The 57671-nt window shown below is 30.4% G+C and carries 39 protein-coding genes and 1 tRNA gene (1 of these 40 running past the window's edge); 30 read left to right on the top strand and 10 right to left on the bottom strand.

Going from position 1 to position 57671, the window contains the following annotated elements:
* On the top strand, positions 1 to 1150 hold the 3' portion of the coding sequence (gene argS, locus QMG30_RS12630; RefSeq protein ID WP_281815887.1) for an arginine--tRNA ligase. The gene continues 620 nt to the left of window position 1, outside the view; the window shows 1150 of its 1770 coding nt (coding positions 621–1770); its start codon lies beyond the left edge, outside the window; its stop codon occupies positions 1148 to 1150.
* A gap of 103 nt (positions 1151 to 1253) precedes the next feature.
* Here the strand turns inward: argS and xdh are convergent, their stop codons facing one another.
* Genes xdh through ssnA form a run of 3 tightly spaced genes read right to left on the bottom strand, consistent with a single transcriptional unit; the run spans position 1254 to position 8172 of the window.
* On the bottom strand, positions 1254 to 3815 hold the full coding sequence (gene xdh, locus QMG30_RS12625) for a selenium-dependent xanthine dehydrogenase (RefSeq protein ID WP_281815886.1): 2562 nt from the start codon (positions 3813 to 3815) through the stop codon (positions 1254 to 1256).
* 4 nt (positions 3816 to 3819) lie between these two features.
* A complete protein-coding gene (gene ygfK / locus QMG30_RS12620) occupies positions 3820 to 6831 on the bottom strand; it encodes a putative selenate reductase subunit YgfK (RefSeq protein WP_281815885.1) in 3012 nt (1003 codons plus the stop codon).
* A gap of 15 nt (positions 6832 to 6846) precedes the next feature.
* Positions 6847 to 8172, bottom strand: a complete 1326-nt coding sequence (gene ssnA, locus QMG30_RS12615) for a putative aminohydrolase SsnA (RefSeq protein ID WP_281815882.1) — start codon at positions 8170 to 8172, stop codon at positions 6847 to 6849.
* 348 nt (positions 8173 to 8520) lie between these two features.
* Between ssnA and QMG30_RS12610 the strand changes: the two genes are divergently transcribed.
* The 11 genes from QMG30_RS12610 (at position 8521) to QMG30_RS12560 (ending at position 22660) form a co-directional block, all read left to right on the top strand.
* The gene (locus QMG30_RS12610) at positions 8521 to 9156 is read left to right on the top strand and encodes a helix-turn-helix transcriptional regulator (RefSeq protein WP_281815879.1); all 636 of its coding nucleotides are present in this window, start codon (positions 8521 to 8523) and stop codon (positions 9154 to 9156) included.
* A gap of 124 nt (positions 9157 to 9280) precedes the next feature.
* Entirely contained in the window at positions 9281 to 10477 is a 1197-nt protein-coding gene (locus tag QMG30_RS12605) for a YgeY family selenium metabolism-linked hydrolase (protein WP_281815877.1), read from the top strand.
* Positions 10478 to 10514: 37 nt separating this feature from the next.
* Entirely contained in the window at positions 10515 to 11708 is a 1194-nt protein-coding gene (ygeW, locus tag QMG30_RS12600; protein ID WP_281815876.1) for a knotted carbamoyltransferase YgeW, read from the top strand.
* A 24-nt stretch (positions 11709 to 11732) separates the two neighbouring features.
* On the top strand, positions 11733 to 14012 hold the full coding sequence (gene xdhA / locus QMG30_RS12595) for a xanthine dehydrogenase subunit XdhA (RefSeq protein WP_281815875.1): 2280 nt from the start codon (positions 11733 to 11735) through the stop codon (positions 14010 to 14012).
* Positions 14013 to 14059: 47 nt separating this feature from the next.
* Positions 14060 to 14938: a xanthine dehydrogenase subunit XdhB gene (gene xdhB / locus QMG30_RS12590; protein WP_281815872.1), complete on the top strand. Its 879-nt coding sequence runs from the start codon at positions 14060 to 14062 to the stop codon at positions 14936 to 14938.
* Positions 14938 to 15426, top strand: coding sequence for a xanthine dehydrogenase subunit XdhC (gene xdhC / locus QMG30_RS12585; RefSeq protein ID WP_281815869.1), 489 nt, complete (start codon positions 14938 to 14940; stop codon positions 15424 to 15426). The genes xdhB and xdhC overlap by 1 nt, the downstream gene beginning before the upstream one ends.
* 17 nt (positions 15427 to 15443) lie before the next feature.
* Positions 15444 to 16922 carry a pyridoxal-phosphate dependent enzyme gene (locus tag QMG30_RS12580; protein WP_281815867.1) on the top strand — a complete coding sequence of 493 codons (1479 nt, stop codon included), beginning with the start codon at positions 15444 to 15446 and terminating at the stop codon, positions 16920 to 16922.
* Positions 16900 to 18246 carry a dihydroorotase gene (locus QMG30_RS12575; protein WP_281815865.1) on the top strand — a complete coding sequence of 449 codons (1347 nt, stop codon included), beginning with the start codon at positions 16900 to 16902 and terminating at the stop codon, positions 18244 to 18246. The genes QMG30_RS12580 and QMG30_RS12575 overlap by 23 nt, the downstream gene beginning before the upstream one ends.
* Positions 18247 to 18292: 46 nt before the next feature.
* Positions 18293 to 20005 carry an adenine deaminase gene (gene ade, locus QMG30_RS12570; RefSeq protein WP_281815863.1) on the top strand — a complete coding sequence of 571 codons (1713 nt, stop codon included), beginning with the start codon at positions 18293 to 18295 and terminating at the stop codon, positions 20003 to 20005.
* A 66-nt stretch (positions 20006 to 20071) separates the two neighbouring features.
* Positions 20072 to 21310, top strand: coding sequence for a threonine synthase (gene thrC / locus QMG30_RS12565; RefSeq protein WP_281815861.1), 1239 nt, complete (start codon positions 20072 to 20074; stop codon positions 21308 to 21310).
* 90 nt (positions 21311 to 21400) lie between these two features.
* Complete coding sequence (locus QMG30_RS12560; protein WP_281815859.1) at positions 21401 to 22660, top strand: amidohydrolase family protein; 1260 nt, start codon at positions 21401 to 21403, stop codon at positions 22658 to 22660.
* A 171-nt stretch (positions 22661 to 22831) separates the two neighbouring features.
* Here the strand turns inward: QMG30_RS12560 and QMG30_RS12555 are convergent, their stop codons facing one another.
* The 3 genes from QMG30_RS12555 to QMG30_RS12545 form a co-directional block, all read right to left on the bottom strand.
* Positions 22832 to 25579, bottom strand: coding sequence for a DUF6359 domain-containing protein (locus QMG30_RS12555; RefSeq protein ID WP_281815856.1), 2748 nt, complete (start codon positions 25577 to 25579; stop codon positions 22832 to 22834).
* Positions 25580 to 25895: 316 nt separating this feature from the next.
* Positions 25896 to 26726 (bottom strand): hypothetical protein, encoded by an 831-nt coding sequence (locus tag QMG30_RS12550; RefSeq protein WP_281815854.1) that lies wholly within the window; start codon positions 26724 to 26726, stop codon positions 25896 to 25898.
* A gap of 438 nt (positions 26727 to 27164) precedes the next feature.
* Positions 27165 to 27248: transfer RNA gene (locus QMG30_RS12545), tRNA-Leu, on the bottom strand.
* Between the two features lie 256 nt (positions 27249 to 27504).
* On the opposite strand from QMG30_RS12545, the gene QMG30_RS12540 reads away from it, so the two are divergent.
* The 11 genes from QMG30_RS12540 to QMG30_RS12490 all read left to right on the top strand — a co-directional run bounded on the left by QMG30_RS12540 (position 27505) and on the right by QMG30_RS12490 (position 42390).
* Positions 27505 to 28104: an RNA polymerase sigma factor gene (locus QMG30_RS12540; protein WP_281815853.1), complete on the top strand. Its 600-nt coding sequence runs from the start codon at positions 27505 to 27507 to the stop codon at positions 28102 to 28104.
* A gap of 23 nt (positions 28105 to 28127) precedes the next feature.
* Positions 28128 to 29066: an anti-sigma factor family protein gene (locus QMG30_RS12535; RefSeq protein WP_281815852.1), complete on the top strand. Its 939-nt coding sequence runs from the start codon at positions 28128 to 28130 to the stop codon at positions 29064 to 29066.
* A 249-nt stretch (positions 29067 to 29315) separates the two neighbouring features.
* Complete coding sequence (gene polA, locus QMG30_RS12530) at positions 29316 to 31982, top strand: DNA polymerase I (RefSeq protein WP_281815850.1); 2667 nt, start codon at positions 29316 to 29318, stop codon at positions 31980 to 31982.
* A gap of 126 nt (positions 31983 to 32108) precedes the next feature.
* A complete protein-coding gene (gene coaE / locus QMG30_RS12525; RefSeq protein WP_281815848.1) occupies positions 32109 to 32699 on the top strand; it encodes a dephospho-CoA kinase in 591 nt (196 codons plus the stop codon).
* A gap of 16 nt (positions 32700 to 32715) precedes the next feature.
* Positions 32716 to 34347, top strand: a complete 1632-nt coding sequence (locus tag QMG30_RS12520) for a peptide ABC transporter substrate-binding protein (protein ID WP_281815845.1) — start codon at positions 32716 to 32718, stop codon at positions 34345 to 34347.
* A 199-nt stretch (positions 34348 to 34546) separates the two neighbouring features.
* On the top strand, positions 34547 to 36592 hold the full coding sequence (locus tag QMG30_RS12515) for a cell division protein FtsA (protein ID WP_281815842.1): 2046 nt from the start codon (positions 34547 to 34549) through the stop codon (positions 36590 to 36592).
* Between the two features lie 11 nt (positions 36593 to 36603).
* Positions 36604 to 38265: a sensor domain-containing diguanylate cyclase gene (locus tag QMG30_RS12510; RefSeq protein ID WP_281815839.1), complete on the top strand. Its 1662-nt coding sequence runs from the start codon at positions 36604 to 36606 to the stop codon at positions 38263 to 38265.
* Positions 38266 to 38391: 126 nt separating this feature from the next.
* Positions 38392 to 39192, top strand: a complete 801-nt coding sequence (locus QMG30_RS12505; RefSeq protein ID WP_281815838.1) for an MBL fold metallo-hydrolase — start codon at positions 38392 to 38394, stop codon at positions 39190 to 39192.
* A gap of 22 nt (positions 39193 to 39214) precedes the next feature.
* Positions 39215 to 39487 carry an ACT domain-containing protein gene (locus QMG30_RS12500; RefSeq protein WP_281815837.1) on the top strand — a complete coding sequence of 91 codons (273 nt, stop codon included), beginning with the start codon at positions 39215 to 39217 and terminating at the stop codon, positions 39485 to 39487.
* A 38-nt stretch (positions 39488 to 39525) separates the two neighbouring features.
* Positions 39526 to 40884, top strand: coding sequence for a PFL family protein (locus QMG30_RS12495; RefSeq protein WP_281815835.1), 1359 nt, complete (start codon positions 39526 to 39528; stop codon positions 40882 to 40884).
* Between the two features lie 57 nt (positions 40885 to 40941).
* Positions 40942 to 42390: an aminoacyl-histidine dipeptidase gene (locus QMG30_RS12490; RefSeq protein WP_281815834.1), complete on the top strand. Its 1449-nt coding sequence runs from the start codon at positions 40942 to 40944 to the stop codon at positions 42388 to 42390.
* A gap of 175 nt (positions 42391 to 42565) precedes the next feature.
* On the opposite strand, the gene QMG30_RS12485 is transcribed toward QMG30_RS12490, so the two are convergent.
* The 3 genes from QMG30_RS12485 to tyrS all read right to left on the bottom strand — a co-directional run bounded on the left by QMG30_RS12485 (position 42566) and on the right by tyrS (position 47296).
* A complete protein-coding gene (locus tag QMG30_RS12485) occupies positions 42566 to 43324 on the bottom strand; it encodes a TSUP family transporter (RefSeq protein WP_281815832.1) in 759 nt (252 codons plus the stop codon).
* Positions 43325 to 43494: 170 nt separating this feature from the next.
* Positions 43495 to 45798 (bottom strand): glycoside hydrolase family 20 protein, encoded by a 2304-nt coding sequence (locus tag QMG30_RS12480; RefSeq protein ID WP_281815831.1) that lies wholly within the window; start codon positions 45796 to 45798, stop codon positions 43495 to 43497.
* Between the two features lie 271 nt (positions 45799 to 46069).
* Positions 46070 to 47296, bottom strand: coding sequence for a tyrosine--tRNA ligase (gene tyrS, locus QMG30_RS12475; RefSeq protein ID WP_281815830.1), 1227 nt, complete (start codon positions 47294 to 47296; stop codon positions 46070 to 46072).
* Between the two features lie 185 nt (positions 47297 to 47481).
* On the opposite strand from tyrS, the gene asnB reads away from it, so the two are divergent.
* The 7 genes from asnB (at position 47482) to QMG30_RS12440 (ending at position 56624) form a co-directional block, all read left to right on the top strand.
* Complete coding sequence (asnB, locus tag QMG30_RS12470; protein WP_281815827.1) at positions 47482 to 49323, top strand: asparagine synthase (glutamine-hydrolyzing); 1842 nt, start codon at positions 47482 to 47484, stop codon at positions 49321 to 49323.
* Positions 49324 to 49371: 48 nt separating this feature from the next.
* A complete protein-coding gene (locus QMG30_RS12465) occupies positions 49372 to 49665 on the top strand; it encodes a hypothetical protein (protein WP_281815826.1) in 294 nt (97 codons plus the stop codon).
* A gap of 256 nt (positions 49666 to 49921) precedes the next feature.
* Positions 49922 to 51781 carry a TIGR03960 family B12-binding radical SAM protein gene (locus tag QMG30_RS12460; RefSeq protein ID WP_281815825.1) on the top strand — a complete coding sequence of 620 codons (1860 nt, stop codon included), beginning with the start codon at positions 49922 to 49924 and terminating at the stop codon, positions 51779 to 51781.
* On the top strand, positions 51765 to 52448 hold the full coding sequence (locus QMG30_RS12455) for a TIGR03936 family radical SAM-associated protein (RefSeq protein ID WP_281815824.1): 684 nt from the start codon (positions 51765 to 51767) through the stop codon (positions 52446 to 52448). Before QMG30_RS12460 ends, QMG30_RS12455 begins: the two co-directional genes overlap by 17 nt.
* 1 nt (position 52449) lies before the next feature.
* A complete protein-coding gene (locus tag QMG30_RS12450) occupies positions 52450 to 53643 on the top strand; it encodes an Rne/Rng family ribonuclease (protein WP_281815822.1) in 1194 nt (397 codons plus the stop codon).
* An 820-nt stretch (positions 53644 to 54463) separates the two neighbouring features.
* Positions 54464 to 55312, top strand: a complete 849-nt coding sequence (locus QMG30_RS12445; protein ID WP_281815820.1) for a C39 family peptidase — start codon at positions 54464 to 54466, stop codon at positions 55310 to 55312.
* 166 nt (positions 55313 to 55478) lie between these two features.
* Positions 55479 to 56624, top strand: coding sequence for a hypothetical protein (locus tag QMG30_RS12440; RefSeq protein ID WP_281815818.1), 1146 nt, complete (start codon positions 55479 to 55481; stop codon positions 56622 to 56624).
* 102 nt (positions 56625 to 56726) lie between these two features.
* On the opposite strand, the gene QMG30_RS12435 is transcribed toward QMG30_RS12440, so the two are convergent.
* Positions 56727 to 57410, bottom strand: a complete 684-nt coding sequence (locus tag QMG30_RS12435) for a metal-dependent hydrolase (RefSeq protein WP_281815816.1) — start codon at positions 57408 to 57410, stop codon at positions 56727 to 56729.
* Positions 57411 to 57671: the final 261 nt, after the last annotated feature.

Below are 57671 nucleotides of genomic sequence, written 5' to 3'. Positions count from 1 at the left end.
TCCTATGGCTAGTAATATATCTAAGAGTGATAGTGAATACTTAAAAGAAGCCAAGAAAAACACCTATTTATTTCAAAAAGGACATAAAGGGTATATTGCATTATGGAAACATATTCTTAATGTTTCGATTGATGATTTAAAGAAGAACTATGATATGTTGAATGTTCATTTTGATTTATGGAAGAAAGAAAGTGATGTACAAGGATATATACCAGATATAATAGAAGATCTTAAGAATAAAGGAGTGGCATATATTAGCGATGGAGCACTTGTTGTTGATGTAAAAAAAGATACAGATAAGAAAGAAATGCCTCCTTGTATATTAGTCAAGTCAGATGGTGCTACACTTTATGGTACGACTGATTTAGCAACTATTTATGAAAGAAATAAATCATATGATCCAAATGAAATAATTTATATTGTGGATAAAAGACAGGAATTATATTTTGAACAGATTTTTAGATGTGCTAGGAAGAGCAATCTAGTTTCAGAAGGCACGAAACTGACTTATCTAGGATTCGGTACAATGAATGGTAAAGATGGAAAACCCTTTAAAACTCGTGATGGGAATGTTATGCGTCTTGAAAATCTCATCAATGAACTAATAAAAATAGTTTATGATAGAGTAAAAGAATATGATATAAGCACAAAAGAAGCTAAGGAAATATCTAGAAAAGTAGGTTTAGCAGCTCTTAAATATGGCGATTTATCAAATCAGTTATCAAAAGATTATATTTTTGATATTGAGAGGTTTACTTCTTTTGAAGGGAATACTGGTCCATATATTTTATATACCGTAGTCCGTATAAAATCTATTCTTGAAAAATATTATAGAATCGAAGGGGATTTGAATGATAAAGATGTATCAATTATATCACCAACTGGTGAAAGTGAACGCAAATTAATGTTGAAACTCACTTTGTTTAATCAAATAGTCACCAATAGTTTTATTGAATATGCTCCCAATAAAATATGTCAGTATATTTATGAACTATCTAATGAATTTAATAAATTCTATAATAATAATAAAATAATTACTGAGAAAAATATAAAAAAACAACGTTCATGGATAAAACTAATTATTTTAGTTAAGGATATCTTAGTTAATGGTTTGGATCTACTTGGCATAGAAGTCCCTGATAGAATGTAAAAATAAAAATAAAAACTCTTTTTGTATAAAAGTAAAAATACAGAGAGTAATAAAACATATTACTCTCTATGTATGTATTGAATTAATTTAAGTATGAGTGATATTATTTTTTCTTCTTGCTGTATGGTGTATTAATAAGTGGTAAACTTGTTCTGAATTCACCGTCATAGTTATAATATGCATGTGAAACAGCTGGTGCTGTAACTATCGAACAGATTTCTCCAATCCCTTTCGCTCCATGTGCAAGTCCATTATGTTTTTTACCTACAATAATAGGTTTTATTTCAGGAACTTTATTGGCTTTGAATAGTCCAAGAGTTCCAAATTTAGCAGTAGGTCTGCAATTATCTAGAGGATAATTTTCTGTTAGAGCATAACCAAGACTCATAACAGATCCGCCTTCAATTTGACCTTCAATGGATTTTGGATTGATTGGAGTTCCAACATCATGACAAGCCACAATTTTCTTTACGGTTCCATCATCATTCAATATGACAACATGTGTTGCATAACTATAAGTAACATGACTGTATGGATGTTTTTTATCTGTTCCCATAGGATCAGTTATACAAGTATATTCACCATAGTATTCTTTGCCGTTTAATTCGCTTAAGGACTTGTTGACCAAATCTTTTTTTAGTTTGTCAGCAGCTATTTTGGCAGCTTCACCTGTAAATACTGTTTGCCTAGAAGCAGTTGAGTTACCTGAATCAGGAGTTAAAAAAGTATCTGGTGTACTGTGTACAATTATTTCTGGTGATACATTAATCACTTGACATATCATTTGAGTAATAACTGTAGCAAGACCTTGGCCTACACAGGCTGCACTTGTATATGTATAGATTTTATTATCTTTTATTATCAACCTGCATCTTCCTGTATCTGGAATACCGACTCCAAGACCAGCATTTTTCATTGCACAAGCGATTCCAGCTCCTTTAACACTATCATAATCTTCTTTTACTGCTTCTAGTGTCTCGGCACATGCAGTATATTCATCAGCAATTTGTCCGTTAGGAAGTGTCTGACCGGGTCTGATAGCATTTCTATATCGTATTTCCCAAGGTGAGATACCAACTAATTCAGCTAGTTTATTGATGTTGTTTTCTGTTGCAAAACAACTTTGAGTAACTCCGAAACCTCTAAAAGCTCCACCAGGTGGATTATTTGTGTAAACAGCTTTTCCTAATATATCAATATCTTGATAATTATATGGACCAGCAGCATGTGTACAGGCTCTTTGGAGAACAGGTCCTCCCAATGAGGCATAAGCTCCTGTATCAGAGATAATTGTAGCTTTCATAGCTGTGAAATATCCATTTTCATCACAGGCTGTAGTAAAGTCCATTTCCATTGCATGACGTTTCGGATGGACAAGTACACTTTCTTTTCTTGTAAAAGAAACTTTGGCAGGTCTATTGGTTTTGTAAGCAAGTATAGCTGCAAGATGTTGGACGGTCATATCTTCTTTACCACCAAAAGCACCTCCTACCATTTTACTTATTACCCTTACTTTATCCTTATTAATTCCAAGAGCTTCGGTACACTCTTTGTGAGTCTGATAAATACCTTGATCGGCACAATAAATTGTTATTGTACCATCATCACCAGGTACACCAATTGCGCTTTCGGGTTCAAGAAAAGCATGTTCAGTAAATGGAGTACTATAGTGATTGGTTACTACATATTTGGAATCTTTGATTTTTTTATCAGCATTACCTCTTACAAGATGTTCTACTGACAATATGTTACCATCCTCATGTATAAGTGGAGCATCTTCTGCTAGAGCTTCTGTTGGGCATGTTATTGGTTTTAGTTCTTCATACTCAATATCTATCAATGATTTAGCTTCTTCTAATATTTCTTTGGTTTCTGCACCGATAAGTACAATAGCATCACCTAAACACCTTGTACAATCACCCTCTTTGATTAGAATATCCCAGTCTTTTTTCAGGTGACCTATTTTGGGTGAACCAGGCAAATCTTTTGCAGTAATTACTGCTGTGACACCTTTAAGGTTTTCTGCTTCTCTAGTATGTATTTTTTTAACTATAGCACGAGGGTACTTGCTCCTTACACAGCTTCCATATATCATTCCTTCTATACGCATATCATCAACATACTTAGCTTCTCCTATAGCTTTGGATATGGCATCGACTCTATGCATATTTTCTCCAACCAAACCTTGAAAAGAACAATGGGGTATAGTTACATTCTCTCTTAACAGTTTTGCTGCTAATTCTATAGCTTTAACTATTTTTACATAACCAGTACATCTACAAATATTATTTTTGATAGCTTCTCTAATCTGTTTTTCATTAGGATCTGGTACTTTGTCAATTAGACCTTTGGCACTAATTACCATACCAGGTGTACAGAAACCGCATTGAACTGCACCGGCTTCCTTAAATGCATAGCTATACACATTCTTTTCTCTGTCTGTAAAACCTTCAACAGTAGTAATCTCTTTTCCTGTCAACTTATCGGTCCATAATACACATGATTTAGTAGCTTTACCATTAACTAGAACCATACATGCTCCACATGAACCTTCAGAACATCCATTTTTGACTGAAGTAAGATTTAATGTTTCTCTAAGAAAGTTAATCAATTTTTGGTTTTTATTAACTGTAACATGTTGTCCGTTTACAATGAAATCCGACATAGAATCACCTCATTAAAAAACTATATTTTTGACATACTGTAATAATTAAGTCATAGATATCTTTAGGTAATTGAGTGGGCTTGGTATCAAGATTAATATGGATAATATTATTATCCAACCTGATTTTACATTCTTTTTTTTCTTGGTCAATCATATAAAATCCTTGATTTGTACTATTCATGAAGTCTTCTTCTGTATTAAATAGAGTGAATTTATCTTTGTACGGTGCACTTAGATAAGGACAAAATGTTTCACAGTTACCACATTCATTACACATGCGGTCTATGTGTACTATTTGATTCATTGACTTACCATCTACATGTATAGCTACATTTGCTCGGTTGGGACATACATCAACACAAGTTTCACATATTACATTACATTGTAAGCATCGCTTATTTTCATTATTAATACTACTATAATATTCTATTTTACCTTTTTTATTTAATTCTTTTTTCATATCATTATTGCATAGGAAGTCTTGGAAAACTTCATTAGTATCGATATTTTCTTTATGTATAATTGATAATGTAACCTTTATTGCATCTGCTATTGATTCTACTACTGTTGAGGGACCACGAAGTGCATCACCTGCTATATATATATTCTCAACATTAGTTTCACATGTTTCATTATTAATCTTAACAGAATTATTTTCTGTTGTAATATTATTATTGTTGAACAACTGAATATCTGTTTTTTGACCTATAGCTGATATTATAGAGTCTGCTGGTAGATCTACTGTATGTTCTGTTTTGACAGGACGTCGTCTACCAGATTCATCTAATTCCCCAAGCATCATTTTATTACAATTCACTTTACCATTCTCATATTTAACAGGAGATAGCAGTTCTTTAATAATAACTCCATCTTTTATTGCTAGTAATAACTCTTCTTCATCAGCTGGCATGTATTTTTTGGTTCTTCGATAAACCAAGTGAACGTTTTTGACTCCTTTAATTCTTTTAGCAGCTCTTGCTGTATCCATAGCAGTATTTCCACCACCTACAACAACTACATTTTGACCTAGGTTATAATAATCCTCATTATATTTTACATTTTCAAGAAAATCTAGAGCATTAATTGGGGTTATTCCATTTATTTTTAGATTAATCGGATTCCAAGCACCAACAGCTAAAATGATATATTCGCATCCCATTGTTTTTAACTCAGTGATATTATCTATCTTTTGATTAAGAATAATTTTTACACCCATCTTTTTTATGAGATCTATATCATTTTGAATGTGATCAGATGGTATACGGAATTCAGGAATAACATGTTTCACAATTCCACCTAATGAATTTCTTTTTTCATATATAGTTACATCCATACCTGCTTTTGCAAGGAAATAGCTTGCTGCTAATCCTGCTGGACCTCCTCCGATAATAGCAACTTTAGAGTGAGATATTTCTTTAGGTTGGGATGTCAATTTTTTCATTAATGAGTTATAACCTTTTCTTGCAACTTGTAATTTAATATCACGTGTTTTTACATGTTCGTCATAAAAATTACGGGTACATTTAGATGTACATGGATGACTACAAATAGTACCCGTAATAAAGGGAAGAGGATTTCTATCAATGATAACGTTTAAAGCTTCTTCATATTTTCCTTCCCCTGCTAGATTAATATAGTAGGGTATATCTTGATTAATGGGACAACCATATTTACATGGAGGGATATAACAATCAATCAATGGTACTTTTTTATTTATTTTATTAGTATCTATGTGCTTTATAGGTTTTCTATAATATGGATTATCAATTGCTTCATCTCGTAATTCTTTTAGCTTATTTACATCCATCTGATAATAATCATTATAATTAAGATTGTTTAGTATATCTGCTATTTGGTAACAACGTTCATAACCTCCTGTTTTCAGTAGAGTAGTAGCTATAGTTATTGGCCATATACCGGCTTTTGCAATTTTATCAATGTTTAATGCAAAAGCTCCACCAGAGTAAGAGATTTTTAATTTACCATCAAAAGCTTTTGCCAGTTCGTATGCTAATGCAATGGATAGAGGGTATAGAGATCGTCCCGACATATACATTTCTTCACCGGGTAATTCATCATCGGCAATTTTTACTGGGAAAGTATTAGTAAGTTTCACACCGAATATCAAGTTACTTTTTGTAGCAGTATTCATGAGTCTGTGAAACATAGGTACAGCATCTTCAAATTGTAAATCATCTTTAAAATGAAAATCATCGAATACCAAGTAATCATAACCCATAGTGTCAAGAGTATTTCTTGCATAATCATATCCTAGAAGAGTAGGATTACATTTAACAAAAGTATTAAGTTCTTTTTCTTTCAATAAGTATGAAGCTATACGTTCTATTTCTTCTGGAGGACAACCATGTAGAGTAGATAATGTAATGGATGTACAAATATTAGGAGAAATATTATCAACATAAGCTTTATCTATTTTATTGAATTCATTAATGTTTTGAATTATATATGTTTTGCATTTGTCCCATATAGGGGTTGTAGAAGCATTTTTCAATCCTTCTATAAATGTATCTATCTTAGGTGAAGTTATTCCATCATAATCATAACCGACACTCATGTTGAATATGAATCCATCATTATCTCCAAAATCATATTCTTTGGATAATAATTTTAATATAAACCAAGCTTTTACGTATTCTTCGAATGCTTGATTGACAGTTAGTTCAGTTGACCATTCAACGTTGTATCCTTCATCTTTAGCATTAATACATGGTTTTGATACAGGTAGATCTTCACCATCTATTGTCTGCACGGTCTTCAATTCAAAGAATCTGCACCCAGCTACATAAGCAGCAACTATGTTCTGAGTTAATTGCGTATGAGGACCAGCAGCAGGACCAAATGGAAGTTCCATATGTTCATTAAACAGATTAATTTTATTTCCAGTTTTTATATGTACTGATTTTCTTACACCAAATATAGTATTGTATTTATTATATTCATCCATTATCCATTCTACAATATTACCAAAAGGTATAGGAGTCATTCTATCACTCATATTTTTACCACCTCTTTAGAATTTTTTCCACAAAATACTTGAAAGTTCTCTCGCTTTAGCATTAATCTTGGCTTCATCTATATCTATCAATTTATAGTCTTTCATTAATAATTTACCATTTATCATTGTCGTCTTCACATTTCTTCCATTTACACCAAATAAAATATGACTATTATAATTATTTGAGTTAAGTGGTGTATAAGAATCATAATCAACTATAATTACATCTGCGTATGCACCTTTTTTAATTGTGCCCAAAGGTCTATTGTAGAAACGATTTGCAATCGTAGCATTGTTTTCAAATAGCATTTGTGGTACTTCGTTCCATGCAGCAGATGGATTGCAGCTATTGTGTTTGTGAAGAATATTAGCGACTTTCATTGATTCTAACATATCACTGGTATAACCATCAGTTCCTAGTCCAAGAACTATTCCTTTGTCTAGAATTTTAAAGATAGGAGTACAACCAACAGCGTTACCCATATTTGATTCAGGATTGTTGACAACCATTGTATTAGTTTCTTTTAAAATATCCATCTCTAACGGATTAATATGGATACAGTGTATAGCCAGAGTTCTAGGACCTAGTATATCCATATCATATAAACGATTTATTACTCTCTTATTATATTTTTTCATGGAGTGGTATAAATCTTCAATGCCTTCAGATACATGAATATGATATCCAGTATCAGCTGGCATATTTTCTGCAATATAGCAAAGAGTCTCATCAGATAATGTGAATGAAGCATGAAGTCCCATCATACCTTTTTGCATATCTCTTGTATCACTTTTGCAATAGTCGATAAAATTGATATTTTCTTTTACGGCTTTTTCCATCTCAGATCTACCTTTACGGTCAGAAATTTCGTAGCATAGGGAAGTACGAATTCCTACTTCATGAGCTACACTTGAAATCTGGGATAAGCTGTCACTTGTATCACCATAACTTGCATGATGATCAAATACTGTTGTAACTCCATTCTTGATACAATCTATATATGTTACATAGGCACTATACTTAACATCATCTAACGTTAGAGATTCATCTATTTTCCACCACATACCTTCTAGAATCTCAGTGAATTTTTGGGGATTGTAACCATCAATAGATAATCCTCTTGCAAAAGAACTATATATATGATGATGTGTATTAATCAAACCTGGCATAATTAACCCTTGTTGCGCATCAATAAATTCTTCATTAGGATATTTTTGTTTCATATCTTTAGTTTTTCCTATGTCCCAGACAAAGTTATCTTTAACGCAGACACAACCATCTTCTATAAATGGATTATTTTCATCTCTGGTTATTAACTTTCCATTTCCTAATAAAATCATATAAACCCTCCTTGTAATAATATACTTAATATAATAAGCCAATATTTGGTACAGAGTTAATATAATTAACTAATTATATTAAATTGATTAATTATATTAACTGCATAATAAAATACATATGAAACGTATATATAATATAGACTTAACAATAAATATTAGTATATGAATATATTATTATATTAACAGACTACCACCAAAGATATCAAAAGTCAAAAGAAAATAAAAATATTTTTGTAAAATAAAAATATTTTTGTAAAAACTTATTGAATTATTATTTTTATGATGATATACTGTAACCATAAAATTGATTTTAATTCAATTAAAGTAATTTTTTAAGGGGTTTTTAAAATGAATGATGATATGAATTTAGATTTTTTAAAAAGATTAGCAAAAGGTATTGTAAATCATTTTGGTAGCAACTGTGAAGTTGTAATACACGACCTCAAGTCTGATAGTTTGCAAAAAACTATTATTGAGATTGAAAACGGTCATGTGACCAATAGGAAAATTGGAGATGGCGCCTCTCATATAGTTCTAGATACAATAAATAATGATAATGATTCACTAGAAGACTCTATAGGATATTTAACTAAAACTCATGACGGTAGAGTATTAAAATCAAGTAGCATATATATTAGAGACGAGAATAAAGAACCTATAGGTATTTTTTGCATAAATTATGATGTTACTGAACTTACAATAGCTGAGAATTCAATAAAAAGTTTGTTGAATCATAAGGATGAGAAAAAAGAAGTAGAAGAAATACCACAAAATGTTAATGATTTATTAGATAATTTAATAGAGCAATCTGTTAAGATGATTGGTAAACCTGTAGCATTGATGAGTAAAGAGGACAAAATAAAATCTATACAATTCTTGAATAAAGCAGGTGCTTTTCTAATTACTAAATCAGGAGATAAGATATCAAAATATTTTGGCATATCAAAATACAGTATATACAATTATATAGATGTAAAACGCTAATAATTATAACATAATTCAGCTCTTCTTAATTTATAACTAAAATTTTACCATCAATCTACTATAATATTTACTTCAATCAAATAAGAGGTTAATTAAATAAAAATATATTTTAGGAGGTTTATTAATGGATTTTAATGCTATAAAAATGAAAGCTAATGATTATGAACAAGAAATGACTAGGTTTCTGAGAGAGCTAATAGCTATTCCAGGAGAAAGTTGTCGGGAAGAAGAAGTAATAAGACGTATAGCTAAAGAAATGAATGATGTAGGTTTCGATAAAGTTGAAATCGACAAAATGGGTAATGTATTGGGATACATGGGATCAGGAAAGACTTTGATCGCATTTGATGCCCATATTGATACTGTAGGACTCGGTGAAAAAACCAACTGGAATTTTGACCCATACGTTGGATATGAAAATGAGGAAGAAATAGGAGGAAGAGGTTCTTCAGATCAATTAGGTGGTATTGTTGCTAGTGTTTATGGTGCCAAAATCATGAAAGATCTAGGTTTGATAGATGATAAATATACAGTATTAGTTACAGGTACGGTACAAGAGGAAGATTGTGATGGACTTTGTTGGCAATACATAATTAACGAAGATAAGATTAAACCTGAGTTCGTAGTTATTACAGAACCTACAAACGGTAATATATATAGAGGACATAGGGGACGTATGGAAATCCGTGTAGAAGTTAAAGGTATATCTTGTCATGGATCAGCGCCAGAACGTGGAGATAATGCAATATACAAAATGGCAGAGATAATTGGAGAAGTAAGAGAACTTAATGAAAAATTGCATTATGATGAATTCTTGGGTAAAGGAACTCTTGCAGTTTCAGAGACTTTCTTCAATTCACCTTCAAGATGTGCTGTAGCTGATATGTGTGCAATATCAATTGATAGAAGATTGACTGATGGTGAAACCTACGAAACAGCGTTAGAAGAAATCCGTATGTTATCATCTGTAAAAAAATATGGTGCAGAAGTTAGCATGTATCAATATACTAGACCAAGCTGGACTAACTTAACTTATCCTACTGACTGTTATTTCCCAACATGGGTTATTCCAGAAGAGAGTCTACCAGTAAAAGCTATGGTAGAAGCTTACAAAGGAATGTTCGGTACTCCTAAAGTTGATAAATGGACATTTTCTACAAATGGTGTATCTATAATGGGAAGGTATAATATTCCATGTATCGGTTTAGGTCCTGGTAAAGAAGAAGAAGCGCATGCACCTAACGAAAAGACTTGGAAAGCAGATTTAGTTAAGTGTGCTGCTGTATATGCAGCATTACCAACAATATATTGTAACCAATAAGCTATAGTAATTAAATAAATAAGTAAAGGAGAATGACATGAAAGGTATTGATTTTTATATAGAAAAGCTGAAAGAACTAGATTATAGAAATATGTATAATAATGATTTTATTTTGACTTGGGAGAAAACAAGAGATGAATTGGAAGCAGTATTTACTGTAGCAGATACACTTAGATATATGAGAGAACAAAATATATCTACACGAATATTTGATAGTGGTCTTGGTATTTCTCTTTTCCGTGACAATTCTACTAGAACAAGATTCAGTTTTGCATCAGCATGCAATTTGTTAGGACTTGAAGTACAGGATTTAGAAGAAGGGAAATCACAGATAGCACATGGCGAAACAGTCAGAGAAACTGCAAATATGATATCTTTTATGGCAGATGTAGTAGGAATCCGTGATGATATGTACATAGGTAAGGGTAACAAATACATTCGTAATTTTTCTAAGTACGTCAGACAAGGTCATGAAGATGGAATTTTAGAGCAGATACCTACTTTAGTAAATCTCCAATGTGATATAGATCATCCAACACAGACAATGGCAGATTTACTCCACCTGATTCATCATTTTAATGGGATTGATAATTTGAAAGGCAAGAAAATAGCTATGACATGGGCATATTCTCCTTCTTATGGGAAACCACTTTCTGTTCCTCAAGGAATAATCGGGTTAATGACTCGTATGGGAATGGATGTAGTTCTAGCTCATCCAAAAGGATATGAAATAATGTCAGATATTGAAGGCATAGCTAGTAATAATGCAAAAGAATCAGGTGGAACATTCACTAAAACAAATTCCATGGAAGAAGCTTTTAAGGATGCAGATATTGTTTATCCAAAAAGCTGGGCACCTTATGTAGCTATGGAAAAAAGAACAGAATTGTACGGTCAAGGTGATATGAAAGGTATAGATGAACTTGAGAAACAATTGTTAGCTCAGAATAAAGAACATATTGATTGGCAGTGTACAGAAGAATTGATGAATACAACCAAGAATGGTAAAGCGTTATATATGCATTGTTTGCCAGCAGACATAACAGATATCAGTTGTAAATCAGGGGAAGTTGCTGGATCTGTATTTAATCGCTATCGTTCTCCATTGTATAAGCAGGCAAGTTACAAACCATATATTATAGCATCAATGATTTTACTCAGTAAAATAAAAGATCCCGCTGAGTTATTTGATAAACTCAGTAAAAACCCTACTAAACGTAAATGGGATTAATGTAATCGTACGAGGAGGGAATAAATGAGTATTGGAAAAAGTATTAAAAGAGTAGATGCTTTTGAAAAAGTTACTGGACGTGCACGTTATACAAATGATTATTTATTGAATAATGCACTTATCGCAAAAGTACTTCATAGTACTATCGCTAATGGAATAGTTAAAAAAATTGATATAAGTGAAGCATCAAAACTTCCAGGAGTAATAAAAATAATAACATGTTTTGATGTTCCAGACATTACATTTCCCACATCTGGGCACCCTTTGTCACTAGATATACATCATGCAGATATTGCAGACAGAAAATTACTTAATACAAGAGTCAGATATTATGGTGATGATATAGCTGCTGTTATAGCTAAAAGTGATCTGATAGCTACAAGAGCAATAAGATTAATAAAAGTAGAATATGAAGAATATGAACCTATAATGTCAATAGATGCAGCATTAAAACAAGGGGCCAGACCTATCCACAAAAATTTTCCTAATAACATTTTAACTCACTCTAACTATCAAATAGGTAATTATGATGAAGCAATAAAAGAAGAAGGTCTGATACTTATTGAAGGTGAATACATAACTCCTATGGTAAAACATTGCCACATGGAAGCTCCAATATCTTATGCATATGCTGAAGCCGGTAAAATGGTAGTTGTAACTTCAACTCAGATTCCTCATATAATAAGAAGAATAGTTGGGCAGGCACTAGGAATAGGCTGGGGCAAGATTAGAATCATCAAGCCTTATATTGGTGGTGGTTTTGGAGACAAACAAGATGCTCTCTACGAACCACTCAATGCTTATTTATCTTATATAGTTGGTGGAAGATGTGTAAAACTAAACATTTCTAGAGAAGAAGCTTTTGTTAATACTCGAGTACGTCATGCCATGAAAATCAAAATTAAAAGTTATGTAAGACCGAATGGTCGTTTTGTAGCAAGAAAGATAGAGGTATATGGCAACAAAGGTGCTTATGCATCTCATGGTCACAGCATTACTTCTAAAGCTGGAAATGCCAGTAAACAGATATACAATGATGAAAAAGCCATAAAAGGTGATATGTATAGTGTATTTACCAATATGCCAGCATCTGGAGCGATGAGAGCATATGGGATACCACAAATTACATTTGCCCTTGAGTCACATATTGATGATATTGCCAGGAAGTTGGATATTGATGTAGTCAATATCAGAAAGCTAAATATGATGAAACCTGATTATGAAGATAATGGTATTAAATGTTACAGCTATGGGCTTGATGAGTGTATCGAAAAAGGCAAAGAATATATTGAATGGGATAAGAAGATAGAAGAATATAAACATCAGACAGGATTAATACGTAAAGGTGTAGGAATGGCCATATTCAGTTATGCGACAGGTGTCTATCCTATATTGTTGGAAACTGCTTCTTGTAGGCTTGTACTTAATCAGGATGGTTCTGTTCAAGTACAAATGGGTGCTACTGAAATAGGTCAAGGTGCAGACACTATATTTACACAAATGATAGCAGAAGTACTTGATATTCCTGTACAGAATGTACATCTAGTAACAACTCAAGATACTGATGTAACACCTTATGATTCAGGAGCTTATGCCTCAAGACAATCATATGTTTCAGGAATGGCTGCTAAAAAAGCTGCTCTAGAATTGAAAGAAAAGATTATAGAACATGCCAATTTTATGTTGAAACTACCTATGGGAAGTCTTGAACTGAAAAATAGTATGATTGTTAATAAAGAAAATGGTGATATTCTAGCATCTTTAGAAGAAATTGCTACACATGCACTTTATAATGTGGAAAAATCCGTTCATATTACAGCTGACGTAACTAATCAATGTAAATCGAATACATTCTCATTTGGAGCATGTTTTGCAGATGTTGAGGTCGATATGGCAATTGGAAAAATTAAAATTAATAAAGTAATCAATGTTCATGATTGCGGTAAAGTACTTAATCCTCAACTTGCCGCAGCTCAAGTTCATGGTGGAATGAGTATGAGTTTAGGTTATGGATTAAGTGAACAGATGTTGTTCAACGAAAAGACAGGTAAACCTCTCAATAATAACTTCTTGGATTATAAATTACCTACTGTTATGGATACACCGCATCTTGAAGCACAATTTGTTGATACTTATGATATATCAGGTCCTTTTGGTAATAAAGCTCTAGGTGAACCACCTGCAATTCCTGTTGCACCAGCTATAAGGAATGCTGTTTATCATGCCACAGGTGTTAATTTTAATATTATACCACTGACACCACAGAGGCTTGTGGAAAGGTTTATTGAGGAAGGGCTTATTTAATTAGTATTGATTATGATTTATTAATTCATTGAGAAGGGAGAGTTAGTATGTATGATATTGAAAGGATATATCAGGCTTCTTCGGTAGATGATGCGGTTAAGCATTTGTTGGAGGATGAAAGTGCTCTCGTTATTGCGGGAGGGAGTGATATACTTGTCAAGATACATAGTGGAAAATTAGCTGGGTGTTCTTTGGTTAGTATTTATGGGATAGATGAGCTTAGAGGGGTTTCTATTAATGGTGATGGTAGGATTAAGATAGGACCTTTAACTAGTTTTTCACATATAACTAATGATGAGATCATTAAGAAATATGTTCCTGTATTGGGGGAAGCGGTTGATCAGGTTGGAGGACCTCAGATAAGGAATATAGGGACTATTGGTGGTAATGTGTGTAATGGGGTTACCAGTGCTGATAGTGCTTCAACGTTATTTGCGTTGAATGCTAAAATTGAGATAACTGGAGAAAAAGGCAAGAAGATAATTCCTATATCAGATTTTTATCTAGGACCTGGTAAAGTTGATTTGAAGAAAGGTGAGATATTAACAGCAATATATATAGATAAAGAAGACTATGAAGGGTATACGGGATGCTATATTAAGTATGCCATGCGTAATGCGATGGATATTGCAACTATAGGATGTGTTGTTATATGTAAGTTAGATAATAATAAGTCATGTATTGAAGATGTTAGATTGGCTTATGGTGTTGCTGGACCAATACCCATGAGATGTCCAAAGACTGAGGAGTCTATCAAAGGTATGAAGATAAGTGATACAATGTTTGAGAAATTCGGTTCTATGGCAGTAACAGAAGTCAAACCTCGAGATTCATGGAGAGCTTCAAAAGTATTAAGGCTCCAACTTGCAAAAGAATTAAGTAAACGTGCATTAAAACAAGCAATAGACAAATGGGAGGTTATATAATGGCTGATATCATTTTGAATTTTACAGTAAATGATGAACCAAGACATCTATTAATAGATGATAGGGATTCACTTGCTAATGTGCTTAGGAATCAACTTCATCTCACAAGTGTCAAAAAAGGTTGTGAAGTTGGTGAATGTGGAGCTTGTACTGTCCTTATTAATGGGGAAACTTTTGATTCATGTATATATTTAGCTATGTGGGCAGAAGGGAAAGAAATACGTACACTTGAAGGATTAATGGATGAAAATGGTAATATCTCCGATATACAACAAGCTTTTATAGACGAAGCTGCTGTTCAATGTGGATTTTGCACACCAGGATTTATTATGTCAGCAATGCCTATTATTGAAAGTGATGAAGAATATACTAGAGAAGAAATAAAGAAACGTTTGGCAGGTAATCTTTGTCGATGTACAGGATACGAAAATATAATTAATGCAATAGAAAAAGTAAAAAAAATAAGAATGGAAAAACAGAATATCTGATTATAGGAGGTAGCAAAATGGAAAGTAAATATAAAGTAATTGATCTAACTGTTAATGAAAAAAGATTAGAAAATGTGGTTAAAAGAGCCAAAGACAGAGGTATAATCATACCTACCTTAGCACAATTGAAAGATCCAACTTTAATACCTGATGATATAAAAGATAAATTACAAAATGTTGGTCTATGGGACCTTAATCCGTTGAATCTTTATAGAATAGGTTGGCACAATGAAACAAAGGATATGGGTGGTTTATTTAAAGATGTCAATTATATGGTTCTTCCTACAGAAATAACTGGTGTAAAAGCTAAAATAATAGCTTTATGTGGAAAATGGTTTCCAACAGGTTCTCATAAAGTAGGAGCAGCTTTTGGTTGCCTTGTACCTAGACTGGTAACTGGACAATTTGATCCAACTAAGCAAAAAGCTGTTTGGCCTTCTACTGGTAATTACTGTAGGGGTGGAGCTTATGATTCAGCTTTACTTGCTTGTGAATCTATAGCAATATTGCCAGAAGGTATGAGTAACGAAAGATTTGAATGGTTAAAAAATGTTGCAGGTGATACTATCGCAACACCTGGTAGTGAAAGTAATGTGAAAGAAATTTTTGACAAATGTTGGGAACTCAGGAATTCAGGTGAAGATCTAATGATTTTCAATCAATTTGATGAATTCGGCAATTATCTATGGCATCATGAAGTAACAGGTAAAGCAATAGAAGAAATACTTGAAGTTGAAATGGATAAAAATAGTAGATTCGCAGGATACATAAGTGCTACTGGTTCTGGCGGAACTATCGCTGCTGGAGATTACCTTAAAAAGAAATATCCAACAATGAAAATAGCAGCTAGTGAAGCTTTACAATGCCCAACAATTTATAGTAATGGTTATGGTGAACACAGGATAGAAGGAATAGGAGATAAGCATGTACCATGGATACATAATGTTAAAAATACTGATGCAATCATTGCTATAGATGACGAAGCCCCAATGAATTGGATTAGAATGCTTAATGAACCAGAAGGACATAAAGTCTTAAAAGAAAATGGAGTAAGCGATGAAATTATTAATCAGTTGGATCTAGTTGGAATATCGGGTGCTGCTAATATTATATCTGCTATTAAATTTGCTAAGTACTTCGAGTTAACCGAAGAAGATGTATTAGTTACTGTTTTAACTGATTCCATTGACATGTATAAGAGCAGATTGATTGAACTTAATGAAGAAAGAGGAAAATTTACTTCTTATGATGCTTATGGTGTAATGGAGAGATATTTTAAAGGTATTGATACTGATTACTTTAAAGAACTTAATTATAGAGACAGAAGAACAGTTCATAATCTTAAATATTATACTTGGATAGAACAACAAGGCAAAACATATGATGAGATATTGGAACAATGGTACAATGATGCATATTGGACTAATATAACTAGTCAAGTAGATAAATTAGATATTTTAATAGAAGAATTCAATGAGAAAGTTAGGAAAGCTTAATAAAGAAGGTAATGCTATGTATGATTTAGGAATAATAGGCGGTCAATTATATATTGATGGACAATATATCAATGAAAATCTATATATAACAGATGGAAAAATCGAGAAAATTACTGGTGATATATTAGATTGTAAAGAGAGTTACAGAGCAGATAACAAGAAAGTATTTCCTGGATTCATTGACCCTCATGTACATTTTGAGTTGAATGTAGGTAATTATACATCATGTGATGATTTCTATACTGGTTCTGTTAGTGCAGCTTATGGAGGAATAACTACTTTTATTGATTTCCTTGATCCCATAAATAATGCTGATGAATTAGAAGCATCTTTTAATAAAAGGAAAGCGTTGGCTGAAAAGAGTGTTATAGACTATTCTTTTCATGTAACCATCAGTAATCCAGTTAATCAAATTAAAAGTATAGTTGATGAAATGAAAAGATTACATTTGCCGACTGTCAAATTGTTTACAACTTATTCGGAATCAGATAGAAGGACTTATGATAATGAAATAATTGAATTATTAAGAATGACTAAAGAAAATGATATATTGGTATTAGCACATATTGAAAATGATGATATGATTGATCTTGATGAAAATAATAAAGTAGCTGATTTACCTATTAGCAGAAGTTCTGATGCTGAATTAAAAGAAGCATTAAAATTAGCAAGATATACAAAAGAATATGATGGCCGGTTATATATGGTCCACTTAAGTAGTGGAAATACATTAAAGGCTCTATTAGAAAATCATAAGGATATACTTAATAGAGATTTCTTGATTGAAAGCTGTCCACATTATTTTAATCTTACTTCTGAGGAATACCATAAGGAAGACGATTATCTCTATACTATGGCTCCACCGCTTAGAAGTAAAAGAGAATTAGAATTATTAAGAGAGAACTTTGCTTATATAAATACAATTGGTACAGATAATTGTCCATTCATGAAAGAAGAAAAAAATAAATCGACATTAATTGAAATACCTATGGGTATTGGTTCTATAGAACATTCTTTTAACATAATGTATAGTATTTTTAAAGATAGCGTAATTGATAAAATGACTATTAATCCAGCTAAGATTCATGGATTATACCCTAAAAAAGGTGTTTTATCAGAAGGTTCAGATGCTGATATAGTTATTTATAATCCTTTGGCTGAATATACAATAGGTGATGATCACTCTGCATGTAATTATAATGTTTATGAGGGTAAAAAAATTAATGGCAGAATTGAATCAACTATAAGTAGAGGTAAATTCATTATTAAAAATAATAAATTCATGCGTGGTCATGGTCAATATATCACTAGATCTATGACATAAAAATTATTCATAAAAGCTGTTTTATAATATCATCAAGGAGGAAATCATGTCAAAAGTTAATAAAGTTAAAGTAGCAAGGGGAGATAAAAAGGCAGAATTAGTTCTTAAGGATTGTAATATAGTGAACGTTTTTAATTGTAATATAGAAAGAGCAGATATTGCAATAGAGCAGGGTGTTATTGTAGGTGTTGGCGAATATGAAGGAATTAAAGAAATTGATGTAGATGGAAGATATGTCTGCCCTGGATTCATAGATGGACATGTGCACATCGAATCATCTTTGTTAACACCACCTGGGTTCGCTCAACTAGTTGTGGCAAAAGGAACTACAACTGTTATTGAAGATCCTCATGAAATAGCTAATGTTTGCGGACTTGACGGAATAGATTATATGCTGAAAGCAAGTGAAAAATTACCACTTGATGTACTGGTTATGCTACCATCATGTGTTCCATCAACCAACTTCGAGAATTCTGGAGCAGTTTTATTAGCTGAAGATTTAGGTCTTATGAAAGACAAGAAAAATATTTTAGGATTAGGAGAAGTTATGAATTATCCAGATGTAATATCTGGAAATAAATATGTCTATGATAAATTAGAACTTATGAGAAATAGAATCATAGATGGTCATGCACCAAATGTTCTCGGAAAAAGGTTGAATGCTTATGTAACAGCTGGTGTAATGACGGATCATGAATGTACTAAGGTAGAAGAACTAGAAGAAAAAGTTTCTAAAGGCATGTATGTGCATATTAGAGAAGGTTCAGCAACTAGAAATTTAGAAGAATTAATTAGAGGTGTTACTCCTCAGAATAGTCGCAGAATTCTTTTCTGTACTGATGATAAGCAAGCTTATGATATAGAAAACGAAGGTCATATTAATTATAATGTGAAATTAGCTATTAAAAAAGGAATTAATCCAGTTACTGCAATTCAGATGGCAACTATTAACACTGCAGAGTGTTATGGACTAAAAGGTAAGGGAGCTATAGCGCCTGGATATGATGCCGATATTTTGATATTAAGCCATGAACTTAAAGATATAGCAATAAATGAAGTATACAAAAAAGGTAAGTTAGTAGCAAAGAATGACAAACCATTGTTTGATATTGAAATTTGTAGTGACCCTAGAGTATTGGATACAGTTAAAATAGATGCTATAGATAAAATATCATTGGAAATGCCATTGAAATCTTCAATAGTTAAAGTTATCCAATTGATAGAACATAATATTATAACTAAGAATGTTACAAGAAAAGTAGATGTGGAGAATGATTGTTTCAAGTATAATAGTAAGCTCGATATTCTGAAATTAGCAGTTATAGAAAGACATAAAGGAACTGGAAATGTGGGGCTTGGACTAGTAGAAGGCTATGGTTTGAAAGGCGGAGCAGTTGCCCTTACAATAGCTCATGATTCTCATAATATTATATCAATCGGTGACAATGATAATGATATGAAGGTTGCTGTCAAAGAGCTAAAACGGGTAAAAGGTGGAATTACTATTTGTGCAGAAGGCAAAGTACTAAAAACTTTACCATTAGAAGTTGGAGGACTCATGACTAATTCTTCCATTAAAGAAGTTGGCGACAGGATTAAAGAAATGAATAAGATAGCTATTACAAAAGGAGTAAACCCATCAATAGATCCTTTTTTGACTTTAGCCTTTTTAGCTCTTCCTGTTATACCGGAATTAAAATTGACTGATTGTGGTTTATTTGATGTAGATAAATTTTCTTTCGTAGATATTGAAGAATAGAGTATATAATTAATAATTTCAACTGAGAATCATTTGTTGAAATTTGATATTGAGGTGATATCATTTATGAAGTTTGTTAAGAATTATAGATGTACGTTATGTGGTAGAGAATATAGTAAAAATGAAAAATTATATACATGTCCAGAATGTGGTGAAAAGGGCATTTTGGATGTGGAATATGATTATGATGGATTAAAGAATATTTTATCACAATCATATTTTGATAATAACAGAAATTATTCAATGTGGAGATATAAAGATATAATATCTGTTGAAGACGAATATTTGGATGAAACACTAAGAGTTGGATGGACTCCACTATATAAATCGAAATCATTAGCTGATAAGATAGGTCTGAAAGAATTATATATTAAAGATGAGGGTCTGAATCCAACTGCATCGTTAAAGGATAGAGCTTCGGCTGTTGCAGTTATTAAAGCAAAAGAAGAAGAAAAAAAAACTATAGCATGTAGTTCTACTGGAAATGCTGCTTCTTCTTTAGCGGGAAATGCTGCTAGACTTGGAATTTCAACCGTTATTTTTGTTCCAGAAAGAGCACCTCAAGGGAAATTAGCCCAACTATTAATATATGGAGCGAAAGTTATATCCGTGAAAGGAGACTATAAAGAAACTTTTGAATTATCCAAAAAAGCTATTGACCATTGGGGTTGGTATAATCGTAATGCAGCTATAAATCCTCATCTTGTAGAGGGTAAAAAAACTGTAGCTATGGAAATAGCAGAGCAACTAAGATGGCATGTTCCTGATTGGGTAGTTGTATCTGTAGGTGATGGCTGTACAATCGGAGGGGTTTATAAAGGTTTTTATGATTTATTTCAAATTGGATTGATTGAAAGAATTCCCCGAATACTAGGTGTCCAAGCAGAAGGCTGCTGTCCTTTCTATACATCTTACAAGGAAAATGAACCTTTACGACCTGCTAAAGAAAATACAATAGCTGACAGTATATCTGTAGGAGTACCTAGGAATCCTGTCAAAGCTATGAACGCTGTTAGTAAATCAGGAGGTTCTTGGATAACTATCTCAGATACTGCTATATTAGAAGCTATGAAGTTACTGGGGTCTACAGAAGGAATATTTGGTGAACCAGCAGGTGTAGCAGGTCTAGCTGGTTTAATAAAAGCACTTAATGAAAATGTTATTTCTAATGATGAAAGTGTTTCTATTATTGTAACTGGTAATGGATTAAAAGATGTAAAAAATGCTTTAGCAGCAGTGGAAGCTCCGATAATATGTAATCCAGATATTAATCAACTAAAAAAATATTTAAGTGGGTTGCAATAATAATATTTATAATTATAATGTTTAGTATAAGGAAAATTTAGTATTATAATTATTACTATAACTTAATAATGCGAATATAGGAGGTGTGATATGACTAATATTAAAGCTTTAAAGGGTCATATCATCTATACTAAGGTAAAAGATACTTTTGAAGTACATGAAAATAGTTATATAGTCATTGATAATAAAAAGGTCGTTGGTATTTTTAAAGAACTTCCTGATATATATAAAGACATATCAATAATAGATTATGGTCATAATGCTATAATAATACCATCATTTATTGACTTACACATTCATGCACCTCAATATCTACAGATGGGTATAGGACTTGACCTTGAATTAATAGAATGGTTGCAACAATATACTTATAGAAATGAATCATTATTTTCAGATGTTGATTATGCAAAAAAGATATATCCAACATTTGTAGATAATTTATATAATGAAGGTACACTACGTTCTTGCATTTTTGCAACTATACACAATGAAAGTAATAAGATATTATTGGATGAACTGAAAAAGAAAAAGCTTTCTGCCTATGTTGGAAAAGTAAATATGAATCAGAATGCACCTAATGATCTTTTACAGTCTGCTGAATGTTCTTATGAAGAAACAAAAAGTTTTATTGATTATTTTACAGAAGATTTAATAAAACCTATTATCACTCCTAGATTTGCACCATGTTGTACTAGTGAATTACTAGCAAAATTAGGAAAACTGTCTATGAAACAAGAGCTTCCAGTTCAAACACATTTGGCAGAAAATAAAAAAGAAGTAGAGTGGGTGAAATCTCTCTTCCCAGACAGTAAAAATTATTCTGACGTTTATAAAAAATACAATTTATATGGTAATCAAAAAACACTTTTAGCTCATTCTATATATCTTTCTGATGAAGAAGTTGCTATGGCAAGTAATAATGACAATGTATATCTTGTCCATTGTCCTGATTCTAATGGTAATTTAACTAGTGGTATTATGCCGGTTACAAATTATTTAGATAAAGGAATTAAAGTCGGATTAGGTTCAGATATTGGTGCTGGACATAAAATGAGTATGCCAAGTACCATAACAAGTGCTGTTCAATATTCTAAGTTAAGGCATGTATTTAGAAATGAAGAACGTGTGTTAAGTTTATCAGAAGCATTTTATTTAGCTACAAATGTAAATGGTAGTTTCTTTGGTAAAGTCGGTAGTTTTGAAAAGGATAATTTTTTTGATGCTTTAGTTATTAGAGATCCCGATCCTCTTGTTAATTATCTGAAACCTATAGAGAAATTGCAGAGATTTTTATATAATGCTAGTAGTAATAGTATTGTCGAGAGGTATTTAGAGGGAGAAATTATTTAAAATCATTATTATAAATAATAAAGAACCAAACTATATAAGTGAACTACCGAAGTTTTTAATAAATAGGTAGTTCACTTATATTAGGTTTAAGAATTTTATATTATATTGTTGATTATCACTAACTGAATAAATTAATTATCTATTGTATCTTTTATATAGAATAGTATATATTCAATTAACAAATTGAATTGAAGAGACATTTCTAAGTCCTGGTAGTAACATATAATCATTACGAGTACCAGTTACTAGTATTTTTTCCCCAAGTGCATTAGGATTATTGAGTGGACTAAATTCATCTCTCATACTTGATTCTAATTTAACAGCTATAGTTTGAGCCCCAGAATCATTGGTATCTGCAACTTTTATAGCATATATACTGTTAAGGTCAGAAACTATATATCCTGTTAGAGTAACTTCTGTACCATTAGATTCATTAAGTGCTTCTGCAACAGTTAAGGTATTTTCATCACCGCCGGAATCAACAAATTCTATAGAGGTAACATTTTTTAGTCCAGGAAGTAACATATAATCATTACGAGTACCAGTAACTAAAACTTTACGACCTAGAGCATCGGGATTATTAAGTGGACTGAATTCATCTCTCATATTGGATTCTAGCTTGACAGCAATAGTTTCGGCTTGAGAGTCATTAGTATCCGCAACTTTAACAGCATATATACCATTAAGGTCAGAAACTATATATCCCGTAAGAGTAACCTCTGTACCATTAGATTCATTAAGAGCTTCTGCAACAGTTAAGGTATTTTCATCACCGCCAGAATCAGCAAACTCTATAGAGGTAACATTTTTTAATCCAGGAAGTAACATATAATCATTGCGAGTACCAGTAACTAGAATTTTACGACCTAGAGCATCGGGATTATTAAGTGGACTGAATTCGTTTCTCATATTGGATTCTAGCTTGACAGCAATAGTTTCGGCTTGAGAGTCATTGGTATCAGCAACTTTAACAGCATATATACCATTGAGGTCAGAAACTATATAACCTGTAAGTGTAACTTCCATACCATTAGGTTCATTAAGAGCTTCTGCTACAGATAAAGCTGACGGTTGTGGACTATCTATAATTGGTGTTGTTTGACCATTAACTACATCATATGTACCAGTATAATCGTTTTTTAATATTCCATCAGTACCATATAGTGATAATGTTATGCCTGTATCTTCTTTAACTGCTATAGTTACTTGATTAGAAGAGTCTATTTGTGCAGTTCCCAAAATAACTCCATCTTTAGATGCAACTACTATCTCCCCAATATTACCTGAAATATTACCTTGTAAGTATCCATAACCAGTTGATAGGGCTGTAACAGTTTTAGTATCTTTATTGGCACCATCAACCTTTATTCTAATCTTAACTGGAGGATTAGCTACTGAAACTATTCTGGCAGTAACTGCTGTTGGCAAAGGAACAGGTACAGCATTATATCCAGAAGAAGTCCAAGAACCATTTATATAAAGCTGGCCTTGCTGACTACCACCATCAAGATAAGCACCGAATAGTGGATTAGTAGCATCACCTGTTATTGATATGGCAAAAGGTTCGTTTTCATATACATATGTTGGATATAAAGCAAATGAAGCAGAATCACTGGAGCCACCTGATGAAGGATAAGGTGCACCAAAAGAACCATCAGCAAATGAGTCAGTATTCCATGGATCATATCCACCAGATGGGTTAGTCCAAGGTTCAGATTGTTGTTCTGCTGTTTCTATGGTCGACATTGGATTAGGAGTTGGAATACCAGCAGAATGATTGACTCCATCAAATCCTATATAATTTTCTTGAGTCGCAAGCCAATTCACAATATTTATGCTAAGTGTCGCAGCATGTCCAGTATCATTCCAACCAGGCCATGTGGATTTTGTTGATCCAGTATCTTCTCTAAAATATTTTGGTGTAGAATCTTCGATTGGTGAAGAATCTCCAATAAAAGCTGCTTTTCCTAAACTTGGTTTTGAAATAGCTACATAAGCTCCTTCATCTTCACCACCATAGTATAGACCTGTATCTGCTGCATGAGACCATGGAGTAGGGTTATCGATAGATGAAAAATATACAAGCCCTTTTGCTTTGGTTCCATCAACTATTGATAAAGTGGATCCAGCTGCCATAAGTATTGGATCTACACCTTGTGTAATACCTTCCGAATATGTTGGAGTTTTAATAGAAGAGACGCCATCTAAACAATTTATAGCATTAAATCTAAATCTTAAGCCGAATGTTTCAGATAGCCAACCTGCATTAGCTAATCCAGGGTTTCTCATATCTCCATATTCTGTACTCATGTTGTAAGTTTGATCAGTGGATCTATTATATCCATTATATACTTCTGTTGAATCCCATGTGTTAAGGTTCCTATCTGCATTATAATGATCTGAAATAAAGTATATACCTTTTCCTGAATCTACGAATTGTTCTAAAGCATCATATTCAGATATCATAAGTGGTCTATTTGATTCAGCCATTACAAAAACATCTGCATTACTAATTGCATTATAAGTGATAACACATTCATTTAGAGCAACATTACCAGATTGTCTATCGTCGTAATATCTGATACATCCGTCATTGTTTTTATCAATACCTCGATATTCTCTTACAGTATATCCCTCGTTAACTAATGCATCGGCAAAGCTAGAAAAAGCCCCGTCAATAACCCAATCAGCATTTCCGGATGTACCACCGTGTGAAGTGTCGAACAAAACAAGTTTGCCATTATCATTAGTTGGAGAAGGTGTTTTTGCAGGTATGATGTTGTTCCAGTCGTATTGTGTAGTTGCAGCATTTGCTGATAAATGTGTTAATGTTTGATTTGGAATAAAATATGATGTCAATAGAAGTGTTAAAACTAGTGTCCAAAGAAGTTTTGAGAACTTAGAAGAATGCTTAAACATAAAACTAATACCTCCTTGATTTATTTTAAATTTTTGGACATACTATAGTTTATTAATACATTAGATTATTTAGTATTTTTTTGCAAACATTATATATTCATTATATAACAAAACATCTTAACTTTCAATTCGCTTATGTTGCAATATTAAAACTTATAGTTTTGTTTTAAATTGCTGTAGTATGAATAATATAAAAATAACATGGGAATTAGTAGATAGAATTAATAATAGATATGTTTCTAGTGGTTTTAACAAGAACATATCTATTTCTATTATTTGGATGTAATATATTTAAATTAAAGGGAAAATAATTGAGTTAATTAATATTTAGCTCACTTTTTCTTAGAAAGTTGGTATCGCAGTCATTTATTGTATCAATGTCAGGAGCTATAACGTAAAGAAAGACCGTACATTTCTTTTCATCAAAATATTTTACATAAATCCTACTTTTGAATTTTGTTACAGGAAAGTCTTGTTCCTCATTATATTTAGCAGGTGGTTTACCATATTGAATATACGCTTGGTAATTCTTTTTATACTTATGATTATGTCCGTGAGTAGTTACTGTAGCATCAATTAATACCCAATCTTTATAATTAATAAACTCATTTATTTGTTTGACACTATCTATTTTATAATCCTCCACAGGGTCATATAATCCAAATCCTGCCAAAACAAGTTCATTGATATCAAATGTTCCTGGCAATATCGCTTCTTCAATATCGATTTCACCATTATCATTAAATCCGAATTTATGATTTGTATTTTCCAGTTCTTTTACAAAATAAGAACCATAGAATGCGCCATAATAATCCGAATTAGGATTATATATTGATGAAGCACCATTAAGATATTCAAATGCCCCGAAATTGTATAATACAGTGAAATTCATATCCCTATCAATAAAATCAGAAAAACCTTTGTCGTCATTGAATGTCATAACAAATGGATACCAATCTTTTTCATTTGTAGATAGTCCTCCAGGCATGTTAATATCTATATCAATATTTTTTGTGAAACTATCTTTTTCACATATATAACTATATATTTTCATTACACATATGCTTTTCACAAATTGAAAAAAAGGACTGATGATGAATAAAATTATTACTATACATATAATTAATTTTTTAATAATTGGCTTCATAGAAAATCTCCTTACTATGATAAATAATGCTATGATAAATTATGTTTTCTAAAAATCATTATAATTATTCCTATAACCAATACTATAAAATATAATGTAACAAACAATAGTAAAAAGTCATTTGAAATACCTCCTTTTTTATGCTCATAGTATAGCATTATCTTAGGTTGCATTCTAGCAAATAGACTTGAAATATCCGCAACTACTAGTTGCATAATCATTGAATAAGTTGAATAGAAGCTTATTTATTTATTAATTATAACGATTAAGTAACCAATATACAACTTTTGTTATAAATCATTGTATTTATAATTTTTTTTATTCAGTAGTGAGTAATATTATTATTGTCAATTCATTTTTAATAGATAAAGTATAATATTTATTAGATAATGAAAAAAAGGTTAAAACCCAGTATCTAACTGTGTCTTAACCTTTAAATGCGGATGAAGGGACTCGAACCCTTACGATGTCACCACCGGTAGATTTTGAGTCTACTGCGTCTGCCGGTTCCGCCACATCCGCTTGTTCATCTGACGCTCATAAATATTAACACATCCCAAAAGAAAAATCAATAACTTTTTAGAAAAAATTTCAAGTTTAAAAATTCTGTTAATATAAACTGTGTTGAAAAATATCTTTACATATCTATGATTTTTGTTACAATATGGGTAGTACGATAATTTAGTGATCTGTAATATGAATAGATAACGGTACCAATATATAAATTAGAAAATATGATGAGGTTAAGGGTTTTTATGAGAGGAGGTAAAATCTAAAGATGGCACAAGATATTGAAAAGACCATTATAAAAAAAGCAAAAAAAGGAAACAAAGATGCATTTGAAAAATTAGTAATGAATTATGAAAAGAGAGTATACAATATTGCTTATCAAATGTTTGGGAATGAACATGATGCTAATGATATGTCTCAAGAAGTTTTCATAAAAGTATATAAATCTCTAGATAAATTTAACTTCAAATCTTCTTTCTCAACTTGGATACACAGAATAACAGTTAATACTTGTATAGACGAATATAGGAAAAAGAAAAAAAATTATCAGGTTGAATCTATGGATGAAACTATGGAACAACAAGATGGTACAGTACATAAACAATTTGTTGATAAAAGTTTAACACCTGAAGAAAAAGCAATTAAAAATGAAAATGTTAGGTTTATAAGGGAATCCATAGACGAATTAAAAGAGGAACACAAAATGATCATAATACTAAGAGATATAAAGGGGTATTCTTATGATGATATCGCAGATATACTAGATATTTCCATAGGAACAGTAAAATCACGTATATCTAGGGCTAGAGCATCATTAAAGAAAATAATTAAAGAAACTCAGGAACAAAATATTAATTTCTACGTCTAATTAAGTGAAAGGAGGGCATTAAAATGAATTGTGATAAAGTATTAGATATAATATCGTTATATATTGATGAACAATTATCTACGAAAGAAAAAAAAGCGTTTGAAGAGCATATTGCAAGTTGTAATAAATGTAAAGAAGAACTTGATTTTATGCAGAATATCATCAATGATGTTAACGATTTAAATGAAGATAAAGAATTGCCAAAAGATTTCCATAAAAATCTAATGGTTAAAATAGATAACACAAATGCAGCTAAAAAGAAGATTGAAAACAAAATAACTAAGCTTAACAAATTCAAAAAGTATTATACAGCAGTTGCAGCAGCATTTGTAGTAGTTGTTATTTTTGGGTTGATTAGGATGAATAATACTGATATGTATACCAGTGATGGATTACATTTTGATAAACAATCTGTAGTTGAAGAAAGTACTGAAAATGATAAAAAACCTCTAGAAAATGTTAAAGACAATCCAAAAACATTTTCAGTAACTGATAAATCAGTTTCCACAGATAATGATACCGATGTTAATGAAAGAGAACAAAATCAGAGTATAAAAGGAAATAAAGAATTACCTCAAACTACAAAAACAGTACCGAGAAGTATTGAGCCTAGCAATGAAAATAGTGAATCTGTCAATATTGAATTTAATGAGAATAATGAGGATAATATTAAAGCTGAAAATCAACAAATATTATCTATGGATGGAAAAGAAAAAAATGGAGAAACAAAAATTGTTAAAACAGACAAGGATGAATCAAATAATGATACCGTTGATGAAATATCCAATGCCGAAAATGCGAATAATAGTAAATCTGATGATTATGGTAATAATCAAAATGAATCAAACAAGAAAACAGGGGTTAATTGGTATGTAAGTAGTATCATAGTGATTTCATTAATTATTGTATTATTTTTACCGTTATTAATTATAAAAAATATAAAGAATAAATTAAATAGATAGATAGATCAAAAGGGCAAAGAATGATTATTCTTTGCTTTTTTGTTCATATTCATTGTTTATTAAGTATTGATTTGTTATAATAATTTATAGTATTATAAAAAAATATATAAAATTAAATAACCCAACTTTTCCACCTTGAATTTAATGCAGAACTCTATTTTTATTCTGCAAAGCCTTTTAATTAGCTTGCTAGAATAGAATTATTGAAGTGGAAAAGTTGAGTAAATAATAAATAAGGATGAATAAAATATGAGTAATGAAAAAGTACTATTAGTTGATGGAAATAGTATTATGAATAGAGCTTATTATGGATTACCTTTATTATCTAATTCAGAAGGTATGTATACTAATGCGGTTCTAGGTTTTATAAATATACTATTAAAAGTTATAAAAGATGAAAATGCAACTCATTTAGGTGTTGCTTTTGATTTGAAAGCACCTACTTTCCGACATGATAAATATAAAGAATATAAGGGTAATAGAAAAGGAATGCCTGATGAACTTAGGATGCAGATGCCTGTGATAAAAGAAGTCTTAAAAGCTATGAATATCAATATCTATGAAATGGAAGGTTATGAAGCTGATGACATTCTTGGTACATTAGCTCACAAAGCCCAAGAATCTGGACTAGATACAACAGTTTTATCCGGTGATAGGGACTTATTGCAATTAGCAACGGATAGGGTAAAGATTAGTATACCTAAGACTAAAAAAGGTACAACCACTGTGGAGAATTATTTTGAAAAAGATGTAATTGACTTATACAGTGTTACTCCTACAGAATTTATTGATTTAAAAGGACTTATGGGTGATGCATCAGATAATATTCCTGGAGTACCAGGTATAGGTGAAAAAACAGCAATCAAGATAATATCAAAATATCATTCTATAGAAGAGGCCTATGAGAATGTTGACGAATTAAAACCTCCTAGAGCTTCCAAAAACCTTAAAGAAAACTATGATTTGGCTGTTCTAAGTAAAGAACTGGCTACTATTTGTGTAGACTGTAATATAGATTTTGAAAAAGATAATATGGTTATTGACGATATATTTAATGAAGAGACATATAAATTATTTAAAAATCTAGAATTCAAACGCCTTCTAGAAAAATTTGATTCATCTATAGGAGATGATGAGAAGAGTATATTGCCTGTAAATTACAATTCTATAGATACTAAAGATGAATTGAAAAAATTGATATCTAATATATTAGGGAACAAATTATTAGCATACTACATTGTAACTGATAATGATAAGATTATTGGTGTTAGTGTTGCTTATGATAAAGAAAATGCTTATTTCATAAAATGTTTTAATGAATTAGAAAGCACGTATGTTTTTGAACAACTTAAAAATATATTTGAAAATAAAGACATAGTTAAGGTTACGCATGGACTAAAGAGAGACTTGCACATACTTGCAAAATACAATATTAAATGTGAAAATGTGTTATTCGATACTTTTGTAGGAGCATATACCATTAATCCAACAAAAGATACTTACGATATAGATGATATAGCAAGAGAATATCTAGATATAATTATGAAGTCTGAAGAAGAATTATTAGGAAAAGGTAGAAACAAAATTTCTTATCTAAATCTTAGTGAAGAAGAATTGATTAACCATTGTTCAATGCTGTCAGCAATAATATTCTATAGTTATGACATCATTGATAATAAAATTAATGAATTAGATATGCATAAATTATTTTATGAAATAGAAATGCCATTGATATACGTTTTGTATGACATGGAATTGTATGGGATAAAAGTAGATAGTGTATTACTAAATGAATATGCTGAAAAATTGGGTAAGATAATTGATCTCTTAGAAAGTGAGATTTATGAACTAGCTGGAGAAACATTCAATATTAAATCTCCAAAACAACTTGGTATCATTTTATTTGAAAAATTGGAATTACCTGTAATCAAAAAAACTAAAACAGGTTATTCTACTGCGGCAGAAGTCCTTGATAAATTAAAGGGAGAACATCCTATAATAAATAAAATAAGTGAATATAGACAACTTACAAAATTAAAATCAACTTATGCAGATGGTTTATTTGATTATATCGGTAAAGAAGATTCAAGAATCCATTCTACTTTTAAACAGACTATTACTTCAACTGGTAGAATCAGTTCTATTGAACCTAATCTGCAAAATATACCAATTAAAATGGAAATAGGAAGAGAAATAAGAAAAGTATTTGTTCCAGAAGAAGATTATGTTTTCATAGATGCTGATTATTCACAAATAGAATTGCGTTTATTAGCTCATTTAGCAGAAGATGAGACATTGATTGAAGCTTATAATGATCATCAGGATATTCATAGACTTACAGCTTCTCAGGTATTTCATATACCTTTTGAAGAAGTAACTAGTTTACAGAGAAGCAATGCAAAAGCAGTTAATTTTGGAATCGTATATGGAATAGGAGCTTTTAGTTTAGGACAAGATCTTCATATCTCAAGAAAAGAAGCACAAGAATATATTGATAATTATTTTAGAAAGTATCCAAGTGTAAAGATATATCTTGATAATTGTATCAGATATGCCAAAAACAGAGGATATTCTTTAACGATGCTCAATAGACGAAGACCAATACCTGAACTTATGTCAAGCAATTTTATGCAGAGATCTTTTGGTGAAAGAATTGCCATGAATACTCCAATCCAAGGTAGTGCGGCTGATGTAATAAAAATAGCTATGATCAATATTAGTAAAAGACTAAAATCCGAAAACTTACGTTCAAGACTGATTCTGCAGATACATGATGAATTATTGATAGAAGCACATAGAGATGAAGTTGACTTAGTGAAAAAATATCTAGTAGAAGAAATGGAAAACGCAGTAGATATAAGTGTTAAATTAGAAGTCGATGTAAATATGGGTATGACGTGGTATGATGTCAAATAATAGTTGGGGCTAAGTATTATATATAGTCTTTATGGAAATATTATTAATTATATTTCTCTATATTCAATATTATATTGATTTAATTAGAAATTTATTTATTGTGTATAAAAATTTGGAGTTGATTTAATGAAAATTATTGGCATAATTGGTGGATGTGGAAGTGGTAAGTCGGAAGTATCTAATCTACTTAAAAATAAATTTAATGCTTATATTATAAATGCTGATAAAGTCGCACATGAAATATTAGAAAAAGATAGTGAAGCGTATAAAAAAATCATTAAATGTTTTGGTAAGAATATTTTGGATAATAATGGTAATATTAATAGAAAAAGGTTAGGAGCAGTAGTCTTTTCTGATAAAGAAAAACTAAAGCTGTTAACTAATATTACTCATCCGTATATTAATGATAATATAATCCAAATTATCAATGATCTTAAAAAAGATAATAAATATAAGTATATAGTTCTAGAAATTACAGCTTTAGGTAAAGGTGAAATTTATTCTTTGATCGATGAATATTGGTATATTTATTGTAATATGAACGTACGATTGGATAGACTATTAAAGTATAGAAATATTTCAGCAGAATCCGCTAAAGATATAATTGGTAAACAACCAACAGATAGTGAATTTAGAAAATATGCAGATGTAGTGATAGATAATAGTAATACTTTAAAATATACTTTTGAGCAAATCAAAGCATATTTGATTAATTAACAGGAGGAAAAATTTAATGAGAAAATTATCTTTATGTATGCTGTTAATAATATTGTGTTTCTCACAACTTGGTGGATGTACTAAAATAACAGATAAGAATACAATAGAAAACACTAAAAATAACGAATCAAGTGAAAATTCCGAAGAAAAATCTGTTGAACCAGTTGCTAGTTTCGGAGGAGAGTTAAAGTTATTAATAAGAAATCCAGCTACATTAAATCCATTACTTAATACAGATAGAACTATCGATCAAATGCTAAAATTAGTTTTTGACCCACTTTTTGTATTGGATGATAATGAAAAACCTGTACCGAATTTGGTTGATTCGTATACTTTATCAGAAGCTGGAACTTCAATAACAATAACCTTGAAGAAAAATATAATGTTTCATAATGGTACTGAATTACACTCTCAAGATGTTGTGTATACCATTAATACATTAAAAGCTGCTCCTGAAGATTCTATATATAAAGTTAATGTCAAAAATTATAAAAGAGTCTCTGCTATAGATAATTATACTTTTAAAATTTATTTTGACCAACCTTTTGCATTTTCTTTATATACAATGAATTTTCCTATAATACCTAGACAGTATTATAAATCTAGTGAAGATAATAGTATGAAACCTGTTGGTACAGGACCATATTCATTTTCTAGCTTTACTACAATGAGAGAACTTAAGCTAGTAGCCAATGAAAATTGGTTTGAAGGAGATGTATATGTTACTAATATCAAAGGCATTATTACAAAAGATGAAGAAAATGATTTGAATGCTTTTGAACAGAATATAGTGGATATGATTAATCCTAAAAAATTCGATTGGCAGGAATATGCAGAAACAAAAGGAGTAGCATTAACTGAATACCCGACTTATTATTATACATTCTTAGGTTATAACTTTAATAATAGAGTATTGAACGATAAAAACATTAGACAATCTATTGCATATGCGATTAATCGAGAAGATATTATCAAGAATGAATTTTTAAATCATGCGTATATAACTGAATATCCAATACATCCTAAATCATGGTTGAATGAAAATGCAGAAACAAAATATAATTATGATAATAAAAAAGCGAAAGACTTAATATCCGCTGCTGATTTTTTGGATACTGATGAAGATAAGATATTAGATAGAAATGTTGATGGAACCAAAGAAAATCTTAGTTTAAGGATATTAGTTAACAACGATAATCCTATTAGACTGAAAATAGCAAATAATATTAAAGAATCCTTAGAAAAAGCAGGATTCGTGATAACACTAGATTCGGTTGATAGAATAACCTATAATCAAAAAATAACTGATAAAGATTTTGATTTATTGTTAGGTGAATGGAAACTTTCCACTATACCTGATTTTACATTTGCTTTCCATTCAACCCAGATTAATAATGGTAATAATTTTATTAGTTATAACAATCCAGAAATGGATAGAATATTACAAAATGTATTTTCAAGTGTAACGGATAATGATTTGTTGAATTCTATTAATGAATTCAAGAATCTATTTTCTGAAGAATTACCTTATTTCAGTTTATTCTTCAGAACATCTGCAATGATAACTAAAGAAAGAGTACAAGGTAAACTTGACCCTTCAATTTATAATAATTATAATGGTATAGAAAATCTATATATTGTAGAATAAAATTTATATATAAAATACTATCAGAGGATTATTTTCATAAAGAATCTAATCCTCTTTTGTTAAAAAAAATATAAAAGTCTAGATTTTTTCCATTTATGTGTTATTATATATTATGTATATGTATGCAAAATATTGATTTACCAATAATATTAAATTGATATAAAGTTCTGTAATAAGCATTTGAGGTGATTTTTAAGCTATGACATCAGAAGAAATATTACATGTTAATGAGTATGTTTTTGGACTTGATATAGGAACCAGAAGTATAGTTGGAATAGTAGGTTGTATGGATAATGATAAGTTTAATGTAATAGGGAATTATACTGCTCTACATAATACACGAGCCATGATAGATGGACAAATCCATGATATTGATAAAGTTGCTGAAACGGTCAATATAGTTAAGACTAAACTCGAAAAGCAAATTGGTTTTAAGCTTAAGAATGTATGTATAGCTGCAGCTGGAAGAGTATTAAAAACATATCAAGTACATGTAGAAGAACAAATGGAGAACAATGAAATAATTAATAAAGACCATATCCATCTTTTGGAATTGATGGCTATGGATAAGGCACATAACATGTTAGATGAAGAACTAAATGACAATAGTGTTTATCATTGTGTAGGATATAGTGTAATAAAGTACTATCTCAATGATTATACATTTTCCAATTTGGAAGGTCATAAAGGTAAAAAAATCGGGGTGGATTTACTTTCTACATTTTTACCACAGGAAGTAGTTGATAGTCTGTATTCAGTTATTGATAAATGCAATCTTAAGATATCAAATCTTACTTTAGAACCAATAGCGGCAATTAATATTGCAATTCCAGAAAGATATAGGTTATTGAATATAGCTTTAGTAGATATTGGTGCAGGTACCTCAGATATTGCCATTACAAAAGAAGGAAGTATCATAGCTTATGGTATGATTCCTATGGCTGGAGATGAAATAACTGAACAAATTGTACATAACTATTTAGTAGATTTCGAAACCGCTGAAAAAATGAAGCTTAAACTCAATAAAGTTAAAACTATAGTATTTAAAGATATTATGGGGATTACACATAAAATAAATTCTGAAGAAATATATAATACAATAAAACCAACAATTGATTTATTGGCTGAAAATATAAGCAATAAGATATTCGAACTCAATGGAGGTAAAACTACCAATGCAGTTTTTTGTGTCGGTGGTGGAGGAAGACTTAAACAGTTTACCAAAATCTTATCAAGTAAGCTTTTACTTCCTAATGAGAGAGTTGCATTAAGAGGTTATGAAGTTCTCAATAATGTATACTTTAAAGATAGAAAATCTAAAAATCCAGAAATGGTTACACCTGTTGGTATATGTCTCAGTGGACTAGACAAGATCAATAATAATTTTATTAATGTTATATTAAATGGTGAAAAACTGAAAGTATTTAATAACAATAATTTAACTTTAGTTGATATAGTTGCTTATAAAGGCTATAATCATAAGAATTTGATATGTAGACGTGGAAAAGATTTAACCTATAAATTGAATGGAACCATAATAAAATTGAGAGGTAGTACTGGAGAACCAGCAATTATACGCGTTAATGAAAAAATAGCAAGTCTCAATCATCCAATAAGTGCGGATGATAATATAACGCTTATTGAAGCGAAACATGGGAAAATGCCATCTTTACTGATTAAAGATATAATAGATAAATATGGAAAATTCAATGTTATCATTAATGATAATAAATTCAATTTTCCATATAAAATAATGGTCAATGATGTAGAAAAAGATAATAGTTATATAATAAATGACCAAGATGATATTAAAATATTTACCGATTATACAATAAAAGATATCATAGATATTACAGATATTAATACTGAAAATAGTTCAATATATGTTAATGATGAATTAAAGTCTCTTAATCATATTGTCAATAGATATGATAAGATTAAAATAGTATTAAATGAAAATACAATAAAAGATGTTAATGATAGTAAAACTAACGAGATTGCTGCTACAATTGAGAATGAAAAAATATCTTTCAATAATAATAATCAAGTAAAAGTATATGTAAATGGAAAAGATATCATATTACAAGGTAAACAATCTTATATTTTCGTAGATATTTTTGATTACATAGATTTCGATTTGAAAAGACCACAGGGTAAAATAGTTTGCCTTATAAATAAAAGAACAGCTTCTTATATGGAAAAGATAAGCATGGGAGATCAAATAGAAGTATATTGGGACAAGTGAGGGGATAGGCCTTGGAACGCACATTAAAATATGAAAAGAGATTTATACATATATATACTATAATAACAGCTATGATTATTATATATTTTGTGATTACTAAATTAACTAATAGGTGCGATAAATTTATTATTCAAGGACTAATTCTAGTTATAGTACTATATATTATTAATATAGTCTTCCATAAATTAGAATATTTTAAGAATATTTATATTTTTTACGCTGTAAAATTGATTCAGCTGATTATAACTTCATTTGTCGTATTTGAAGAAAGTAGATTTCTTACTAATTCTGCATGTATTATGTATATAATGTTATGTGTAGAAGTAATCATTATACTTGGTTTTGAAAATAAATTAATTAGATATAATGCATATGGTTTAGTAATATTGCCATTAACTTTAGCTAGTATTTATAGGGGTATTACAGGTCATTTGACTTTTGTACCAGTTCTTTTCATGTTACAGATTGTCATTGTAGTTATAGGAGTTTATCTAATATTTTATGGTTCTACAGAAGATCTCAAGAATCAGGTAAACATTCAAAAGAAATTATGGTTGAAAGTTAAAAATAAAAATCAAGAGTTGGTAGTATCAGGGAAACAGATTCAACAAGTCCATGATCAATTAGTTAAACAAAAAATGGAACTGGAGAAAGCTAATAAAAGATTAAGTAGATTTACAGCTGAAATGTATATCCAAAATGAAATACTCAGTTATATAAGTTCTGTTTTGGATGTTGATGAATTAATGGAATTGGTTACTGATTCCATATTAGGTGCAATCGGTGTAGATACCTGTTCATTGGTTATTTACGATGTCAATCTTGATACTTATCATTATAAAGTTAAATCTACACACGGTAAAGATTATTTAAAATCATTTGTCAGTATTATGAATACAGGAAAACTGGACAGATACTTCAGCATAAAAGATCCATATATAGATAATGATGTGAGTAAAGGAAAATATGAATTCATATCCAAAAGAGATGTTGGTTCTTTAGTTATAATACCAATACTTAATGATAAAAATACATATGGACTATTGATAGCTGAACATACAGCTACCCAAATGATTAATGAAAATAGTATACAATTTTTTCAGGGAATCGCTAATCAGATTAACATTGCTATCAATAATGCAAACTTATATGCTAAGATGGAAGAAATGGCTAAGAGAGACGGTTTGACATGTGTCTATAACCGAAATTATTTGCAGAAAGCATATAGGGATCTTTATAAAGATGCAGAAACCAATAATAAAGTATTATCCCTTGCGCTTTTCGACATAGACAAATTCAAAAAAGTCAATGATACGTATGGTCATATATTCGGGGACCAAGTTTTGAAAATCATAGCGAACATATCTGAAAAATATGCTAACCAACAAGGTGGTATAGTGGGACGATACGGTGGTGAGGAGTTTGTTGTAATTTTTCCTAACAAAAACTTAGATGAAGCTTATAAGGTCATGGAAGATATACATACTAATATAACAAAGCAAAAAATATCCCATGACGATAAATTGATTAATATAAATATCAGTACAGGAATTTCTTCTTATCCAGAAGTATGTAAAAGCGCCAAAGATTTATTAAAAAGAGCTGACAGTGCAATGTACATTTCAAAAGCTAACGGTAGAGGAAGAATTACTATTGATAATATTGATTTATAATGTATAATATAAGCTATAAACTTTATATGGTTTATGGCTTTATTACTTTCAAAAAATCGTATAATCACTTAATTGTATGATATAAGCGTAATTTAGCAAAGATAATATAAAGATGGGAGATTAGTAATGGCACTTAAATTATGTAGTATAGCTAGTGGCAGTAGTGGTAATTGTATATATGTAGGAACTGATAAAGTTAATTTATTAGTGGATTCAGGTATAAGCCGAAAGAAAGTAGAAATAGGACTGAATGATATAAATATAGATCCTAATACTATAGATGGTATCTTAATAACTCATGAGCATTCAGACCATATTAAAGGTATTGGAGTATTTGCTAGAAAATATAAAAAACCTATATATACTACTAGAAAAACATGGAATGCTACATTAAATTATAGCGCATTAGGGAAAATGCCAGATGATTTGTTTGTTGAAATTTTTCCCAATGAAGATTTTGTGATTAAGGATATGATGATACATCCTTTTAAATCATTTCATGATGCAATTGATCCAGTATGTTATACTTTTAGAAGTGAAGATAAAAAAATAAGCGTTGCAACAGATTTAGGATGTTATGATGAATACATAATAGATAATTTACATGGTTCTAATGTTTTATTTATAGAAGCAAACCATGATGTAAGACTATTAGAGGTAGGAAAGTATCCTTATTTCCTTAAAAAAAGAATTCTTAGTGATGTAGGACACTTGTCAAATGAGAAATCAGGCGAATTAATTTCTACATTATATGACGAAGCTTTATCACATGTGATTTTAGGACATCTTAGTAAGGAAAATAATTTTCCCGAGCTAGCTTATGAATCAGTCAAAACAGTATTATCAAATTGTTCACATATTAATTGTAATGATTTGAATTTATCAGTTGCATCAAGAAACAGTAATTCAGAACTAGTTGTTGTATAAGACAGAAAGGAGTAGTTTAGTAATGAAAAAAGGTATTATAACAGTAGTAGGAAAAGATAGAGTTGGAATTATTTCGGAGGTTTGTGCCTATCTTGCAAAAGATAATATTAATATCCTTGATATATCTCAAACAATCGTACAAGGTTTTTTCAATATGATGATGATAGTAGATGTTAATAATATAACAAAGCCTTTTGGAGAAGTTGTAGATGAATTAGACCAACTTGGAAATAAAATAGGAGTAACTATAAAACTTCAACACGAAGAAATCTTTAATAAGATGCATAGATTATAACTATTATAAATACAACCTGAGAGGATTGAGAATTATACATGATTAATTCATTAGAAGTACTAGAAACGAATACAATGATATTGAAAGAAAATTTGGATGTAAGAACGATAACAATGGGTATTAGTCTTATTGATTGTGCCGACCCTGATATTGATAGATTTAATGAAAATATTTATAATAAAATTACGACTAAGGCTAAAAATCTAGTTAAAGTTGGAGAAGATATTGAGAAAAAATATGGTGTTCCTATTGTGAACAAAAGAATCTCAATAACACCTATAGCTATTGCAGCATCAAGTACTAAGACAGATTCCTACGTTTCTATTGCCAAAACACTAGACAGAGCAGCAAAAGAAGTTGGTGTTAATTTTATAGGTGGTTTTTCAGCTATTGTCAGCAAAGGTATGACAGAAAGCGATAAGAAATTGATTAAATCTATACCAGAAGCTCTTGCTACTACAGAAAGAGTATGTAGCTCAGTTAATGTAGGTTCAACAAAAACCGGAATTAACATGGACGCAGTTAAATTACTTGGAAGTACTATAAAAGAAACAGCAATATTAACTAAAGATAGTGATTCAATAGGTTGTGCAAAATTCGTTGTCTTTTGTAATGCACCAGATGATAATCCATTCATGGCTGGAGCTTTCCATGGTGTTAGTGAGGCAGATGCCATAATCAATGTTGGCGTTAGTGGTCCTGGTGTCGTTAAAAAGGCTTTAGAAACTTGTAGAGGCAAAGATTTTGAAGAGCTATGTGAGACTATTAAAAAAACAGCTTTTAAAATAACTAGAGTTGGACAATTAGTTGCAAAAGAAGCATCTAAAGCTTTAGGTGTTCCTTTTGGCATAATAGATTTATCACTTGCACCAACACCTGCTATAGGTGATAGTATTGCAGAAATTTTACAAGAAATTGGTGTGGATTATGTAGGTGCACCTGGAACAACGGCAGCCCTTGCATTATTAAATGACCAAGTTAAAAAAGGCGGGGTTATGGCATCATCATATGTTGGTGGATTAAGTGGTGCTTTCATACCAGTTAGTGAAGACCAAGGTATGATAGATGCTGTCAATAAAGGAGCTTTAACAATAGAGAAGCTTGAAGCTATGACATGTGTTTGTTCAGTAGGTCTTGACATGATTGCGATACCAGGTAAAACTAAGGAATCTACTATTTCAGGAATGATAGCAGATGAAATGGCTATTGGAATGATTAATCAAAAAACAACAGCTGTTAGGGTTATACCTGTTATTGGTAAAGATGTAGGTGATCAAGCAGAATTTGGTGGATTATTAGGTTATGCTCCATTAATGCCTGTAAATGAGTTTGGATGCGAAAGACTTATTAATAGAGGTGGTAGAATACCAGCACCAATTCATAGTTTTAAGAATTAAAAATGGTTTAATTATAACTTCTCTATCAAAATAAGAGATTTTGGGAAGGTGAGTAAAATGAGTAAAGTTATAGAAGGTCTTGAACCTAAAAGTGTATTTGAATTTTTTGAGAACATTAGTGATATTCCTAGAGGATCAGGGAATGAAAAAGGTATAAGTGATTACCTTGTTTCTTTTGCAAAAGAAAGGAACTTAGAAGTTATACAAGATGAAGAGTTAAATGTTATAATTAAAAAACCTGCAACAAAAGGATATGAAGATTGTCCTACAGTTATTCTACAAGGTCATATGGATATGGTATGTGAAAAGAATTTTGATGTAGAGCATGATTTTCTAAAAGACCCTATAGAATTAGTTGTAGAAGGAGATTTCATTAGTGCTAATGGTACAACTTTGGGTGCTGATAATGGTATGGCAGTAGCTTACTGTCTTGCAATTCTTGACTCAAATAAAATTGAACATCCAGCTCTTGAAATTTTTATAACAACTAATGAAGAAGCTGGAATGAATGGAGCATTAGCGTTAGATCCTGCTAATCTTTCAGGTAAATACCTAGTGAATCTTGACAGTGAAGAAGAAGGGGAATTTCTAGTAAGTTGTGCAGGCGGTCTAAAAACTTATATCGATATTCCTATTAAGAAGGAATCAGCAACTGGAAAGATTGTTAAGATTATGGTTAAAGGTTTGAAAGGCGGTCATTCTGGTAGCGATATTGATAAGAACAGAGCTAATTCCAATCAGTTGATGGGAAGAATTCTATATGCACTTAACACCAAGACAAGTATTCAATTAATTGATATATGTGGTGGTTCTAAAGACAATGCAATACCTCGTGAAGCAATAGCAAATATAGTTATCAATGATGATGATAATAAATTTGATAATATCGTGGATGAAATTGTGAATGAAATCAAACATGAATACAAAACAAGTGATAGCGGACTTACAGTAGTTGTAACAAAAGGAAATGAGGATTCTTATAAAGTAGTTTCTAGAGAAACACTTGATAAACTTATTTTCTTGTTGACATGCTTACCAAACGGAATTCAAACCATGAGTTCAGATATAGAAGGATTAGTTGAAAGTTCTCTTAATCTTGGTGTAGTTACAACTAATGATGACATAATCAAATTAACTTCAGCTGTTAGAAGTTCTGTAGGTTCATTAAAAGAATTAATGAAATATCAATTGGGTTTGTTTGCTAAATATACTAATTCAGAATTTCACGTTAGAAGTGAGTATCCAGAATGGGAGTATAGAAAAGAATCCCAATTAAGAGATATATTTGCTAAGACATATGAAGATATGTATGGTGAAAAACCTTTAATCAAAGCTATCCATGCAGGACTTGAATGTGGTGTATTTGATGCCAAAATTGAAGGTATAGACATGATTTCTCTTGGACCTAACATGTATGATGTACATACACCAGATGAAAAGTTGAGTATATCATCAACTAGAAGAACTTGGGAATTCTTAATAGAAACTCTAAAAAATATAAAATAGAATATAAAAAAATAAGGGATAGGAAAATTCTTATTCCTTATTTTTTATAATTATAAATTTCCTAATACTTAATCTGGTCTATAATCAAAAACAACCTTTTATTTTCTATCAACCTATCATCATAAGTTCTTCTAATATCTTTACAGAACTTATCATATATGTATTATTAGATGTTTTATAATAAATGTAATACATCTACAATCAATAATTTCAAAGATAATATTAATGACATAGTAACAAAAATAGGTTTTATTAATTTTGCACCTTTCTTAAGTGCAAATGCAGTTCCAAGCTTAGCACCAATTATACTACATATTGCAACAGGAATACCATAATAAAAATTAATTTTCATGTTTAAGGCAAATAAGAACAGTGAAGTAATATTACTGAAAAAATTCATTACTCTTGCATTAGCAGCTGCTTTAGTGAATTCAAAACCAAAGAGGCTAATTAAGCCAAACATCAAAAAAGAACCAGTACCAGGTCCAAAGAAGCCATCATAGAAACCAAGAATAAGAGCTAATACTATAAGAAGGAAAATTCTCATTCTAGTAACTTTTTTCAGATTTTCTTTGATTCCTAGTGATTTTGAAAAAAGAGAGTAAACCCCGATGATAAGGACCATTATCAGTATGACACTACTAAGTATTTTCTCATCGATATTTAGAGCTGCAGTAACTCCTATACATGCACCTACTAAGGTGAAAGGAATAGCATATTTTAAAAGGTTTTTACTACCTAATCCACTTTTAAGATATTTAATTGAACTTGTCAATGAAGCACATGTAGCTGAAAATTTATTTGTTCCGAGAACCATATGTGAGGGAAGTCCAGCCATATAATATGCAGGAACACTTATTAATCCGCCACCTCCCGCTATAGAATCAACAAATGCTGCAATAAAACCAGCAAAACATAATAGAATAATTTTCATTAGTAACACTCCTAAGTCTTTAAATTATTTCGCTTATATAATTATAAATGATTATCATGCAATAATAAAGCTAAAAGTGAAAGACTACTTGAGAAATTACTAAAGAACAAATAGGAAAAAAGAATCCATTTAGTATAACATACTAAATGAATTCTAAGATTTTGTTAATTTTAATTATATACTTCCAATTCCCAAATCGAATATCCCCAATCGGTTGCTCTTTCTACACCTTGCATTTTAATATACCTTGTTTGTTGGTCAATGTTTATTGTATCTAAACCACCATCACTATTGTTTTCCGTAAAGATATCTGTCCAGTTAACAGCGTCATCAGATATCAGTATTTTATATTTTTTTCCATAGGCATTTTCCCATTTGAGATTTAGTTTACTAACAGCAGTCATTTCTTCTAAATCCACATAACACCAAGCAACATCATCATAGTCACTAGCCCATCTAGTTTCTATGTTACCATCAACAGCCAAATGACCGTTAAATGAAGTGGAAGGTTCTACACCGGATACGAAAAATGGTTTATTAATAGCTATATTATTAGTAGGAGATACATCAGAGCCATAAACACTGAAATCATATAAAGAATATCCCCAGTTGGTTTTTCTTTTGACACCTTGCATCTTGACATATCGTGCAGTTACAGGTGAAAAGTTAATAATGTCTTCTTCACCATCTGAATCACTTTCAATATAAACGTCTGTCCAATTCACTGCATCTTCAGAAACTTGTATTTTATATTTCTCTGCGTATGCATCTTCCCATAATAATTTGACACTATCTACAGTATATATATTCATCAAATCCACATAGATGAATTCGTCATCACTATAATTACTTGACCATCGTGATGTTGTATAACGGTCAACTGCCTTATCAGGAGTAAATAATGTATTATTTTCTGTTGAAGATGCAGTTACCGGCTTAGTATAAGCTAAATTATTCTCATCTATCGGAGGCAATTTTTCAGTAGGGGTAAGGTTAATTCCCGGAGCATTACCTATTTCTAAAGTTCTAATCACAAAATCTTCATAGGTATGAGAATCTTTCTCTCCCCATAATTTTTCTGATAATATCTTTAGTGCAGGCTGAATAAGTTTATCACAGTCTTGTTGTGAAACTAAATCCCTTTTATCATCTAGCCAAATATTAAGTTTACCACCTAGCAGTTGTTCATTATCAGGAGCTAATTTATTAGTTCTAGCTCTGTTAAATATATGAGGTTCCCACTGTTCATATAAAACAGGTAAATCGGGTACCCAGCTGGTCTTAGGAACGATATATAAATAATCTCCACTAGAATTAATGACTTTGTTTCCGTTGTTCACACAATTATTGACATCAAAATTGCCTTCCCATACATCAATAATAATATCTGAGTCAGGTACAGTGGTTCCACTTTCATGTTGCCATCCAGTCCAAACACGGACATTTTTTCCAAGATTCTTCACATAATCAGCCATAATATTATAATATTGACGATATGATTCACCACCACCATCATATTCATCACAACCAATATGAAAATTGGGTGCCCTAAATAAAGGAACATATTCATCATATATTGATTGCATAAAAGTATATGTATCAGGATTATTTAAATCAAGATATCGGTCACCTTTATTAGGATTAATTAAATCTGGACGAATCTTAGTATAAGGTCTTGCATGAGAGGGTGAATCAAATTCAGGAGTTATAGTCACTCCATAAATATCACCTAGATCTTGAAGCTCATTAACTTGTTGCTTAGTATAACTACCATCTGTAGCTGTTATATCAGGATATGTGGTACTTTCTAAACGGAAAGCCCAATATCCATCATACCAATCATCAGTCCAATGTATATGGAAATCATTCATTTTGAACCATGACATTAATTTTACATAATCCCTTAGAAAATCAATAGTAAAATATTTTCTGGATACATCAATCATGAAAGCACGTTCTTCATACATTGGATAATCTTTGATATTTCCTCTAGGGATTGAATCTTTTGTAGTATCAGCAGCCAAAATCTGTAGGAGAGTTCTTGTCCCATAAAAGGCACCATCAGCAGTATTAGCAGTTAATCTTATCATAGTATCAATATCCATAAGATATCCTTCATCACCAATACTAGTATCTTGACAGTCTAGAGTAATATATATGTCACAATCAGCCGGATCGTCAGAAACTACTATAGATAGATCTAGATTTTCATTGATAAGCTTTATTTCTTCTTTAAATGATGTCATTCTAGTCAATAATTCCATTTCAAAAGATGGATCGATACATACACGTGATAATGGGGTAAGTGTGAAACATCCAGTTTCTCCAGTCCATTCTTGTAAGGCAGGAATAACATTGGGTTGTGGATTAGTATCACTAGCTGATACAGGTAATGAGCTAAATAGAGAAAAGATTAGTAATAGAACTAATAACGAGTAGGTATAATGTCTGAAAATTTTCTTAAATAATTTCATATAAAGATACCTCCTAATTTTATTATAAAAACTGTCTAACAAAAAAACAGTTTTTAGCAATAATAAAAGCATTAACAATATACATATGTATCATTGAAAATACATATATATAAAGCTAATGCCTATATATAGTAACACGCTTATTATAAATAGTATTAAATTAATATAGTTAAATGAATATATATATTCTGATTGTGTCTATAAATTTATTATAATAAAAGAGCTCACAAAATGCAAGCTCTTTTATTGAATATACTAAATATTATTACAACTATTGTATTTTGAATTGATGGAAACCTTTTTTACCTTTTTTGATTAACATAGTACCATCTTCTTTGAAATCATTATTTGTTAACGTTCTATCAATTGTATCTACTTTTACATCATTTACTTTTACGCCACCTTGTTGAATCATTCGACGTCCTTCAGAACGTGTAGGAACAAGTTTAGCCTTTATAAGAGCGGAAATGATATCCATGCCTTCTTCAAACTCATCTTTTGTAACTTCAGTAGTCGGAATAGAACCACTTTTAGCTCCTCCGGTAAATAAAGCTTTCGCAGCTTCCATTGCTTGTTTTGCAACAGTCTCACCATGAACTATTTTTGTGATTTCATAAGCAAGTACTTCTTTAGCTTTATTGATTTCAGCGTCTTTCAATGCACCTAAACGTCTAACTTCTTCCATAGGTAAGAATGTAAGAAGACTTAAGCATTCTTCAACTTTAGCATCTTCAACATTTCTCCAATATTGATAGAATTCATAAGGGGAAGTCTTTGCGGGGTCAAGCCATACAGCACCTTTTTCGGTTTTACCCATTTTCTTACCTTCACTTGTAGTAAGAAGCTTAAAAGTCATACCGAATGCAGGTTTTTGTTCTTTACGTCTTATTAATTCAACACCACCTAGAATGTTAGACCATTGATCGTTACCGCCTAATTCAAGACAGCAGTTATATTTTCTATTGAGAGCCAAGAAGTCATAAGATTGCATTAGCATATAGTTGAACTCTAAGAATGTAAGACCTTTCTCCATCCTGGATTTATAGCATTCAGCTGTAAGCATTCTATTTACAGAGAAATTAACACCAATTTCTCTTAAAAAATTAACATAGTTAAGATTAAGTAACCAATCAGCATTATTAACCATTATAGCTTTATCATCTTCAAAGTCAATGAATTTAGATAACTGTTTTTTAAAACTTTCGGCATTATCGTTAATCTGTTCTTGGGTCATCATCTTACGCATATCTGATTTTCCAGTAGGATCTCCTACCATTGTTGTACCGCCGCCAATAAGAATTATTGGTCTATGACCAGCTCTCTGCATATGAGCCATAGCCATAACTGGTAAAAAGTGACCTACAGTTAAACTATCAGCAGTTGGATCGAATCCTATATAAAATGTGACTTTTTCATTCTCTAATAATTCCTTAATTTCTTTTTCATGGGTTGTTTGTTCAATAAATCCTCTTTCCATTAACACATCATATGCGCTCATAATGAACCTCCTAATGTAACTTTATTCAATATTTATAATCCTATCATAACTTATGTTAGGATTCAAGTATTTTTAGTGTACACTATAAATCATAAAAACGGCACTTTTGCATATATATAGATAAAGAAAGTAATACAAGTTATTTATTGTTGCAGAAATTAAAGTAGTAAAGGGAGATGATTGTAATGTGCGGAATTACTGGATGGGTTAATTATAATAGAAATATTATTGAGGAAAGAGATACTATACACAGTATGACGAATAAATTGGTTCATAGAGGACCAGATGAATATGGCTTTTATTATAAAAAAAATATCTTGTTAGGTCATAGAAGATTAGTGGTCATTGATCCTGAAGGTGGAAAGCAACCAATGACTAAAAAAATCTCGCAATACGAGTATACTATAGTTTATAATGGTGAATTATATAACACAAAAGAATTAAGAGATACACTAATAAAAAAAGGTTATAAATTCAGGTCAAATTGTGATACGGAGGTAGTACTCGTATCATATATTGAATGGGGTGAAGATTGTACTACATATTTTAACGGAATATTCGCTTTTGCAATATGGGAAGAAAAGTCGAAATCACTATTTCTTGCAAGGGATAGATTAGGAGTGAAACCTTTATTTTACTCATACATAAATGGTTCGTTCATTTTCGCTTCTGAAATTAAATCTTTACTGGATTTTCCAGATATGGAACCTGTATTAAACGAAAATGGACTTTTAGAATTATTTAGTTTAGGACCAAGTAGAGCACTCGGTAGCGGAGTATTTAAAAATATATTTGAATTGAAACCTAGCGAATATATATTGTTGACACCAAAAAAATTATATAAAAATATTTATTGGAAACCAATAACCAATTACCATACAGAGAATGAAGAATCTACATTTGAACATACTGCTTTTTTAGTAGAAGATGCTATTAAAAAACAGCTGGTATCAGACGTACCCATATGTACTTTTTTATCAGGAGGCCTTGATTCAAGTGGAATTTCATCTATAGCTAGTGAATATTTTAGAAATAGATCAAAAAAACTTACTACATATTCTATTGATTATGAAGATAATGATAAATATTTTATAGCTTCTGATTTCCAACCAAGTAATGATAATATATGGGTAGAAAGAGTTAAAGGATATATTGGTTCAAATCATAAAAAGATAACTATTGATACAAATATGCTAGTTGAAGCGTTAAAAGATGCTGTTTTAGCTTATGATCTACCAGGTATGGCTGATATTGATTCATCATTAATGCTGTTTTGCCAAAATGTTAAAAATGTACATACTGTTGCATTATCCGGAGAATGTGCAGATGAAATATTCGGTGGTTATCCTTGGTATAGAAAAGAAGAGGACATATATTTTGATGGTTTTCCATGGAATAAACATATTAATCAAAGGAAATCATTTTTGTCAGGAGAATTAAATAAGTTAAAACTGCAAGAATTTGCCAATAATAAATATAAAGAAACAATTAGTGAGATTGATTTTCTAGATGATGAATCAGAATATGAAAAGAGAATAAGAAAACTTACATATATTAATTTGAAATGGTTCATGCTAACATTATTAACACGAAAAGACAGAATGAGTATGTATAAAAGCCTTGAAGTAAGAGTACCCTATGCCGACCATAGAATTGTAGAATATACATGGAATATTCCATGGCATATTAAAAATCATAATAATATAGAAAAAGGACTTTTAAGGAAAGTACTCAGTTCATATTTACCAGAAGATGTCGTATACAGAAAAAAATCACCTTATCCCAAAACATATAATCCTGATTACAGTAAATCTGTTAAATTAATTCTAAAAGATATCTTAGATGATGGCAATAGTCCAATACATAATTTAATAAATACTAAGAATGTATATAATCTAGTTAATGACCATGAAGAAAAATTTATTACACCATGGTTTGGACAATTGATGAAAGAACCTCAATTTATAGCTTATCTTATTCAGCTTAATTACTGGCTCAAATATTATAAGGTCAAAATAGATTATTAAAAAGTCAATTAATGAAATTTAATTGATGTATGAAGGGATGAGTGATTAATGAATAAAAAAAATGTTAGACGTCGAAATAAAAATAGATACGTAAGAAATCGTCAAAATGAACAAACTTATTCTAGCAAAATTGCAATAAAGGTTTTCATATGCTTCATCATATTACTTGCAACTCTTTATTTTAAAAAATATGAAGTCAAAGTAGGAGAATTTGATGTAGATAGTATTTATGAAGTATTATATTATAATGAAGATTTTAAGGAATTATCCAACAAAGTACTTAGAATTGGTAGTGATACTGCTGAAAATAATTCTATAGATATGGATAGTAATCAAAAATAATATAGTACGGATGTATAATAATTGCAGACTCTTAACATAGTTTTTTAAGAGTCTGTTGTTTCTCTTCTTTAATCGATGTATCTTATCTATATTTCTTGTTTTATAGTAAATAAATCTAATTTATATGTATACTTCCTAGGATATATCAAATTTTAGTTGTTATATTGCTAAATATATTATATTATAATATAAGTTAAATAAAAAAATTACATATACTAATTAATGCAAAATTCATATAGATTAAGGAGTTTTATAAATGAATAAGAAATTAAGACTTACGGATGAAGTTCTGTTAAGTGTTGAGAAACCGGCACGATATTTAGGGAATGAGATCAATGTCATAAATAAAAATATTGATGAAGTAGATATAAGATTCGCCTTATGTTTTCCAGATGTATATGAAATAGGTATGTCTCATGTTGGACTAGCTATTTTATATGATTTTCTTAACAAAAGAGAAGATACCTTCTGCGAACGTGTCTTCTCTCCATGGAATGATCTTGAAAAATTAATGAGACAAGATGATATTGAATTGTTTGCACTTGAATCTCAAGATAGTGTTAGAGATTTTGATTTTCTAGGGTTCACAGTCCAATATGAAATGAGTTATACTAATATACTAAATGCATTGGATCTAGCGGGTATGTCAGTGTTTAGCAAAGATAGGGAAGAATCTGATCCAATCGTGTGTGCAGGTGGTCCATGTACTTATAACCCTGAACCAATAGCAGAATTTATTGATTTCTTTTATATTGGAGAAGCTGAAACAACTTTGCCTAAAATTTTAGAAATGTATAAGGCACATAAACAACAAGGAAAAACTAAAGAAGAATTTTTGATTGAACTTCTTGATGTAGAAGGTGTTTATGTACCAAAATTTTATGATGTTACTTATAAAGAGAACGGAGAAATAGAAGAATTCAAACCTACTCATAAAAATGCAAAAACAAAAATAGAAAAACAGATAGTAATGGATCTTACCGAAGCTCCTTATCCAAGTAAACCTCTAGTTCCACTTATTCAAACAGTTCATGACCGTGTTGTTTTGGAGTTGTTCAGAGGATGTGCAAGAGGTTGCCGTTTCTGTCAGGCTGGTATGATATATCGTCCATTAAGGGAAAAAGATGTCAATGTTCTTAAGAAACAAGCTACAGAATTAATTAAGAATACAGGACATGATGAAATTTCTCTTATTTCTTTAAGTTCTAGTGATTATACTGGTCTTGAGGAACTGACTGACTATTTGATTGATGAATTTGGTAATGATAATCATGTAAATCTTTCTTTACCATCACTTAGAATCGATAAGTTTTCATTAGATATTATGGGTAAAGTTCAAAAACAACGAAAAAGCAGTATTACTTTTGCACCTGAAGCAGGTTCACAGAGACTTAGGGATGTCATTAATAAAGGTATTACAGAAGAAGATATCCTCTCAGGCTCTTCAGAAGCATTTAAAGGTGGTTGGACAAGAGTTAAACTGTATTTTATGCTTGGCCTTCCAACAGAAACTTATGAAGATATACAAGCAATCGCCAAGCTTGGACAAGATATAGTTGAAAAATATTATGAACTTCCAAAAGAAGTTAGAAAGAGAAGGCCACAGATTGTTGTCAGTACTTCATTTTTTGTACCAAAAGCTTTCACACCATTTCAGTGGACCGCTCAAGATACCTATGAAACTTTTATGGAAAAACAAACATTCCTTAACGGTAAAATAAATAAAAAGAGTATAAAGTATAATTGTCATGATGTACAAACCAGTATGTTAGAAGGTGTCATGGCTAGAGGAGATAGAAAAATATCAAAAGTTATATATAGCGCTTGGAAAAACGGAGCAGCATTTGATGCTTGGTCAGAGTTTTTTAAATTCGACTATTGGAAAAGAGCATTTGAAGACAATGATGTAGACCCATTATTTTATTCATCTAGAGAACGCAAATTCGAAGAGATATTACCTTGGGATTTTATTGACACTGGAGTTACAAAAGAATTCTTGTACAGAGAATACTTACGTGCCAAAGAAGGAGTTATCAGTAAGAATTGTATTGATTCTTGTATGAATTGCGGGGCAAAAAGTTTTGGTGGAGGTATTTGTTATGTTGATAAGAATTAAATTTACTAAAGAGGGTACAATGAAATTTATTGGTCACTTAGATCTAATAAGAAATTTTCAAAGAGTATTTAAAAAAGCTGAATTTCCAATAGCTTTTTCAGAAGGTTTTAATCCTCATCCAATCATGTCTATAGGAGCACCACTTTCTGTTGGTATAACTAGTGAGGCAGAATATTTGGATGCAAAAGTAACTGAAGATATAGATATCAATTATCAAATTGAAAATCTGAATAATCATACACCAGAAGGAGTCAATATCATTAACATCATTGTACTTCCAGAAAAAGCTAAGAGCGCTATGGCTCTTATTGATGCCGCTAAATATAAAATAGATATAAAAAACATTATTATCAATGATGATATGATTAATAATCTAATGTCAAAAGACAAGATAATTGTACAGAAAAAAAACAAGAAGAATGTAATAAAAGATATTGATATCAAACCAGGTATCCTAAATGTAGCTATGGCATCTGAAAATACATTGTTATTGCTTATTGCTACAGGAAGCAGAATGAACATTAAACCTCAAGTAGTTCTTGAATCACTTTGCAAAGTCAACAACATGGAATATAATAAATTTGATTATAAAATTCATAGACAAGAGATATATTATATTAGCAATAATAAATTTCTTCCCCTAGATAAGATTTCACAGGAGTGTTAAGATGTCATATAAATTAGTTGTCTCAAAAGATGAAAATGTAATTTACAGTGCCTTATTGGATGAAAAAAGAAGATTAATAGAACTTGGAATAAGTGAAGAGAACAGTCATGAGCTTGTGGGGAAAATATATATAGGTAAAGTGGTTAATGTTGTAAAAGGTATGAATGCCGCATTTATCAATATAGGTCGAACCAAGAATGCATATATGTCACTTGATGATAGTTCAGATATAATTTACACCAAAAGCAATAATTCTAAAAAAATATCTATAGGTAATGAATTATTAGTACAGATAGTAAAAGATGAAAATGGTAGCAAGGGTTGTGTAGTATCACCTAACATATCCCTTACAGGTCGTTACGTAGTACTGACAAAAGGTAAAAACTTCGTAGGTTTATCTGGTAAAATCAAGGGTAATGAAGAAAGAGAACGATTGAAAAATATTGTAGAAAGACATTTAACCGATTCTTTCGGATTCATAATTAGAACTAATGCATTTGAAATACAAGAAGAACTTATAGAAAATGAAATACAAGAACTTATAGCTCAATATGATACTATCATAAATACAGCAGAATATAGGACATGTTATACAGAAATATATAAAGGGATAGACTCAGTACTGAAATTTGTTAGAGATATGTATGATACTAGTATTGATGAATATGTAATAAATGACGAAGAACTGTATGAGCAAGTATACGCATATATGGAAAAAACAAATCCTGATTTAACTAGTAAAATTAAGTTATATAAAGATAACAATCTATCCCTTATGAACTTATATGGATTAGGTGTCAAAATCAAAAAAGCTCTATGCGAGAAAGTATGGTTGAAATCTGGAGGTAACATAGTCATACAGCCAACAGAAGCATTAGTTTCTATTGATGTTAATACATCCAAATATACTGGGAAAAAAAATTTGGAGGAAACTATATTTAAAACAAACATTGAAGCTGCAAAAGAAATAGCATATCAAATTAGGCTAAGAAACTTATCCGGTATCATTATAGTTGATTTTATTGATATGAAAGATAAAGAACATAATAAACAACTGTTAACCAAATTGAGTTCTTTTGTTAAAAAAGATAGAAATAAAGTTTTTGTAGTAGGAATGACTGGATTAGGTTTAGTAGAAATGACTAGGAAAAAGACCAGTAAACCTCTATATCAACAGATAAATAAGAATTCATGAAAATTTTTATTGAATAATAATGAAACCCAAACAGATAAATAATACTCATTGGTAAGAATTAGGTCAAAAGCTGATTTTTATTGGTGAGTTTTTCTTATTTACAAAGAAATAAGTTATTTCATTTATTGGAATAACATTGCACAATACTCATTGTTTTTTTATAATATTACAATATATTAATTATATAAAGAAAATATTGACAATTTAACTTGCATGGTTTATTATATACATACAGAATAGTTTGTTAATATCTTAGTTTACTTTATTTATGTATATTAATATTATATATTACTGCTGATATTTAAATGATAATCTATAGTTAGTTAAATATAAATTGTATTTAACAGCGTTTGACTATAATAATAATGTTAAGTGCATTTAGGTATAATTTGTTGATCAATGTTTATAATTATATTCAAATAACAACTTTAAAAATTTAAATTGGATTGTTATCTTTTTAACAATTCATCTGATTAATTTTTTACTCTACGATGCCAACAATCTAATGGATTCATATATAATCATGTTTCAGTTTTTATGTGTATACCAGTATAAAAACAATATTATGAACTACAATTCAAACATTAATTTATATCAGATTAAAAATACATATTGAGAGAGGTGTTTAGATATGAAAAAATATTTATGTTATATTATGAATAGTACGTAATAATTGTATTATGAAAATAATTATATTCAAACTCAATAAAACCGCTAGTTATTATGACTGATAAAATGTATTATATAATTGAACGAATCAACTAGATTGGTTGGTAAGTAACCTAACTCATATAAAATATATAATTTTGGAGGGAAACTAATGAAAAAACTAATGAATCTTATGTTAGTAACAATTATGGTAATGTCAATGGGTTTATCAGCATCTGCAGCGATTAATACTGATGTTGAGGATTATGCTCCAGTTATCGGGAATTTTAAATATGATCCTCAAGTAGCACAAAAAATTCATCATAAAGAAATGTTAGCAGATAAGTATTATAATGCTAAAGTAAGTGGCAATATAGAAGAAATGAAAAATTATAAAATGCAACTAGCACCAGTTGATAAATCAACTCATTCATTAAAATCGACATCTTCTACTAGTAGTAGGTTATCAATATATCAAGTGGCACAGGAAAAAAATTATTGGTGTGGATATGCAGCAATCAAAAGTTTATTAGATTTTGAAGGAGTATCAAAAACACAGACAACTATAGCTCAAGAAGTATATAAAACTTCAAATTCTTGTCCATGGTATTTATCAAATGGAGATAGTAGAGATCAATTTCCAGTGCCTAATTATCTAGAAGATAAAATCGGATTTTATTATATTCCTTACCCATATGGAGCAGCTGGTACTACAAATGTACAAGCTAGTAATATAAAACCTAAAGTAGTTGCAACAATAGATGCTGGACATGGATTAATGGCTTGTGGTAGGTCATATGGTAATATTTCTGGTCACGCAAGTATATTACCAAATTATCCTGCAAAAGAAATCGGTCATTGGTTGGCTATCGATGGTTATAAAGATAGTGGAGATGATACTTGGATAGTTGATCCAGCTAAATCTGATGCAGTAAGTTGGGGAGATAATATAAGTAAATACTATTCAATTACTACAGACAAATTAGCCGCTTTTGTCAAAGCTAGAGGTTTAGTATGGTAATAAATTAATTATAAGCAGAGATTAATCAAGTTATTAATCTCTGCTACTAAATCTTATATATATAAGATCATATAAAAAAATTACATGTTTAAAATACTACGAAAGGATATATATAACTTATATTTATATGAATTTATTATAGAAGTTATTATATATAGTTATTGATATGAAAACTATAAAAGCGATATTAATTTACATCATTCTGATATGTATGCTTACATCTTGTGAGTCAAATAAGATCAATGAATCTATTAATGATATGCAAGAAAATAATTTAGCTGCTGATGATAAAAATATTAAAGAAAATACATATGATTTTTCTTGCGAAGTCGTATCAGCTGATAAAAATATAAATTATAGAAAACTAGATATACCTAAAGAGATAAATGGGTATCGAGTTTCAATCAATGGAATATTAGATAAAAATAATTTCCTGATATCACTTTATTCAGAAGAAACGCTCCCAATAAATCATGATATGGGTATATATGATATTAAAAATAATTCATACAATAGTATTGTGGAATTTAGTGATAATGAGGATTATGATATATGCCATTATGATAGTGAATACATTGTATTGCAAAAATCTGAGGATGAATGGCAAAATAAAAATCTGTACCTAATTAAGATAAAAGATAAATCTTCATCCTTAATACATGAATATACTTCGGAACATGGTTCGAGCTCAGCTATCAACAATAGCATAATAATAAAAGATAATAAAATTTATTTTGATGATATTGAAATAATAGATGATGAAATGAGTATTAAATTATATTGCTATGATATAAATAATGAAGAAAAAAACATTGTTAATCAAGATATTCAAAATCCTTTAATATATGATGATAGTATAATAGTAATAGGTAAAGACAAAAAGAACAATTTCAACATACTCAGAAGTATAGATAATAAGGATTTTCAACTAAAAATGAAAGATAATATAATGGAATTATATTCTAACAATAATTCTTTATACAGTATTATAAATAAATGTACCGATAGTACAGAAAAACATACAGTATGTGCATTAGTTGATCTAATCAATAATAAAGAGATATTTGAATCAAAAAATATCATTGACCAAGTTAAAGCAAGTTCTGAATTTGTAGCATGGAGAAATTTCAATGTCGAGAAACCTTATTTGTATAGTATAAGGCAAAACAGGATATTAAGATTTGACGATGTTGAAGAAGGCTATCATACGTTCATTATAAAAGATAACTATGGTATAATAATAACATCATTCATTAGTGAGGATGAAGATTATTATAATAATCTTAGATATTATTATTTTGAAGTTGATTAGTATTTATAGCATAAAATAATATTATAAATACTAATCAATATATAATAGATACCATGCGAATAAGTTCTAATTCTTTTTATGATATTTTTATTATTTTAATATCTAAACATTAATTTTTTCATTAATGTCCATAACTTTTACTTTTGAAGACACTAATTTTTGAAACTTATAAGGGTCAGCTTGTATTGGTGGGAAAGTGTTGTAATGCATAGGGATAGTAAGTTCTGGTTGGATTAATTGCACTGCTTTGCAAGCATCTTGTATGTCTATTGTAAAATTACCACCTATAGGTAACATCGCAATGTTAACATGCTCATCCTTAAGAAGTTTCATATCAAGAGTTAATCCGGTATCACCTGCATGATATATTTTTATATTATCACAATCAATTAAAAAGCCGCATGGATTACCTGCATAGATAATATCATTCTCAGGGGTAATGACTGATGAACCATGCAGAGCATTAGTCATTTTAATAATTATACCATCTAAAGTGGTTCTTCCACCAATATGCATTGTATGTACAGATATGTTTTTGTAGTTAAATAACAAGTAATTACCTAATTCAAAATTTGTTATGATAGTCGCTTCTGTACGTCTAGCCAATTCTACAGCATCACCTAAATGGTCACCATGACCATGAGTAACAAAAATATGTGTAAGTTCATCAAAATCTTCAATAGTAGCTGTACATTGTGAATTACCGGTTAAAAAGGGGTCTATTATTGCTCTGTAATCATCTGATTCCAGGTAGAAGGCTGAATGACCTAAATACTTAATTTCCATATTATCGCTCCTTTAATTCCTTTATTATATTTTTAATGGTAGTATTAATTTAAATAAACACCTATAAAATATTTTATCATAAAAATGGACTTATGAACTATAAAGAATAAATATTCTAATTTTATTGTTAAAACGCAAAGTTGTATAATGAAATGTCCGAATAAACAAAATAAAAAAGAAATGATTCATTTGAAGATTTCTGTTATAGTGTAATCACCACAAAAACAACTATAGGAGAAAATCATTCAAATGAATCAAATT

Origin of the sequence: Vallitalea longa (assembly GCF_027923465.1) — a bacterium.
In the GTDB taxonomy this organism is placed as follows: domain Bacteria; phylum Bacillota; class Clostridia; order Lachnospirales; family Vallitaleaceae; genus Vallitalea; species Vallitalea longa.
This window is presented reverse-complemented; position numbering and strand designations above follow the sequence as displayed.

Excerpts from the sequence above, each read along its gene's own strand:
- xdh (WP_281815886.1), bottom strand. The coding sequence starts at position 3,815 with ATGTCGGATTTCATTGTAAACGGACAACATGTTACAGTTAATAAAAAC.
- ygfK (WP_281815885.1), bottom strand. The coding sequence starts at position 6,831 with ATGAGTGATAGAATGACTCCTATACCTTTTGGTAATATTGTAGAATGG.
- ssnA (WP_281815882.1), bottom strand. The coding sequence starts at position 8,172 with ATGATTTTATTAGGAAATGGAAAGTTAATAACCAGAGATGAAAATAAT.
- QMG30_RS12610 (WP_281815879.1), top strand. The coding sequence starts at position 8,521 with ATGAATGATGATATGAATTTAGATTTTTTAAAAAGATTAGCAAAAGGT.
- QMG30_RS12605 (WP_281815877.1), top strand. The coding sequence starts at position 9,281 with ATGGATTTTAATGCTATAAAAATGAAAGCTAATGATTATGAACAAGAA.
- ygeW (WP_281815876.1), top strand. The coding sequence starts at position 10,515 with ATGAAAGGTATTGATTTTTATATAGAAAAGCTGAAAGAACTAGATTAT.
- xdhA (WP_281815875.1), top strand. The coding sequence starts at position 11,733 with ATGAGTATTGGAAAAAGTATTAAAAGAGTAGATGCTTTTGAAAAAGTT.
- xdhB (WP_281815872.1), top strand. The coding sequence starts at position 14,060 with ATGTATGATATTGAAAGGATATATCAGGCTTCTTCGGTAGATGATGCG.
- xdhC (WP_281815869.1), top strand. The coding sequence starts at position 14,938 with ATGGCTGATATCATTTTGAATTTTACAGTAAATGATGAACCAAGACAT.
- QMG30_RS12580 (WP_281815867.1), top strand. The coding sequence starts at position 15,444 with ATGGAAAGTAAATATAAAGTAATTGATCTAACTGTTAATGAAAAAAGA.
- QMG30_RS12575 (WP_281815865.1), top strand. The coding sequence starts at position 16,900 with ATGAGAAAGTTAGGAAAGCTTAATAAAGAAGGTAATGCTATGTATGAT.
- ade (WP_281815863.1), top strand. The coding sequence starts at position 18,293 with ATGTCAAAAGTTAATAAAGTTAAAGTAGCAAGGGGAGATAAAAAGGCA.
- thrC (WP_281815861.1), top strand. The coding sequence starts at position 20,072 with ATGAAGTTTGTTAAGAATTATAGATGTACGTTATGTGGTAGAGAATAT.
- QMG30_RS12560 (WP_281815859.1), top strand. The coding sequence starts at position 21,401 with ATGACTAATATTAAAGCTTTAAAGGGTCATATCATCTATACTAAGGTA.
- QMG30_RS12555 (WP_281815856.1), bottom strand. The coding sequence starts at position 25,579 with ATGTTTAAGCATTCTTCTAAGTTCTCAAAACTTCTTTGGACACTAGTT.
- QMG30_RS12550 (WP_281815854.1), bottom strand. The coding sequence starts at position 26,726 with ATGAAGCCAATTATTAAAAAATTAATTATATGTATAGTAATAATTTTA.
- QMG30_RS12540 (WP_281815853.1), top strand. The coding sequence starts at position 27,505 with ATGGCACAAGATATTGAAAAGACCATTATAAAAAAAGCAAAAAAAGGA.
- QMG30_RS12535 (WP_281815852.1), top strand. The coding sequence starts at position 28,128 with ATGAATTGTGATAAAGTATTAGATATAATATCGTTATATATTGATGAA.
- polA (WP_281815850.1), top strand. The coding sequence starts at position 29,316 with ATGAGTAATGAAAAAGTACTATTAGTTGATGGAAATAGTATTATGAAT.
- coaE (WP_281815848.1), top strand. The coding sequence starts at position 32,109 with ATGAAAATTATTGGCATAATTGGTGGATGTGGAAGTGGTAAGTCGGAA.
- QMG30_RS12520 (WP_281815845.1), top strand. The coding sequence starts at position 32,716 with ATGAGAAAATTATCTTTATGTATGCTGTTAATAATATTGTGTTTCTCA.
- QMG30_RS12515 (WP_281815842.1), top strand. The coding sequence starts at position 34,547 with ATGACATCAGAAGAAATATTACATGTTAATGAGTATGTTTTTGGACTT.
- QMG30_RS12505 (WP_281815838.1), top strand. The coding sequence starts at position 38,392 with ATGGCACTTAAATTATGTAGTATAGCTAGTGGCAGTAGTGGTAATTGT.
- QMG30_RS12500 (WP_281815837.1), top strand. The coding sequence starts at position 39,215 with ATGAAAAAAGGTATTATAACAGTAGTAGGAAAAGATAGAGTTGGAATT.
- QMG30_RS12495 (WP_281815835.1), top strand. The coding sequence starts at position 39,526 with ATGATTAATTCATTAGAAGTACTAGAAACGAATACAATGATATTGAAA.
- QMG30_RS12490 (WP_281815834.1), top strand. The coding sequence starts at position 40,942 with ATGAGTAAAGTTATAGAAGGTCTTGAACCTAAAAGTGTATTTGAATTT.
- QMG30_RS12485 (WP_281815832.1), bottom strand. The coding sequence starts at position 43,324 with ATGAAAATTATTCTATTATGTTTTGCTGGTTTTATTGCAGCATTTGTT.
- QMG30_RS12480 (WP_281815831.1), bottom strand. The coding sequence starts at position 45,798 with ATGAAATTATTTAAGAAAATTTTCAGACATTATACCTACTCGTTATTA.
- tyrS (WP_281815830.1), bottom strand. The coding sequence starts at position 47,296 with ATGAGCGCATATGATGTGTTAATGGAAAGAGGATTTATTGAACAAACA.
- asnB (WP_281815827.1), top strand. The coding sequence starts at position 47,482 with ATGTGCGGAATTACTGGATGGGTTAATTATAATAGAAATATTATTGAG.
- QMG30_RS12465 (WP_281815826.1), top strand. The coding sequence starts at position 49,372 with ATGAATAAAAAAAATGTTAGACGTCGAAATAAAAATAGATACGTAAGA.
- QMG30_RS12460 (WP_281815825.1), top strand. The coding sequence starts at position 49,922 with ATGAATAAGAAATTAAGACTTACGGATGAAGTTCTGTTAAGTGTTGAG.
- QMG30_RS12455 (WP_281815824.1), top strand. The coding sequence starts at position 51,765 with ATGTTGATAAGAATTAAATTTACTAAAGAGGGTACAATGAAATTTATT.
- QMG30_RS12450 (WP_281815822.1), top strand. The coding sequence starts at position 52,450 with ATGTCATATAAATTAGTTGTCTCAAAAGATGAAAATGTAATTTACAGT.
- QMG30_RS12445 (WP_281815820.1), top strand. The coding sequence starts at position 54,464 with ATGAAAAAACTAATGAATCTTATGTTAGTAACAATTATGGTAATGTCA.
- QMG30_RS12440 (WP_281815818.1), top strand. The coding sequence starts at position 55,479 with ATGAAAACTATAAAAGCGATATTAATTTACATCATTCTGATATGTATG.
- QMG30_RS12435 (WP_281815816.1), bottom strand. The coding sequence starts at position 57,410 with ATGGAAATTAAGTATTTAGGTCATTCAGCCTTCTACCTGGAATCAGAT.